This window comes from Flavobacterium sp. NPDC079362 (assembly GCF_050267765.1).
GTDB classification, from domain to species: domain Bacteria; phylum Bacteroidota; class Bacteroidia; order Flavobacteriales; family Flavobacteriaceae; genus Flavobacterium; species Flavobacterium azizsancarii.
In genome coordinates, this window is record NZ_JBNNFM010000009.1 from 1 (window position 1) to 57,671 (window position 57,671).

At 32.8% G+C, this 57,671-nt stretch carries 60 protein-coding genes and 1 pseudogene (1 of these 61 running past the window's edge); 11 read left to right on the forward strand and 50 right to left on the reverse strand.

Going from position 1 to position 57,671, the window contains the following annotated elements:
- The coding region (locus ACQKCJ_RS10070; RefSeq protein ID WP_427401950.1) for a hypothetical protein at positions 1-185 on the forward strand (185 nt) is incomplete at its 5' end.
- Positions 186-296: 111 nt separating this feature from the next.
- The gene (locus ACQKCJ_RS10075; RefSeq protein ID WP_427401951.1) at positions 297-572 is read left to right on the forward strand and encodes a hypothetical protein; all 276 of its coding nucleotides are present in this window, start codon (positions 297-299) and stop codon (positions 570-572) included.
- Between the two features lie 480 nt (positions 573-1,052).
- On the opposite strand, the gene ypfJ is transcribed toward ACQKCJ_RS10075, so the two are convergent.
- From ypfJ to ACQKCJ_RS10115, 8 genes are all read right to left on the reverse strand, one after another.
- Entirely contained in the window at positions 1,053-1,901 is an 849-nt protein-coding gene (gene ypfJ, locus ACQKCJ_RS10080; RefSeq protein ID WP_427401952.1) for a KPN_02809 family neutral zinc metallopeptidase, read from the reverse strand.
- Positions 1,902-1,994: 93 nt separating this feature from the next.
- Positions 1,995-6,047: a PAS domain S-box protein gene (locus ACQKCJ_RS10085; RefSeq protein ID WP_427401953.1), complete on the reverse strand. Its 4,053-nt coding sequence runs from the start codon at positions 6,045-6,047 to the stop codon at positions 1,995-1,997.
- Between the two features lie 92 nt (positions 6,048-6,139).
- Entirely contained in the window at positions 6,140-6,931 is a 792-nt protein-coding gene (locus ACQKCJ_RS10090) for a hypothetical protein (RefSeq protein WP_427401954.1), read from the reverse strand.
- A gap of 122 nt (positions 6,932-7,053) precedes the next feature.
- Positions 7,054-8,382, reverse strand: a complete 1,329-nt coding sequence (locus ACQKCJ_RS10095) for an aldehyde dehydrogenase (protein WP_427401955.1) — start codon at positions 8,380-8,382, stop codon at positions 7,054-7,056.
- Between the two features lie 73 nt (positions 8,383-8,455).
- Positions 8,456-9,145, reverse strand: coding sequence for an RluA family pseudouridine synthase (locus ACQKCJ_RS10100; protein ID WP_427401956.1), 690 nt, complete (start codon positions 9,143-9,145; stop codon positions 8,456-8,458).
- A gap of 381 nt (positions 9,146-9,526) precedes the next feature.
- Positions 9,527-10,345: a 3-methyl-2-oxobutanoate hydroxymethyltransferase gene (gene panB, locus ACQKCJ_RS10105; RefSeq protein ID WP_427401957.1), complete on the reverse strand. Its 819-nt coding sequence runs from the start codon at positions 10,343-10,345 to the stop codon at positions 9,527-9,529.
- Between the two features lie 49 nt (positions 10,346-10,394).
- Complete coding sequence (locus ACQKCJ_RS10110; RefSeq protein WP_427401958.1) at positions 10,395-11,594, reverse strand: SH3 domain-containing protein; 1,200 nt, start codon at positions 11,592-11,594, stop codon at positions 10,395-10,397.
- Positions 11,595-11,717: 123 nt separating this feature from the next.
- Positions 11,718-13,145, reverse strand: coding sequence for an L-serine ammonia-lyase (locus ACQKCJ_RS10115; RefSeq protein WP_427401959.1), 1,428 nt, complete (start codon positions 13,143-13,145; stop codon positions 11,718-11,720).
- 316 nt (positions 13,146-13,461) lie between these two features.
- On the opposite strand from ACQKCJ_RS10115, the gene ACQKCJ_RS10120 reads away from it, so the two are divergent.
- From ACQKCJ_RS10120 to ACQKCJ_RS10135, 4 genes are read left to right on the forward strand one after another with little or no spacing between them, the layout of a single operon-like run.
- Positions 13,462-15,609, forward strand: a complete 2,148-nt coding sequence (locus ACQKCJ_RS10120; RefSeq protein ID WP_271338319.1) for a cation:proton antiporter — start codon at positions 13,462-13,464, stop codon at positions 15,607-15,609.
- Between the two features lie 8 nt (positions 15,610-15,617).
- Positions 15,618-16,043, forward strand: a complete 426-nt coding sequence (locus ACQKCJ_RS10125) for a hypothetical protein (protein ID WP_427401960.1) — start codon at positions 15,618-15,620, stop codon at positions 16,041-16,043.
- Between the two features lie 15 nt (positions 16,044-16,058).
- The gene (locus ACQKCJ_RS10130; RefSeq protein WP_427401961.1) at positions 16,059-16,484 is read left to right on the forward strand and encodes an SMI1/KNR4 family protein; all 426 of its coding nucleotides are present in this window, start codon (positions 16,059-16,061) and stop codon (positions 16,482-16,484) included.
- A gap of 28 nt (positions 16,485-16,512) precedes the next feature.
- The gene (locus ACQKCJ_RS10135) at positions 16,513-16,875 is read left to right on the forward strand and encodes a VOC family protein (RefSeq protein ID WP_427401962.1); all 363 of its coding nucleotides are present in this window, start codon (positions 16,513-16,515) and stop codon (positions 16,873-16,875) included.
- A 33-nt stretch (positions 16,876-16,908) separates the two neighbouring features.
- On the opposite strand, the gene ACQKCJ_RS10140 is transcribed toward ACQKCJ_RS10135, so the two are convergent.
- The 29 genes and pseudogenes from ACQKCJ_RS10140 to ACQKCJ_RS10280 form a co-directional block, all read right to left on the reverse strand.
- Positions 16,909-17,595: a mutarotase gene (locus ACQKCJ_RS10140; protein WP_427401963.1), complete on the reverse strand. Its 687-nt coding sequence runs from the start codon at positions 17,593-17,595 to the stop codon at positions 16,909-16,911.
- A 6-nt stretch (positions 17,596-17,601) separates the two neighbouring features.
- Entirely contained in the window at positions 17,602-17,970 is a 369-nt protein-coding gene (locus ACQKCJ_RS10145) for an iron chaperone (protein WP_427401964.1), read from the reverse strand.
- Positions 17,971-18,043: 73 nt separating this feature from the next.
- Positions 18,044-18,511 carry an SRPBCC family protein gene (locus ACQKCJ_RS10150; protein WP_271338313.1) on the reverse strand — a complete coding sequence of 156 codons (468 nt, stop codon included), beginning with the start codon at positions 18,509-18,511 and terminating at the stop codon, positions 18,044-18,046.
- Between the two features lie 129 nt (positions 18,512-18,640).
- A complete protein-coding gene (locus tag ACQKCJ_RS10155; RefSeq protein WP_427401965.1) occupies positions 18,641-19,222 on the reverse strand; it encodes a TIGR00730 family Rossman fold protein in 582 nt (193 codons plus the stop codon).
- A gap of 25 nt (positions 19,223-19,247) precedes the next feature.
- Positions 19,248-19,790 carry a GNAT family N-acetyltransferase gene (locus ACQKCJ_RS10160; protein WP_427401966.1) on the reverse strand — a complete coding sequence of 181 codons (543 nt, stop codon included), beginning with the start codon at positions 19,788-19,790 and terminating at the stop codon, positions 19,248-19,250.
- 333 nt (positions 19,791-20,123) lie between these two features.
- Complete coding sequence (locus ACQKCJ_RS10165; protein ID WP_427401967.1) at positions 20,124-21,248, reverse strand: lactonase family protein; 1,125 nt, start codon at positions 21,246-21,248, stop codon at positions 20,124-20,126.
- Positions 21,249-21,365: 117 nt separating this feature from the next.
- Positions 21,366-22,463, reverse strand: coding sequence for an MBL fold metallo-hydrolase (locus ACQKCJ_RS10170; protein ID WP_427401968.1), 1,098 nt, complete (start codon positions 22,461-22,463; stop codon positions 21,366-21,368).
- A gap of 9 nt (positions 22,464-22,472) precedes the next feature.
- The gene (locus ACQKCJ_RS10175) at positions 22,473-22,898 is read right to left on the reverse strand and encodes a DUF1801 domain-containing protein (RefSeq protein ID WP_427401969.1); all 426 of its coding nucleotides are present in this window, start codon (positions 22,896-22,898) and stop codon (positions 22,473-22,475) included.
- 11 nt (positions 22,899-22,909) lie between these two features.
- Positions 22,910-23,950, reverse strand: a complete 1,041-nt coding sequence (locus ACQKCJ_RS10180) for a serine hydrolase domain-containing protein (protein ID WP_427401970.1) — start codon at positions 23,948-23,950, stop codon at positions 22,910-22,912.
- 97 nt (positions 23,951-24,047) lie between these two features.
- Positions 24,048-24,950, reverse strand: coding sequence for an IS1595 family transposase (locus ACQKCJ_RS10185; protein ID WP_427401971.1), 903 nt, complete (start codon positions 24,948-24,950; stop codon positions 24,048-24,050).
- Positions 24,951-25,013: 63 nt separating this feature from the next.
- Positions 25,014-25,382 (reverse strand): nuclear transport factor 2 family protein, encoded by a 369-nt coding sequence (locus ACQKCJ_RS10190; protein ID WP_427401972.1) that lies wholly within the window; start codon positions 25,380-25,382, stop codon positions 25,014-25,016.
- Positions 25,383-25,453: 71 nt separating this feature from the next.
- Complete coding sequence (locus tag ACQKCJ_RS10195; protein WP_427401973.1) at positions 25,454-26,059, reverse strand: hypothetical protein; 606 nt, start codon at positions 26,057-26,059, stop codon at positions 25,454-25,456.
- A gap of 11 nt (positions 26,060-26,070) precedes the next feature.
- Positions 26,071-26,769 carry a hypothetical protein gene (locus tag ACQKCJ_RS10200; protein WP_427401974.1) on the reverse strand — a complete coding sequence of 233 codons (699 nt, stop codon included), beginning with the start codon at positions 26,767-26,769 and terminating at the stop codon, positions 26,071-26,073.
- Between the two features lie 16 nt (positions 26,770-26,785).
- Positions 26,786-27,466, reverse strand: coding sequence for an aspartate/glutamate racemase family protein (locus tag ACQKCJ_RS10205; RefSeq protein WP_271338304.1), 681 nt, complete (start codon positions 27,464-27,466; stop codon positions 26,786-26,788).
- 10 nt (positions 27,467-27,476) lie between these two features.
- Positions 27,477-27,692 (reverse strand): ArsR family transcriptional regulator, encoded by a 216-nt coding sequence (locus ACQKCJ_RS10210; RefSeq protein WP_271338303.1) that lies wholly within the window; start codon positions 27,690-27,692, stop codon positions 27,477-27,479.
- Positions 27,693-27,718: 26 nt separating this feature from the next.
- The gene (locus ACQKCJ_RS10215; RefSeq protein WP_271338302.1) at positions 27,719-28,135 is read right to left on the reverse strand and encodes a hypothetical protein; all 417 of its coding nucleotides are present in this window, start codon (positions 28,133-28,135) and stop codon (positions 27,719-27,721) included.
- Between the two features lie 65 nt (positions 28,136-28,200).
- Positions 28,201-28,320 (reverse strand): annotated as a pseudogene (locus tag ACQKCJ_RS10220) (helix-turn-helix domain-containing protein); the annotation flags it as partial.
- A gap of 86 nt (positions 28,321-28,406) precedes the next feature.
- Entirely contained in the window at positions 28,407-28,892 is a 486-nt protein-coding gene (locus ACQKCJ_RS10225; protein ID WP_427401975.1) for an SRPBCC family protein, read from the reverse strand.
- Between the two features lie 171 nt (positions 28,893-29,063).
- A complete protein-coding gene (locus ACQKCJ_RS10230; RefSeq protein ID WP_271338300.1) occupies positions 29,064-29,477 on the reverse strand; it encodes a 3-hydroxyacyl-ACP dehydratase FabZ family protein in 414 nt (137 codons plus the stop codon).
- 71 nt (positions 29,478-29,548) lie between these two features.
- Positions 29,549-29,887, reverse strand: a complete 339-nt coding sequence (locus ACQKCJ_RS10235; protein ID WP_271338299.1) for a nuclear transport factor 2 family protein — start codon at positions 29,885-29,887, stop codon at positions 29,549-29,551.
- 286 nt (positions 29,888-30,173) lie between these two features.
- Positions 30,174-30,578 (reverse strand): hypothetical protein, encoded by a 405-nt coding sequence (locus ACQKCJ_RS10240; RefSeq protein ID WP_271338298.1) that lies wholly within the window; start codon positions 30,576-30,578, stop codon positions 30,174-30,176.
- Between the two features lie 199 nt (positions 30,579-30,777).
- A complete protein-coding gene (locus tag ACQKCJ_RS10245) occupies positions 30,778-31,227 on the reverse strand; it encodes a hypothetical protein (RefSeq protein ID WP_427401976.1) in 450 nt (149 codons plus the stop codon).
- A gap of 5 nt (positions 31,228-31,232) precedes the next feature.
- Positions 31,233-31,532: a hypothetical protein gene (locus tag ACQKCJ_RS10250; protein WP_427401977.1), complete on the reverse strand. Its 300-nt coding sequence runs from the start codon at positions 31,530-31,532 to the stop codon at positions 31,233-31,235.
- 174 nt (positions 31,533-31,706) lie between these two features.
- Positions 31,707-32,012 carry a hypothetical protein gene (locus tag ACQKCJ_RS10255; RefSeq protein WP_271335665.1) on the reverse strand — a complete coding sequence of 102 codons (306 nt, stop codon included), beginning with the start codon at positions 32,010-32,012 and terminating at the stop codon, positions 31,707-31,709.
- A gap of 199 nt (positions 32,013-32,211) precedes the next feature.
- Positions 32,212-32,631 carry a GNAT family N-acetyltransferase gene (locus tag ACQKCJ_RS10260; RefSeq protein WP_271335666.1) on the reverse strand — a complete coding sequence of 140 codons (420 nt, stop codon included), beginning with the start codon at positions 32,629-32,631 and terminating at the stop codon, positions 32,212-32,214.
- A 38-nt stretch (positions 32,632-32,669) separates the two neighbouring features.
- A complete protein-coding gene (locus ACQKCJ_RS10265; protein WP_271335667.1) occupies positions 32,670-33,572 on the reverse strand; it encodes a PhzF family isomerase in 903 nt (300 codons plus the stop codon).
- Between the two features lie 238 nt (positions 33,573-33,810).
- Complete coding sequence (locus ACQKCJ_RS10270; RefSeq protein ID WP_271335668.1) at positions 33,811-34,557, reverse strand: DUF2314 domain-containing protein; 747 nt, start codon at positions 34,555-34,557, stop codon at positions 33,811-33,813.
- 181 nt (positions 34,558-34,738) lie between these two features.
- Positions 34,739-35,248, reverse strand: coding sequence for a TPM domain-containing protein (locus tag ACQKCJ_RS10275; RefSeq protein ID WP_271335669.1), 510 nt, complete (start codon positions 35,246-35,248; stop codon positions 34,739-34,741).
- Positions 35,249-35,425: 177 nt separating this feature from the next.
- Positions 35,426-35,782: a winged helix-turn-helix transcriptional regulator gene (locus ACQKCJ_RS10280; protein WP_271335670.1), complete on the reverse strand. Its 357-nt coding sequence runs from the start codon at positions 35,780-35,782 to the stop codon at positions 35,426-35,428.
- A gap of 110 nt (positions 35,783-35,892) precedes the next feature.
- Here ACQKCJ_RS10280 and ACQKCJ_RS10285 point away from each other — a divergent pair, with 110 nt between their 5' ends.
- Positions 35,893-37,032, forward strand: a complete 1,140-nt coding sequence (locus ACQKCJ_RS10285; RefSeq protein ID WP_427401978.1) for an MFS transporter — start codon at positions 35,893-35,895, stop codon at positions 37,030-37,032.
- Positions 37,033-37,184: 152 nt separating this feature from the next.
- Here ACQKCJ_RS10285 and lpdA read toward each other — a convergent pair whose 3' ends face one another.
- The 4 genes from lpdA to truA all read right to left on the reverse strand — a co-directional run bounded on the left by lpdA (position 37,185) and on the right by truA (position 42,288).
- Complete coding sequence (gene lpdA / locus ACQKCJ_RS10290) at positions 37,185-38,573, reverse strand: dihydrolipoyl dehydrogenase (RefSeq protein WP_271335672.1); 1,389 nt, start codon at positions 38,571-38,573, stop codon at positions 37,185-37,187.
- Between the two features lie 343 nt (positions 38,574-38,916).
- Positions 38,917-39,501: an NUMOD4 domain-containing protein gene (locus tag ACQKCJ_RS10295; protein WP_271335673.1), complete on the reverse strand. Its 585-nt coding sequence runs from the start codon at positions 39,499-39,501 to the stop codon at positions 38,917-38,919.
- A gap of 142 nt (positions 39,502-39,643) precedes the next feature.
- Positions 39,644-41,398, reverse strand: a complete 1,755-nt coding sequence (locus ACQKCJ_RS10300) for an ABC transporter ATP-binding protein (RefSeq protein ID WP_271335674.1) — start codon at positions 41,396-41,398, stop codon at positions 39,644-39,646.
- A 149-nt stretch (positions 41,399-41,547) separates the two neighbouring features.
- On the reverse strand, positions 41,548-42,288 hold the full coding sequence (gene truA, locus ACQKCJ_RS10305; protein ID WP_271335675.1) for a tRNA pseudouridine(38-40) synthase TruA: 741 nt from the start codon (positions 42,286-42,288) through the stop codon (positions 41,548-41,550).
- A gap of 239 nt (positions 42,289-42,527) precedes the next feature.
- On the opposite strand from truA, the gene ACQKCJ_RS10310 reads away from it, so the two are divergent.
- Positions 42,528-43,022: a metallophosphoesterase family protein gene (locus tag ACQKCJ_RS10310; protein WP_427401979.1), complete on the forward strand. Its 495-nt coding sequence runs from the start codon at positions 42,528-42,530 to the stop codon at positions 43,020-43,022.
- A 6-nt stretch (positions 43,023-43,028) separates the two neighbouring features.
- Here the strand turns inward: ACQKCJ_RS10310 and ACQKCJ_RS10315 are convergent, their stop codons facing one another.
- From ACQKCJ_RS10315 to ACQKCJ_RS10325, 3 genes are all read right to left on the reverse strand, one after another.
- Positions 43,029-43,955 carry a sensor histidine kinase gene (locus ACQKCJ_RS10315; RefSeq protein ID WP_271335677.1) on the reverse strand — a complete coding sequence of 309 codons (927 nt, stop codon included), beginning with the start codon at positions 43,953-43,955 and terminating at the stop codon, positions 43,029-43,031.
- Positions 43,956-43,992: 37 nt separating this feature from the next.
- Positions 43,993-44,655: a response regulator gene (locus ACQKCJ_RS10320; RefSeq protein WP_271335678.1), complete on the reverse strand. Its 663-nt coding sequence runs from the start codon at positions 44,653-44,655 to the stop codon at positions 43,993-43,995.
- 167 nt (positions 44,656-44,822) lie between these two features.
- Positions 44,823-45,236: a DUF4293 domain-containing protein gene (locus tag ACQKCJ_RS10325; RefSeq protein WP_271335679.1), complete on the reverse strand. Its 414-nt coding sequence runs from the start codon at positions 45,234-45,236 to the stop codon at positions 44,823-44,825.
- A 183-nt stretch (positions 45,237-45,419) separates the two neighbouring features.
- Here ACQKCJ_RS10325 and rho point away from each other — a divergent pair, with 183 nt between their 5' ends.
- Entirely contained in the window at positions 45,420-47,330 is a 1,911-nt protein-coding gene (gene rho, locus ACQKCJ_RS10330; protein ID WP_427401980.1) for a transcription termination factor Rho, read from the forward strand.
- 233 nt (positions 47,331-47,563) lie between these two features.
- Here the strand turns inward: rho and ACQKCJ_RS10335 are convergent, their stop codons facing one another.
- The 5 genes from ACQKCJ_RS10335 to ACQKCJ_RS10355 form a co-directional block, all read right to left on the reverse strand.
- Positions 47,564-48,580 carry a M28 family peptidase gene (locus tag ACQKCJ_RS10335; RefSeq protein WP_271335681.1) on the reverse strand — a complete coding sequence of 339 codons (1,017 nt, stop codon included), beginning with the start codon at positions 48,578-48,580 and terminating at the stop codon, positions 47,564-47,566.
- A gap of 6 nt (positions 48,581-48,586) precedes the next feature.
- The gene (locus ACQKCJ_RS10340; protein ID WP_271335682.1) at positions 48,587-49,651 is read right to left on the reverse strand and encodes a DUF3667 domain-containing protein; all 1,065 of its coding nucleotides are present in this window, start codon (positions 49,649-49,651) and stop codon (positions 48,587-48,589) included.
- Positions 49,652-49,823: 172 nt separating this feature from the next.
- The gene (locus tag ACQKCJ_RS10345; RefSeq protein WP_271335683.1) at positions 49,824-50,597 is read right to left on the reverse strand and encodes a dienelactone hydrolase family protein; all 774 of its coding nucleotides are present in this window, start codon (positions 50,595-50,597) and stop codon (positions 49,824-49,826) included.
- A gap of 99 nt (positions 50,598-50,696) precedes the next feature.
- Complete coding sequence (locus ACQKCJ_RS10350; protein WP_427401981.1) at positions 50,697-52,898, reverse strand: penicillin acylase family protein; 2,202 nt, start codon at positions 52,896-52,898, stop codon at positions 50,697-50,699.
- Positions 52,899-52,913: 15 nt separating this feature from the next.
- Positions 52,914-53,366 carry an Lrp/AsnC family transcriptional regulator gene (locus ACQKCJ_RS10355; protein WP_271335685.1) on the reverse strand — a complete coding sequence of 151 codons (453 nt, stop codon included), beginning with the start codon at positions 53,364-53,366 and terminating at the stop codon, positions 52,914-52,916.
- Positions 53,367-53,692: 326 nt separating this feature from the next.
- On the opposite strand from ACQKCJ_RS10355, the gene rocD reads away from it, so the two are divergent.
- On the forward strand, positions 53,693-54,946 hold the full coding sequence (rocD, locus tag ACQKCJ_RS10360) for an ornithine--oxo-acid transaminase (protein ID WP_427401982.1): 1,254 nt from the start codon (positions 53,693-53,695) through the stop codon (positions 54,944-54,946).
- A 330-nt stretch (positions 54,947-55,276) separates the two neighbouring features.
- Complete coding sequence (locus ACQKCJ_RS10365) at positions 55,277-55,738, forward strand: DUF1810 domain-containing protein (RefSeq protein ID WP_271335687.1); 462 nt, start codon at positions 55,277-55,279, stop codon at positions 55,736-55,738.
- 498 nt (positions 55,739-56,236) lie between these two features.
- Here ACQKCJ_RS10365 and ACQKCJ_RS10370 read toward each other — a convergent pair whose 3' ends face one another.
- Positions 56,237-57,671: the 3' portion of a family 2A encapsulin nanocompartment cargo protein cysteine desulfurase gene (locus ACQKCJ_RS10370; RefSeq protein ID WP_427401983.1), read on the reverse strand. The gene runs 500 nt beyond the window's last position; 1,435 of the gene's 1,935 nt are visible here — the last part of the coding sequence; its start codon lies beyond the right edge, outside the window; its stop codon occupies positions 56,237-56,239.

Genomic DNA, 57,671 nt, shown 5'->3' on the forward strand with positions numbered 1-57,671 from the left:
TAAGCCCGCCTGCGCAGATGGTACTGCAGTTATGTGGGAGAGTATGTCGTCGCCTTTCTTTTGAAAACCCTGTTTCTAGCGAAACAGGGTTTTTTTTTTTACAAAATACCGGGGTTATGCGGGAGCCCGATAGCTATCGGGGTCTGTCGCCTTTCTTTGGATCAAACGCAAAAGTTGGGGATTAACCAAAAAGATTAGATAATCTGAATAAGAAGAAATCTACTTTACTCACTCCTCTAAATTGACTTCTAAATGCTTTTACTTTAGCATTAAAAGATTCTGCTGAAGCATTTGCAATGTCTGAAGTAAATTGGATAAAAAACGATGATACAACAACTAGTGCTAATGAGTTTGAAATAACTGCATCTCCAAAAGTAAAAGGAAAGACTTCTGATATCTTAGAAATATTTAGTTTGACAATCAGGACAACTGATAATGTCTTAGTTGCAAATAAAACATACAATTTATACACAAAAAACACCTATTACTTTTTACCTCTAAATGACTCCTCACTTTGTTATAAAGAAGTAAGCCTTTGGGATACAGACGAAATATCTTTTAAGGATTCTTAGGATCAACACAAAAATTCCGCTGAAGCATTCGTTAAGTTTGCAAAGCTGGACCGGATAATATTTTGTTACCAAATGCAATTGTGGAAAGTTGTTTTTCTTTTTGCTTTCCTTGCTTCTTATGCATTTTTTCTTAAATAGTTTCTAATTTGCTTTTTTAAAAGAGAAGCACAAAAAAACTATTGATTTAATGTTCTTGTAAAGTTTGTAAAGGTTCAATGGGAAATACATTGGGATTTCATTTTAATAATGACACTTCTCTTTATCTTAGATTGCGTTAGGGATGGCAGCGATATCCTTTTGCGGTAAACCCAAACTTCCAAAATAAATTTAAAAGGGTGAAATGAATTTTGTTTATCTCTGGGTTGCAAAAAGGAATGATATTATCAAAACTTATTTGTTAAGTGTATTATAAAAACAAAAAAAAGCATGATGTTTAAATCATGCTCATTTGGTTATAATAGTTTGGTCTATGAATTATAATTATCTTATTTCTTCAAAAGTATTTCCCTGGTTGATATCGCCGGTTTTAAAACCTTTTTTGAACCAGTACATTCTTTGTTCAGATGTACCGTGCGTGAAGGAATCGGGAATAACTTGTCCAGACATTTTTCTTTGAATAGCATCGTCACCAACTGCATTAGCGGCGCTTAACGCTTCTTCGATATCTCCGGTATCTAAATTTTCCTGATTGTAGTGTGTCCAGACTCCTGCATAAAAATCAGCTTGTAATTCTAAGGCAACAGAGAGTTTGTTAGCTTGGGCTTGACTTTTACCTTCTTGTGCCTGATGCATTTTTGCTGAAGTTCCAATTAAGGTTTGTATGTGATGTCCAATTTCATGTGCTATAACATAGGCAATGGCAAAGTCGCCACCCTTGGCACCGAATTTAGTCTTCAGTTCTTCAAAGAACCCTAAATCCATATATACTTTTTGATCTCCCGGACAATAAAATGGTCCGGATGCAGATGATGCTCCGCCGCAAGCCGTATTTACAGAACCTCTAAAGAGTACTAATTTTGGATTTTTGTACTTCATTCCGTGTTCAGCAAATATTTTACTCCAAATGTCTTCATTGTCTGCGAGAATTACTCTGACAAAATTACCCATTTCTTCATCTTCCTTGCTTAACGTGGCTGTGGCTTCAGTTTGTTGTTGACCGCCTTGCAATTGTTCCAAAACAGGAGTGATAAGTTGAGCATTTTCTCCGCCAAAAACATTTACTAATAAAATAATAATACCAATAATACCACCTCCAACGACTACTTTCCCGCCAGATATTGATCGTCGGTCTTCAACATTATCACTTTGTCTTCTGCCTTGCCACTTCATATTATATTGTATTTTAGTTTATTGTAAATTATTTGTTGTACTAATTTATATATTTTTTGGGAATTACAAGTTATATGAAACGATTTAGTTTAACTATTTTAACCATTTTACTAAGGCTTCTTCTACAGTTCCTTTTATAATTGGCTTTGAGATATAATCATCCATTCCTGCTGATAGGCATTTGTTTCTCTCGTCTTTCTCAGCGCCGGCTGTTACAGCAATTATTGGAATATTTCTTCCTGAATTGATATTTCTAATGGCTTTTGTTGTTTCGTAACCGTTCATAATTGGCATTTGAATATCCATAAAAACAAGATCGGGATTAATACTTTCAAATTGAGTTACGGCTTCGTAACCATTTTCACATTCATAGATATAAGCTGTGCTGTAGAGGTTTTTGATAATAGTTTTTAATAATAACATATTTACTTTGTTGTCTTCTACAATTAAAAATGTAATGTTTTTATAGCTTTTAGTTGTGTTTTTGGTAGTATGTTCAAGGTTGATTTTTTTTAATTCATCATTGTATTTTTCGTTAATACTTTGGTTGCTTGTTTTTAAATTTAAATCAAAATAAAAATTGCTCCCTGTGTCAATTTTACTTTCTAATTGTAATTTGCTTTCCATTAAGGCTAGTAACTGATTTGAAATTGTTAACCCTAAGCCAGTTCCTCCAAATTTTCTTGTTGTGGAACTATCTTCTTGTGAAAAAGCTTTGAAAATTTTCTTTTGATTTTTTTCTAGAATACCAATTCCTGTATCAATTACTGAGAAGCGGATAGTACAATTATTATTTGTATTCTTTTTAAGAATAGAAACATTCAGTTTTATTGAACCCTCGTTCGTGAATTTTACTGCATTTGAAAGTAAATTAATTAAAATTTGTTTGATCCTGACGATATCTGTCCAGATATATTTAGGAACATTGTTATCGACATTTAATTCTAATTTAAGATTTTTTTGATTCGATTCGTACACAATTAGATCAAAAACCTGACCTAATACTTTTTTAATATCATATAAATCGATAAATAATTCTAGTTTTCCGGCTTCGATCTTAGAAAAATCGAGAATATCATTTATAATCTCTAACAGCGAATGTGCTGATTGATTAATAGTGGTCATGTATTTTTCCTGAATTTCTTCTAAGTCCGTTTTCATTAATAAATGGGTAAAGCCGATAATACCATTTAGTGGTGTTCTGATTTCATGGGACATATTGGCAAGGAAATCCGATTTGGATTTATTTGCAGCTTCGGCCAGTTGCTTGGCTTTTATGGCATCTTCAGTTTCTTTCTTGTTGGTGATATCAAAATAAATCCCGCCTACAAATTCAATTTCAGAGCCTTTTTTAATGACATCTCCAAATTCTTCTACCCAAATATATTCGCCTGTTTTTCTTCGAATCCGGTATATATTGTGCAAAGGTATTCCGCTTTGTAAATTATCAATTTGATTGTTGATTACTTCATCTTTATCTTCCGGATGAATAAGGGATAGAAAAGATAAATTATTTTCAATAAATTCTGACTTAGAATAACCTGTTAAATTTAAAATTTCGTCGTTAAGGAAAATTTTTGTCGAAAAAGCGTCAAATTTAGACAGGTAAACAGTTCCGGGAATATTATTGGCAATCAATTTAAATTTCTCTTCACTTTCAAGAATTTTAGCCTCATTTCGATTCCTTTCCAATGCTGATGAAATGTTATTGGCAAGAACCTGAAAGATATAGATTTCTTCTTCAGACCATTTTCTTTCTTTTGTACAATCATCAAAAGCTATGAAACCGGTAAAAATATCATTTATATATAAAGGTAAAATCAAAATCGATTTGATTTCATTATCAATTAATAGTTTTTTAAAAAAAGTGTTCTCAAGTTTACGCGTCAGCTTGTTTAGTATTTTTCTATTTTTAGCAGCTTCATAAATTTCTTTTAAATTATCCTCTGTAAGTTGTTGTAAATCCGTTGTTTGATGCCTGATTCCTTTTCTTGACCATTTGTATTTCTGACTAACAGTGTTGGTTGTAAAATCTTTTTCATAATAGTACATATGATCGACTTTAGCAGCTTTGCCTATTAAATCGTAAGTTTTCTGAAACATTTCATGAGTAGTTTTGCTCAATAAAAACTTTTCAGTACATAGTGAAAGCGCATAAAGTAATTGACTTTTAAATTCTAATCTTCGCTCAGCTTCAAGACGCATTTGAGATGAAATAGCAATAGAAATTATATCTGAAATCGTTCGGGCATATGTAATGTCTTCGTTATCCCAATCTCTTTTTTCTTCAGTGCTCTCAAAACAAACTACTCCCGCCAATTGTCCACTCAAAAATATTGGAACATCCAACATTGATTTAATTTGATTTTTGGTAAAGTAGAGCTTTTGAAATTCTGATGTTTCTAGTTTATTAAATACATCCGGGGCGTTAATGATGGCTTTGTTTTTTAAAGTTTCAAAATAAATTGGATAAGATTGTTTGTCAAGAATATTTTTGTCGCTTAAGTTTTGATTATCAACGCTAAATAAGTTCTTGCACGTAATCAGGTCTTTATTGTATTTCCAGAAACTGACGCGATTTGTTTTCGTTACCGTAGCTGCTTCTTTTATAATGTAATCAATAACAGTATTTAAATTAGCATATTTGCTAAAATCTGAAGTAGATAATTTTTTTGTTGAATTGTTGTAAGCTTCTATTTTTTTTAGACGCTTTTTTTTCTCGTTTTCTATGTTTTTAATATCAGTAATATCTCTGGCTATACCAGCAAAACCGATTGTTTGTCCCAAATCATTTTTACGGGTTATTATTTTTTGGGAGATCCATAATGTTTTTCCGTTTTTCTTTAAAATTGGAATTTCGATTGTTGGAAAATTATTTTCATTAGGATCTAGATTTTCATAAAAATCAACTGCATTTCTTTGATAATTTTCATGAATAAAATTTGAGTAGTGTTGTGAGATAATTTCATTTTCAAAATAACCCAAGATCGAAAAGCCAAAATCATTTACAAAAGTAAAACAGCCATTATTGTCAATCTCAAATATAATATCTGTAGCGGTCTGAATTAGATTTTTGTATTGGTCCTGAACATTAATTTGTTCTGTAACGTCCTGACCAATGCTTATAATTAAGTCGTCGGAGAATTTTTTATCTTTCCACTGAATGTACTTGTATTCGCCATTTTTGCTTTTTAATTTTCGAATATAAAGTTTGTTTTCTGCGTGGTTTAAGTTTTTAATATTGTCAATATAATCAGTCTCTTTCGTTAATTTCCAGAATTTTAAACCAGTCACTTCTTCCGGTAAATAACCTAAAATTGATGTTATGGTCTCGCTGCAAAACAGGACTTCATTTTTTTTATTTGTGGCAATTGTTAATGAGTTTCCTTTGTGAACAATCTCATTTGTAAATCTGAAATTGTCAAGATTGTTTAATAAAACGGCATATTTTACCTGATTGAGTATGAAAATCAGAATACAGAAATTAATCAATAAGATTGATGATTTTAGAGGAATCAGATCGAAAATAATTGTGAGAACTAAAAAAACAAAAACCAAAATAATGAAAAACCAATAGACTTTTATGGGTTTTAGAATACTGTAAGAAAAGAAAAATGAAATTAAAAAAACTATTATTGGTACAACATCATTTGGAAGAATAATAATGTTGTTTGCCACATAACTTATGTAAATAAAGAAAAAGAATATAAAAATGGGTTGAATATGATCCCGTAAAAATTTTACTTTATTTGTTATAAGATAGATAATCAGGACTGCAAATCCTATTGATAAATTTACGATTAATAAGCTTTTAGGCCTGATTTTAAAGATTTCATTAATGATTTCGATTACAATAATCGCAATACCAAAGAAGAGAATGTAGAGTTGATATTCTCTGTTACCTGTTTCTACCTCTAGCTTTTTTTCTATAAAATAACCAATTCTGGCTCTGATCCGAAAGAATTGATAAACTAGTATCCCCAGAAAACCAAATAACATTAATCCTAAAATGATAAATTTAGAATTGTGAAAAAAAATAATATCTGAGGTGAAAACATACCAGTTTGTAATGATTGAGTCTAGGGCATTACCGTGGGAGGTAATTCCTGAAATCAACGAATTGAAAAAACTATAGTTTTCTACCATTGAATTTGGGGTATGTTTGGTTTAGTAAAATTTCTTTTAAAAAATTTTAAATCAGAGTAGGTTAAGTTCTGTTTTTATATAAAATTTTCTGTTTATTCTAAATCCGATTGACCAATTGAATCAATTGGATCTTCCTTGTCATTTTTAAAAATTGCATGATATATAGCATATGTCATTGAATAACTAAGTGGAACTGTAAAAAGAATTCCAATAAAAAAAGCCATAAAACCCACAATTAAACCCGCTACAACTGTAGTCATTAGTCCAAAAAGCACAAGTGGTTGTTTTGAAATAATAATGAAACTTGACTTTATTGCATCAAGCGCTTTTAAATTTCCAAATATTATAAGGGGAATTGTTAAAAACGTAAAATAAGATATAATCAGTGAGATAATAATTCCTAAATTACTAAGTTTCTGAATTTCCAGAAATGTAGAAATTGAAGCACTAAACAATGATATGATTGCAGTTGCCAGAAATATTTGTAAAAAATGTTTGGTTTTATAATATGTAAAAATTGTTGAAACATTAAATTGCTGATCGCGATCTGCACAGTATGCCATTCTTAAAAAACCGGCACTAAAAGGGCTTAATAATGCTGAAAAAAGAACTGTTCCCAGAACATAATATAGTACTTGAGTACTGGAGAGATGGATAGGCTGAATATTAAAAAATGCAGGATTGCTTAATTTATCTGCACCAAAAATTGCTGCTAATACAATAGAACCGATAATACCAAAAAGTATTGAAAATACTAATAATATTAATCCGGCATAAAGTGCTATTTTTTTATAGTTTTCAAAAGCACTGTTAAAGACATCTGAAAAATCTAAGTGATAACCTTGATTCTTAATGTCTTTGATTTGTTCAACGATAGATTTCATTTTTTATTAAGTGGTATTGTTTTTATATTTTGTCTTTTAAGATAAATATGTGACGTAAATATAATATTTTTAATCAAATCCGTCTGAAAATCTGCAAACATTACAAAATTGTTTTTCACTTATTACATCCAATCCAGTACCTTTTTTATAGATGATAATTTGCCTTTATAGGGTGCATATCGCATTGGTAAATCTAACCAATTGCCTTTTTTTACGACAGCTTTGTGGTGAGAAAAGACATCAAAGCTCAATTGTCCGTGATAAGCGCCCATACCACTGTATCCAACACCTCCAAAAGGAAGTCTTTTGTTAGAAAAATGAATAACTGTATCATTAATGCATCCACCGCCAAAAGAATATGTTTTGATTAATTTTTTGGCGAACGATTTATTTTCGCTAAAAATATAAAATGCAAGAGGTTTCTCATAGCGATTGATTATAGTATCAATGTCAGTTTGTGTTTCGTAAGTTAAAATTGGTAAAATGGGTCCAAATATTTCTTCATTCATTACAGGACTTTCGAGTGCCGGTTCTTCAATTAATGTTGGTGAAATATAAAGTTCATTAGCGTCTGTTTCTCCTCCAAAAATTACTTTTTCAGGTTCAATCATACTTGCGAGTCGCAACCAGTTTTTGGTATTAATGATACGGGCAAAATCAGGGGATTTATCCATTTTTTTACCGTAAGCCTTTATGATTTCTTCAATTAAAAAAGTAATGAAATTAACTTTCATGTTTTTCTGAATCAGAATATAATCCGGCGCAATACAAGTCTGACCTGCATTAATAAATTTTCCCCAAACAATACGTTTGGCTGCTAATTTTAAATTGGCAGTTTCGTCTATAACACAAGGATTTTTTCCTCCTAATTCTAAAGTGATTGGAGTTAAATTTTCTGCAGCGGCTTTTGCTACAATTTTACCAACTGAAACACTTCCTGTAAAGAAAATATAATCCCAGCGTTGGGCTAATAATTTATTTGATACTTCGACACCGCCTTCAAAAACTTCTACATGATTGACATGAAATGTTTTTTCTATGATTTTAGCGATTATTGCTGATGTATGGGGTGTAAGTTCTGATGGTTTTAAAACAACTCTGTTTCCCGCTGCAACTGCAGAGATTAGAGGACATAAAGCCAATTGAAAAGGATAATTCCAGGGAGCAATTACCAATACGTTTCCATATGGTTCTTTAAAAATATAATCTGTAGAGGGAAAATTAAGAAGGGATGGGAAAACACGTTTTCGTTTTGCCCATTTATTAATGTTTTTTATGGTATCTTTTAATTCCGAAATGACATAATTTGTTTCTGTTAAAACAGCTTCAAATTCTGGCTTTTTAAAATCATCGTACAAAGCTTTTACAATTAAGTCTTCGCTTTTTTGAATATTGTACAACAATTTTTTCAGCGTTTCTCTTCTGTACCCGATGTCGTTTTTAAAGTCCATTTTTATGATCACTTGTTTTTGCCTATGCAAGTTAATCGATAAAAATTAAAAAATTAACAATTGTTTCATAAAATCAAATTGCATTCCAGATTGTTTCGTCCGGAGTTGGCGCTACAATTGTAATATTTTCTTTAGAAACGGGATGTATAAAAACCAGTTTTCTTGCATGAAGATGAATTCCACCGTCAGGATTGCTTCGGTCAAAACCATACTTTAAATCTCCTTTTATTGGGGATCCAATTGCTGACAATTGAGCGCGAATTTGATGATGACGACCTGTATGTAAATTGATTTCCAGTGCCACATAATTCTGAAGTTCTTTAAAAACAGTATAGTCTAAACTTGCCGATTTACTGTCCGGAACTTCTTTTAAATGTGCTTTTGAAGTATTGTTTTTCTCGTTTCTTTTAATATAATGAACCAATTTGGCAGTTGTTTCCTGAGGTTTATTCTTGACAACTGCCCAATAGGTTTTTTGTGTTTCACGATTACTGAACATTTCGTTCATTCTCGTAAGTGCTTTACTTGTTCTGGCAAAAACAACAATTCCGGTTGTAGGACGATCTAAACGATGAATCACTCCCAGAAAAACGTCACCAGGTTTATTGTATTTGTCTTTTATGTATTCTTTTACAACATCAGATAAAGGTTTATCACCCGTTTTATCACCTTGTACAATATCGCCTACGCGTTTGTTAACCACAATAATATGGTTGTCTTCGTGTAGTATTTGTAAGTTGTTTTTATCTGATATTATTTTCATTGTATTTGTTGGGAATTTTAGATAAGGAGAAATTCTGGCTAAAGCTTTTTTATGAATTTCAAATGTTGTTCTAGTTAAAGCTCAATTTTGTTAAGTTAAGTTTATTATCATAATTTTCTCTCCAAGTCTCCAAGCTTAAATTCAAAGTTTGTCATCTCAACGAAGGAGAGATCACACTAGTATTTCCGTTCAGATATTCGCCAATCTTTGTCGAGTTTTTTGTGTGATCTCTCCTTCGTCGAGATAACGCGATTGCGGATTCTGATAGCGTTATTGACACAAAAATAATTAGTCTGCATTCAAAAAAACGCTTAACTTAATGGCATTGAACTTATAATTTTAAAACCTTTGAGACTTTGTTACTTTGAACCTTAAAAAAAACTAATATTGTTCACCGGAATTAGGAAAATCACTAGACTTAACATCAGCAGCATATTGACCAATTGCTTTTGTCATTTCTTCGTATAAATTTAAATAGCGACGTAAGAAACGCGGACTGAATTCATTGTTCATTCCTAACATATCATGAATAACCAAAACTTGTCCGTCAACGCCACCGCCGGCACCAATACCAATAACTGGAATCGAAATACTTTTGGCAACTTGCTCTGCTAAATGGGCAGGGATTTTTTCTAAAACGATAGCAAAACAACCTACTTTTTCAAGCAATTTTGCGTCTGCGATCAATTTTTCTGCTTCTTCGTCTTCTTTGGCGCGAACACTGTAAGTTCCAAATTTGTAGATTGATTGCGGTGTTAAACCTAAATGTCCCATAACTGGGATTCCTGCGTTTAATATTTTTTTGATAGATTCTTTTATTTCTTTCCCTCCTTCAAGTTTCACAGCGTGTCCGCCACTTTCTTTCATGATTCTAATAGCAGAACGCAAAGCTTCTTTTGGATCAGATTGGTAACTTCCAAAAGGTAAATCTACCACAACTAGTGCTCTTTCTACAGCTCGAACTACAGATGAAGCGTGATAAATCATTTGATCTAAAGTAATTGGCAACGTCGTTTCATGACCCGCCATAACATTTGATGCTGAATCGCCCACTAAAATCACATCGACTCCTGCGGTATCAACAATTTTTGCCATTGTAAAATCGTAAGCCGTTAGCATAGAGATTTTTTCTCCGTTGCTTTTCATTTCGATTAATGACTTTGTTGTGATTCTTTTATAATCTTTTTTTGCTACTGACATTTTGTTTTTTTTTGAAGATGTAAAAGTATTGAATAATTATAGATTGAAATCAGCAATAGAAGAATATTTCGATCGAAAATAACTTTCCATCTTTAAATTCTATCTTAAATTCGCTGTCTTCTATTTGTATGGAGTAAGAATGTGGTACTTTTATAGAAGCACCAATATAAGTACCGTATTTTTCGATAAATGCTTTTTCAGTTACTGAATTGTCTAATATTGCGTTCGGATTTAAAACTAACTTGTTGTTTTCGTTAATAAAAACTTTAGTTATTTCGGCCTGATTTTTTTGTTCATCTACAGAAGCTTCTAAATCTGGATAGTAATAAAAAGTTTTACTTAGATAAACGCCACATTCATCGCTTACAATTGCTTTTTTAGGAGGTTTTCCGAAAGTGTTTACCAAATCTTTTTGGGTTAAATACCATGATTTGGTTTTTACTCCTTTCAAAATAAATTCGGATTTTTTAACGAAAGCAAGAATTTCTTCCGGCTTTTTATGTTTTGTTACTCCTTTGGCAACAGCCATATTTAATTCTGTATCAGCAAGAAGTTTCGGATCATTTAATTGTTTAACCACTTCATAATATCTTTGATATGCAGGAGCTAAAGTAGTGTTGTCACTATTCCAGGCTAATTCTACAAGTCTTTCGCCAATGGTTTTGCGCTCTGTGATATTAGCAACATCCAGTTTGTCAAAGTCATTTATTAAAGTATTGAAATCAGGTCTTTTGCCAACAAACTTTCTTAGCGTAAACCTTGCATATTCATCATTAAAATTGCCACTTATATTAACCCAGTCTTCCTGATTCTTAGGAAGGTAATTAATAGCGACAGGATCTCCTGTATTTAATATTTCTTTGATTTTTGAATTTTTATCTGGTTGTGCTCGCGCTTTCAAACCAGCAACTAAAACAAAAAGATGGTTTCCGCCGTAATAATTATCTCCGCCTTCTAAAATAGGATTTTCATTGTCTCTAACTTTAACATCTTTGGCGTTTAATCTTGTAGCGACATATTTTTCAGGAATATAACCTTCAGATAAATTATCAGCTTTTACTTCGTACCAGCCGTTTTTGCTTTCTGATAATAATTGTACTTCGGCACCATATTTAAAATAGCCCAAAAAATCAGCAGAAGCATTCGAAGAAATATACAAACGCGTATCTGAATTAAGGAAATAACGTTCCTGAGCATGCATTAAAACGGAACAAAATAGTATTGTAATAAGAAAGTAATATTTTTTCATGAAGTAAAATTTGGAAGAGTTTTTTGCCACAGATTAGAGGATTTAAAATGATTTTTTTAATATGCTTAATTCATACTTACTTAATCTGTGTAAATCCTTTAATCTGTGGCAACCTTTATTATTTTAACAATCCGCCATATTTACAGCAATTGCCAATCCGCCTTCAGAGGTTTCTTTGTATTTTGAGTTCATGTCTTTTGCCGTTTGCCACATTGTATTGATGACTTTATCCAAAGGTACCTTTGCATTTTTAGAATCTGTTTCCAAAGCAAGTTCAGCAGCATTAATTGCTTTTATTGCTCCCATTGTATTTCTTTCGATGCACGGGATTTGAACTAAACCGCCAATTGGGTCACAGGTTAAACCTAAATGATGTTCCATAGCGATTTCGGCAGCCATTAAAACCTGAGCAGGAGATCCGCCCATTAATTCGCAAAGTGCCGCCGCAGCCATAGATGACGAAACGCCAATTTCGGCTTGACAACCGCCCATTGCTGCTGAAATGGTAGACCCTTTTTTAAAGATACTTCCAATTTCTCCGGCAACCATCAAAAATTGTTTGATTTCTTTTTCGCCTGCATCGTGGTTTTCAATTACCAGATAATACATTAAAACGGCAGGGATTACACCGGCGCTTCCGTTTGTAGGTGCAGTAACAACACGGCCTAAAGAAGCGTTTACCTCATTTACAGCAAGTGCAAAACAACTTACCCATTTTAAGATTTGGCGAAATTTCACTTCAGTTTTCCTGATTTCTTCCAACCACGTTTGCGGGTTCGAATAATTCGATAAACCTATTAAATTTTGGTGCATATCAAAAGCCCTTCTGCGAACATTTAATCCTCCTGGGAGAATTCCTCCGGTATGGCAGCCAATATACATACATTCTAACATCGTATTCCAGATGCGCATTAATTCAGAGTGAATTTCGGCTTCCGGACGCATTGATTTTTCGTTTTCATAAACAATCTCTGATATAGATTTGTTTTCTGAAACCGTATAATTTAAAAGTTCAACAGCATTTTGAATCGGGAAGGGGAAAGCACATTTTATGACCTCCTTGATTTTTGCATTTGTACGTTCTTCTTTCACTACAAAACCACCTCCAATAGAATAGAAAGTAGATTCATATTCAGAATCGTCAGCTTTGTAAGCCGTAAATTTTAGTCCATTTGCATGAAAAGGAAGAAACTCTTTATTGAACACAATATCCTGAAGAAAATAAAACGGAATTTTATATTCGTTTGCGAGAACAATCTCGTTTGTATCTTCGATCGTTTTAATGATCCCTGCAATATTGTCAACCGGGATATATTCAGGATCTTGCCTGCTTAAACCTAACATTACTGATAAATCAGTAGCGTGACCTTTTCCTGTTAATGAAAGGGATCCGTATAAGTCGACTTTAACCCGTTTAACCTGGTCTAAAATTGATTCGTCTTTCAGCTCTTCTAAAAAACGTTCTGCGGCTCTCCAAGGCCCTAAAGTATGAGAACTTGAGGGGCCAACGCCAATTTTAAGCATATCAAAAACAGAGATACATTCTTCCATTGTGCAATATTTATTAAGACAAAGATAATTGAATAATGCAATGAATTTTTACTTTCGTTTGTTAATGTTGCAGTTTTGTTAAAAAAAATATTAAATATTAATAATTTGGCAACGAAACAAATTTTATTACTTAATATGCGGTTTTCGTGAAAAGTTCGCATTTTTTTTAGGTATTTTTGTAATGAAGTAATCACTAAAGAATCCGATTTTTTTAGTTTTAAATAAATCGGTAAATAATAACTTCTGAGGTTTTGTTTTAATTTGCACAGATCTTTTGCGAAAAATTGAAATACCACAAAGAAGATAAAATTACATTATGATAGAATTTTTCAAGCATTTTTTACAAGAATTCGAATTACCGCTTAGCAATCCAGTATTGATTTTCTCGTTAATACTTTTCATTATTCTCTTGTCGCCTATTTTATTAAAAAAAATCAATATTCCCGGGATTATTGGGCTTATTATTTCTGGAGTAATCATTGGACCACACGGACTTAATATTCTGGCAAAAAATTCGGCAGTAGATTTGTTTTCTACAATTGGGCTTCTTTATATTATGTTTATCGCGGGACTTGAGTTGGATATGAATGAGTTTAAAGCCAACCGAAATAAGAGTTTATTATTCGGTTTTTTTACCTTTATTTTTCCGTTAACGATAGGGTTTCCGGTTTGTTATTATTTGTTACAATACGATTTTAATGCTAGTTTTTTAACCGCGAGTATGTTTGCAACACACACTTTGGTGGCGTACCCAATTGTAAGTAAACTTGGTATTGCAAAAAATCAGGCTGTTGCAATTACTGTTGGAGGAACAATATTAACTGATACAGCTGTTTTGATTATTCTGGCTGTTATTATGGGAAGCAGTCAGGGAAACCTGAATCAGGCTTTCTGGATAAAACTAACAGTTTCATTGGCTATTTTCTCAGCCATTATGTTTTTGGTTATTCCGAGAATCGCAAAATGGTTCTTTAAAAAATTAGAAAGCGAAAAACACGCTCATTATATCTTTGTACTCTCTGTTGTTTTCTTTGCGGCCTTTTTAGCCGAAGTAGCAGGAGTAGAGCCCATTATTGGAGCGTTCGTTGCTGGTCTGGCATTAAATCCTTTAATTCCGCATTCGTCGGCATTGATGAATAGAATAGAGTTTATCGGGAATTCATTGTTTATTCCTTTTTTCCTGATTTCGGTAGGAATGTTGGTTGATATCAGCGTGATTCTTAGCGGACCAACGGCATTAATTGTGGCGGGAACTTTGAGTGTTGTAGCTATTTTTGGAAAATGGATTGCGGCATTTTTTACTCAGATTGTTTTTAAATATACGAAGACTGAAAGACAACTTATTTTTGGATTAAGCAGTGCACATGCTGCCGCAACGTTAGCCGTTATTTTGGTTGGATTTAAAGCAAAGATTCTGGACGAAAACATCTTAAACGGAACTATTATCTTAATATTAATTACTTGTATTGTTGCTTCGTTTGCAACTGAAAAAGCAGCTAAAAAAATAGCAATTTGCGAAGAAGAGGTTTCGCATGAAGATGCACATAGCGATCAAATTTTAGATGAACATATTTTAATTCCGTTAGCCAAAACTTCTGCGACGGCTACTTTACTGGATTTTGCTCTTTTAATTAAAGATAAAAAATCAGCTAATCCGGTCACTTTGTTAACGATTGTACCAAATAATGATCAGGCCGAAAAGAATATTCTAAAGTATAGAAAAGCAGTTGATAAATTTGTTATTCAGGGATCTGCTTCAGAAGTAAAAATAAATACAATTGCCAGAATCGACCATAATCCCGCGAGTGGAATTGCGAGAACTTCTAAAGAAATCATGTCAGATATTGTGATTGTAGGCTGGCCAAGAAAAACGGGTTTTCTGGATAAGATTTTTGGAGAAAATGTAGATTCAATTATCAATAATGTAGATAAAAGTTTATTTATCTGCAGGTTTCAAAAGACTTTTATAGAAGAAAAAAGATTGGTGTTTATTTGTCCGCCTTTTTCTGAAAGAGGAATTGGATTTCATCTTTTATTGCAGAAAATCTGCCGATTATCTCAAGAATTAAGTATTCCGATTGTGATTTACGCTGAATATAAAACGCATCAGGCAATCCAGCAAATTGCTGTTAATTTGAAATTAAATGCTAAGTTAGGTTTTAAAAGTATTATGGATTGGGATGATTTTGAATCGATCTCAGAAGAAATAAAACTGACAGATTTAATAGTCTTTAATTTATCGAGAAAAGGATCTGTTTCTTATCAGTCGATCTTTGACAAATTACCACAGAAATTTGAGCGATTATTTAATGAAAATAATCTGATTTTGGTTTATGCCCATGATGACCGCAAAGGAACATCTATGGATGCGTATGAAGATTTTACTGCAACTCCATTAACGAAAGGTATTGAAGCCATTGAGCAAATTGGTCGAGGATTAGGGAATATTTTGAAGAAGGGGTAATTTTGATTATGAATTGTCTAAAAGTAGTATCTATTGTTGCATTTTTGATTTTGATAAGCTGTCAGCATAAAAAGCAGGAATCTTTATCAGAATCAAAAAAAACTACAATTTTAAAAGGGGAGAATTTTGATGTATTTAATTCTCAATTTCATTCAGATTCTGTTTTTCAGATTTCAAGAGTAGACTTTCCTATTGATGGAATCTCGGTTTCGGGTTTTGACAGACACAACTGGACTAAAGAAAATTGGAAGTTTATAAATGTTCCGGTTTCTGAGAAAAATGAAATACAAAATTACGCACATAGTTTGGTAAAAACCGATACTTTGATAATCGAAAGATTTTGGATTCCTGATAGTGGTTTTGAAGTCGAAAGACAGTTCAAACTCATTAAAAACAAATGGTTCCTGGTTTATTATAATAATATCAATTTATAAAACAGCATTTCGATTATGGATGATCTACTAGAAATAATGTCAAAATGCGATTTTCCAAAAAGGGATATAAAAGCTTCTGTTGAAGTAGCTGATGTTGAGTCGTATTCAGGTTTAAAACTCCCGAAAGATTATATTTTTTATCTTGAAAATTATTTTGGTATTGACCAGTTTATTGGTGTTGAATTTATTAATCTCTGGAGTTTAGAAGAAATTATTGAAGCGAATAAAAACTATAATATAGTTGAAGAATTGAGCAGAACTATTGGGATTGGTTCAAACGGAAGCGGCGAATTTATAGGGATTGAAATAGATCAATCTGATAATGTAAAAATAATACTTTCTCCTTTTATTGATTTGGATAGTAAACATAATATTGAAATTGGAAAGTCATTTACTGATTTTCTTATTCGTCTTGATCATAAAATTGAATGGTTTTCTTAAATTTATATAATTTATAAAACACAATAAGATGAATCACAAAGCAATTTCAATCAGACCTTTTATTGGAGCCAAAGATTTCGAAATTTCCAGAAATTTCTATCGGGATTTAGGTTTCGAAGAAGGAGTTTTAGATTCAAAGTTTTCTGTTTTTAAGACTGGAGATTTAGCCTTTTATCTTCAGGATTATTATGACAAAAGCTGGAACGAAAATACTATGATTTTTCTTGAAGTTGAAGATGTTGATTATTACTATAATCAGTTATTGGCTTTGAACTTAACTAAAAAATATGGAGTTAAGTTAACACCTACAGTGCATTTAGATTGGGGAAGCGAATGTTTTTTACACGATCCGTCTGGTGTTTTATGGCACTTTGGGAAGTTTAATAAATAGTTTTTGTCACGAAGGTACAAAGGCGCAAGTTTTTTAATTTGCTATATAAAAATCGGCTAAATGAATTGTGTTGCTTTCTCTTTGGTACCAATCATTATAAACTAGTTCCATATTTTTTACCTTGAATTTCCCAAAATCATAATTGCGAAATTTTTCTGCAATTTGTATTAATTTTTCTGGGTTTTCAAGCTTTTCCTGAAATCGCATAACTGTGGTATGTGCAGTTGCTATTGTGTATCGACTATCTATACTTTGTTCCAGAGCTGACTTTTTAAAGTCTTCACGAAGTTTATTCCTGAAATTATTCAATGATTCATCAGTAGGGTAACCTTGAATCATTATCGCAGAAGGTGAAGCTGTAATACCTCGAAATTCAATTTTAATTTTATCGAGATGCACTAAACTTTGTTGAATTACGTCGACATATTTGCGAATGTTTATTTTATCTAAAGTAAAACCTTCGTAGCATGAAATAATTGACATGACCGTGATATGAATATCTGAATCAGGATAGTAATATTGATTGGGTTCAATTGCCTTTAATTCATCTAAAAACAGCTGAATATTGGCTTTTATTATTTCGCTTGGACGGATTAATAACGTGATGCCAAATCTGGAATCAGATACATTATTTATTTGCGTATCTAATTTATAATTTCCGTTTAAAATTTCTCCGGAAGATTTGGTATAAAGCTGATTGTAATGTTCAGTTAAATTCATTTAAAATTATTTCTTTTTTGCTTTTTCAAGGTTTTCTTTCACTCTAAACTTTACAATTTTGGTTATTAAATCTAATGGTATTGGTTCATTAAGGGGAAATTGTACGGAACCTTTTCCTGATTTATATTTTGAGAGCTCCTCTTTAAAAGCTTCGTGACCACTAGGCAAAGCATACAGACCAATATGATTTTTGAAAGCTGCAAAGTATACAACGATTCCGTCTTGGTCAAAAGCCGGCATCGAATAACTAATTTTTTCTTTGGCATGCGGAGCAGCTTTCTGAATTGTTGTTCTGATTTCCTTCAAAATCTCCTGAATATTATTTGGGAATGCGCCAATATATTCGTCGATATCTGCAGGTTTCTTTATGTCCATTTTTTTTGTTTTTTTTGGTTTGAGGTTTCAAGTTTTCGTAACTAACCTGAAACAAAAAAAAAATGAAACTTTTTTATGCAAGTCCTTTAGGAAAGCGGTCCAAAACTAAATTCAGTTCTATTTTGTGTTCTAGATATGCTTTTGCTCCGGCTAAGACTAAAGTAAAACCTTCGGTTGAGTTTCTGACCTGATCGATTATTTTATCAGCATCTCCTTTTAATCCTGAATTGATAATGCTTACAAAAGTTTCATGTTCGTTTAGTGGGCTAAATATCCATTCGACTAATGTGGTTTCATCAGGATTTCCCCATTCGATCACAATCTTATGATTTTCCTGTAAAACTAGTGTTGTAACCGTTAGTGAAAAACCATACATTTCCCAAATCCATTCAGTGGTGGTATCTTGTTCTAATTTTCCGGAACCTTTTGTAAACCAAAATTTACGTGTTATTTCCGGGTCTGTAAAAGCCTGAAAAACTTCTGAAACAGGTTTTCTAATCAGCATTTCGGCTTTTGCGAAGTGGTTGTTTTCTGCTTTCATTTTTTAATAAGAAGTTATAGGTTAGATGTTAAGTGCTAAAATATAGAGGTTTAGAAGTAAATGTAAATATAATTCTAATTTTTTATTTTTTGGCTCTAATTGTTTAACTTCTCGGGATGAGCGTTTTACTTATGCTTTTTCCTTGTCAATCCATTTTCCAACAGTTGGCGCTACATAATTTTTCATTTGATCTAATAAATCATCAATGTTATCACTTACTAATAACATTTGCTGATTGATATCTTTCAATAAACCTTTCTCAACCATAACTTTTGTTAATTCAATCAATGCATCATAAAAACCATTGATGTTTAAAATGGCAATAGGTTTTTTATGAAGTCCTAATTGTGCCCATGTCAGCATTTCAAAAAGTTCTTCAAGAGTTCCAAAACCGCCCGGAAGTGCAATTACGCCATCACATAAGTCGTTCATTTTGGTTTTTCTTTCATGCATGCTTTCTACTAAAATCAATTCAGTTAAACCTAAATGTACAATTTCTTTCGATCGTAAAAAATTAGGTAAAACTCCAATTGCTTTTCCTCCTGCATTCAAAACTCCATCTGCTATTGCGCCCATCAAACCAACATTTGCGCCACCATAAACCAATTCGATATTTTGTTTAGCTAAAGTCTGTCCAAGTAAAGTTGCTTGTTCTTTGTAAATTTCATCGGTACCAAAACTGGAACCGCAGAAAACGGTAATTCTTTTCATTGTTTATCTTTTGTTTCAGTAAATGTTATAATTTATAATCTTCAACCTTTAACTCATATTCAAAATGAGGCATATTAAGAGGAATATTACTGATAGCACTTATTTCACCAATTTTTACACTGCCTAATTTTGATACTGCTTTTTGCGAACGAATATTATCTGCACCAATATGAAATAGTATCGAATCTACATGTTGAAAAGCATAATCTATTAATAGTTTTTTATTTGATTTATTGTATAATCCACCCCAGAATTTTCGACCAATAAAGGTAAAACCTATTGCAATACTGGATTTCTCCGGATTGTAATCATAATAACGGGTATTGCCTATAATTTCATTTGTTTTTTTATCTAAAATCAAAAAAGCACTTTTTGAGTTGATTGCAGCATCAAAAAAAGGTCTGAAAACTTCTATTTTATATCGGTCTTTAATTGGATGCTGTTCCCAAATTAAAGGATCTGAAGCTACTTTATAAAGTGCGTCAAAATCACTTTCCTGCAATAGAATTAGTTTTGTTATTTCGTCTTCTAAAATTTCCGGTTGTAAATTGAATTCTGAATTATTCATTTCTTAAAGTTTTAAAGTTTTCGTTTACTACTAAAGTTTACGAATGAGCACGAATTTAAAATAAAAAATTTACTTTAGTTTTTTGGGAATTGTTTGTTTTGCCACAGATTACAGGATTAAAATGATTTTATATATGAAGTTTATTTCGATGCCAAGGAGGCTCTGGCGATAGCGAACAGGCGAAGCAAATCACACATGAAACTCCGCAAAGAAATGCCGACAATCTTGGTCGATCAACTAGTGTGATTTCTCTCTTCGATCGAAATGACAAAAAAGGAGAATAAGATATAAAAATCTACGAGAACCGGTTTAATCTGGTTAATCCGTGAGCGATTATATATTCTTAATCTGAACGCAGGAAACATTTTCCACTTTAACTTCTTTTCCCACTTTTTTAAGTAATCCGGTTTTTGAATTTCTTTTAAATACTACTACATTTCCTGAATTGACATTTGTAGCGACTAAAAACTTTCCACTTTCATCGATGGCAAAGATTCGTGGATGTTTTCCTAAAGTCGACTGGTAACCAATGTTTTTCAAAAGTCCCTTTTCATCAATAGAGAAAATGGCAATATTATTTTCTTTGCCCCGATTTGTGGCGTATAGAAATTTTCCGTCTGGTGAAATATGAATATCAGAACTTTCAAAACCAGATGTTATTACATCAGGATGTGTGTTGATGCGCTGAATTTGTTTTAAAGTTCCGTTTTCGTATTGGTAGACACTTATTGATCCGGACATTTCTTCGATACAATAACCCAATTTTTCATTAGGGTGAAAAGTCAAATGTCTGGGTCCGGCTTCTAAATCAGTTTTAGTAAACGGCACTTTTGTTTCGAGCAAAGGCTGTTTTTGATTTTCATCAAAACGATAACAACGGATTTTATCAGCGCCTAAATCGGGTAGAAATAGATAATCATTTTGAGGCGAAAACACAGTCGAATGAACATGAGATTTTGTTTGTCTTTCTTTATTGATACTTCCATCAGAATATTGGTGATTTTGTGCAATCGAATCGATTTTTCCGTTTTCTAATAGTGGATGTACTGAAACACTTCCTTCTGTATAATTACCGTTTACCAGCCATTTACCATTTTTATGAACAGAGAGATAAACAGGATTTTCGCCGCCGCTTGATTGTTTGTTTAAAAAAGTCAATGTTTTGTTTTCCGGATTAAATTCAAAACTGCTTACGCTTCCTGCATTTGGCGTTTTTGTATCTGTGCATGCATATAGATATTTTCCGTTTGGCGATAAAGTCAAATACGAAGGATTGATAGTGTTTTTTGCTGATGTTACTTTGCTTAATTTCCCTCCTAAAGTATCTAACTGATACACCTGAATAGATTCTGCAGCCAAATCACGATTGTAACTTCCTAAAAAGACATAAGTATTTTGCGAGAAACTATTTAAAGTGATCAGAAAAGTAATTGCGAAAAAGGTTATTTTTTGTTTCATGTTTTTTGCAAGGTTTATTTTTGTTTCAGGTTTCAGGTTTCAAGTTTCAATTTGCAGTTACAGTCGCATTTTATATCTATACTCTCTATCCTATACTCTCTATTCTAAAATCTACAATTACTTAATCCCTTTCCACCATTGTTGAAATTCTTGTTTTTCATTTTTCAATTCTACTAATTCCCCAATTTTTGGAGTTATCAACGGAATCGGATTTTCTGAAGCGGCATTCAATTGAGTCACTTTTATCAAAGGTTCATCCCAAGGATGCAGCGCTAATGGAAATTTTGAAGAATGTACCGGAAACACGCGTTTTGCTTTTAGGTCGTTCATGGCTTTTATCACATCCTCAGGCAAATTATGAATGTATTTCCATGCCGGATTATATTGACCGTTGTCGATAAGTGCAATATCAAAAGGTCCAAATTTATTACCAATTTCAGCATAATGCGTGTCGTAACCGCTGTCTCCTCCCAAATACATTTTAAAATCTTTGGTTGCTAAAACAAAAGACGTCCAAAGCGTATTGCAACGATTAATACTTCTGCCCGAAAAGTGTCTTGATGGAGTAGTATAAAGTGTCAAATTTTGATCGAGCTCGATTTTTTCATGCCAGTCTTTTTCGATAATAATTTCTTTTGGAAAATTCCAAAATTCAAAATGTGAACCCACGCCAAGTGCACAAACTATTTTTTTGATTTTTGGTTTTAGCTCCATGATTGTTTTATAATCCAGATGGTCATAATGATCGTGTGTAATCAGCAAATAATCAATTTCAGGAAAGTCATCGGCGGTATAAATATCAGTTCCTTTAAATGCTTTTGTAGTTCCGTAAATAGGAGAGGCGTTGCCGCTAAAAACAGGATCAATCAGGAATCGTTTTCCTTCAAGCTGAATGTAATAGGAGGAGTGTCCAAACCAAACCAAAACATCCTGATTGATAGGGAGCTCCTTTAGATTGGTTTTTATGGATGGAATTGTATCAGTGGGAATTTTACGGTCTACTTTTTTAAACAAAAAATTATAGAAAACTTTAGAGAAGCTGTAACCTTCGGCAAGTTCTGGTGTAAAAGAGATGTTTTCGAATTTTCCGTTTTTATATTGAGGCGACTTTTGCATTAAAGCCAATCTTGCTCCTGATGGTTTTTTGCCATATCTGGGATGTTGTAAAACAAAAATAAGAACGGCGCACAAAAGAATTAGTATGGTAAGTATCATGGTTATAATTTAATTTGAAGGATATAAATTTTTTAAGTATTCTAAAGAAAGTGAAATCATATTTTTAAGAACTTCAATATCAATATCGGCTAATTTTTTAATATAAATACAGCCTTTAGAGGCTTTATGTTTTCCTAATTTAGAAATTAGTTCCTCTCTATTTTCTGGCGAGACATATATATAAAGCGATATCGCTGCTTTTCTTGGAGAAAATCCCACAAGTGGCGCATCGCCTTCATGACCGCTAGCATATTTATAATGATAATTTCCGAAACCAATAATGCTTGGTCCCCACATTTTGGGTTCTAAACCAGTGATTTCCTGTATTATTTGAATAAGTTTAAACGCATCATTTCTTTTGGCTTCATCTTCAACAAAAGCATTTATAAAATCAACAATACTTTCATTTGTTTCAGTAGTTTTATTCTTTGCCATTTTATTTTATTCTAATTAAGTAAATCACTTTTCATCAGGATATTTTTGATTTTAAATTCGTTGATATAAAACAAATCACGATTTTGATTCATCTGGTTTTCTAAAATAATTAAACTGATATCGCTTTCAGGAAAATATAAATTTACAGATGAAAAACCGTCGCCTAAACCTGTGTGACCAACATATTTAACAGGTTCTTTATCTACGATTCTAAAGCCATATCCGTAGCCTATCTTTTCTTTTGCAAAGAAATTATTTTGAGCGGTTATGTTATATTTAAACAGTAATTGATAACTCTCTGGTTGTAGTAATTTTCCCTTATGAAGATTTTCATTCCAAATTGCTATATCATCCGCAGTCGAAACAATTCCGTTAGAAGCCGTACTTTTTAAAGTGATCATCGTTTTTGATACTATCTTAAAACTATTATTTGTGTTGATATATCCTGAAACTAAATTCTTAATTGGAGCTGCAGAAAAGCATAGTGTATTTTTCATCTTTAGTTCTTTAAAAAATGCATTTGCTATTTCCTGATAACTTTTTTTAGTAACAGATTTTATTATTTCCCCCAGTAAACTATATCCTAAATCTTCATATTTAAAATCAGTTCCCGGTTTAAATGCCAGCGGTTTTTGTAAATCGATTATTCCGTGTGTGTGATTTAAAAGTTGATGAACCGTAACTGAATCTGCCCAGGCTTGGGTAAGTTCAGGTAAATATTTTTTTATAGGTGCCTGTAAATCAATTCGGCCTTGTTCTACTTCTTTTAAGATTAAAACAGCCGTGATTTGTCTCGTATTCGACATTATTTCAAATTGGCTGTCTGTTTTTAAACGTTTTCGGGTTTCAAAATTGGTAAAACCATATGTTTTATTATAAACTGTTTTTCCGTTTTTAGCAATCAGGACAACGCCATTAAATATTGGATCGCTAACGCTGATTAAACTGTCAATTTGAGCAGCGTAATTATTTTTTTTCTGAGCAAATAAAAAGCTGTTAGAAAATAAAAGTATGAAAGAAAATAGGAAAGAGATTCTGAAGTGGGAATTCATTTTTTAAGATTGTTTTTTTGTTTCAGGTTTAAGGATTCGAGTTTTGATCTCAGTTTTTAGTTTCGGTCTTCAGCGACTGAGATTAAAAATTATTGAGTTACATAGTTAACTTCTGTGTTATTTGAATTTGATAAATCGGCATTGCTGTAATCATTCTTTGAATTGTTTTGTGAAATATAGTTTCTTTGAAAAGGGATCTATTAATTCTAAAAGAAAATTCATCAAAATAAGATTGAATATGTTTTTTACTAACATGAGTTGGAACTGTTCTTATCCAAGATTTTATTTGATGAATCACAATGTGCATCTCTTTGAAATTCTTTCCTTTTTTACTTTCTTTTTGTTCTATATCATAACTCTTTTTTAATGGACTATAACCTCTCCATTTGTCAGTAAATATTTTAGCATTTGTACTAATGTGCTCTTCAAAAATCGGAGTCAATGATTTAGCAGAATAATCATCAATTGCTTTAACATACACACGTTTTACTTTGTTTTTATCCGTTAATTCAACTGCTATTACTGCTTTGGTCTTTTTAGTATCGTAGCTTCTTCCTTGCTTGCCATCTTCTTGTCCGCCAACTACAAATTCATCAACATGAACTATATTAGACAAAGGATATTTCTGGCTACTTTTCATGGCAACCCGAACTTTTTGCATAAAAAACCAAGCTGTTGTTTGGCTAATTCCGTAGCGTTTTCCAATTTGAATACTCGATAAACTTTTACTACTGGTTGTCATTTCAAAAACTATTAAAAATGCTTTTTGTAAACCAAATTTCACCTTATGAAACAATGTATTTGCTGTAGCACTTTCAACATGATTGCAACTGTAACAATGATAAGTGAATCCTGATTTTTCACAACCTCTTTCTGATCCACATTTGCTACATTTAAAACCATCCAGCCATTTAATTTTACTCAAATATGCTTTACAGGCATCATCATTTGGGAATTCTTTTACTAGATTGAGTATATTTTGACCTTTAAATTCTTCCATAAGTACTATTTTATAACTACTAAAATACAGAATCTAAATTAATAACTCAAAAAAATTATTCTATCAGAACATTCCATTTATGTTAATAGGTTCTCTTGGAATAGGTTGTCCCAAATCCCAGAGTTCAACAATTTTATCTGCTTTGAATTTAAGTATATGAACGACCGCAAAACCTAAGTCGACAGGGGTTTGTTTTAAATGCGAATGTACAGCAACCAGATTTCCATCTTCAAGAATATGGTGAATTTTAAAAACTTTATTTGGGTTTGTTCTCGTTGATTCTTCCATTGCCAGCATCAACGTATCGGCATCACCTTTAAAATAGGCATTATGATGTTTGAATTTTTCACCAACATATAAACGAAATGCTTCATGAGAATGCCCGTTTGCAGCGAGTTTTAAAAAGTCCTGGGCTATTTCTTTCTTAGTCATGGTTCTGGAATTTAAAAGCTAACTAAGTTATAAAATAAGTATCTATGAAAATCAAAAAGTACTTAATAATTTTAGTCCAGACGTTTAAATTCATAAATACCATTATAACTTGGTCCGGCCCAAAAAAGGAACAAGAATGCGCCTGTATTATCTACGGCTTCATTTATAATTAAATTATTGTTTTTAGAAATGGCGATGCGTCTTTTATTGTTATTACATCCGCCAAAAAGGTAGGGTATTCCGGTACATTTAAGATATTTATTGTCGAGATAAAACATTCCGTCTTTTTTTAGCTCACCCTTGATTTGCTGTTTTTTTATGCTGTAATTATTCCTGAATAATTCGACGTTTAATTGGGTATTATTGCTGATTTTTAATTCGATATGATAGTTGACAAGGCCATTTATAATAGAATCTATATTTTCAAATTTTAAACTTTCGGTTGTTATGTAATTGTATGAATTGATATATTTTTTTGAAGTTTCTATATTTGAATGCTCATTTTTTTTGTCGAATTTTTTTATTGGTGAGAAGGTAAATTTTCCATTAAAAGAATCCAAATTTTTGTTGTCAATTGTAGTATAATCGTTTTTGAAATCCTTTGTTGAAAAAGAAGCACAATTTAGTAATGAAACTGAAATTAATAATAGTAGAAATGTTTTTATGATCTTTTTCATATGTAATCCGATTACAAAATAATTAATTCATTAGATTTTAGATATCGATTTTCATTGATTACTTTTTTTGCTTCCGGGCTGATCCAAAAGTTTGGGCGATATAGTTTTGCTGGACTTTGTACTTTCGCTTTATGAGATATTGATTTGATGTTTTTTACTAATTTATTAAATAAATTATAATTATTAAAAGTATGTGCATCAATTATGGAATTATTTCCATCAGTTAAAAAGCTTACAAATTTGGGATACGTCAATTCTAGTCCAATAGTTCCTTCTGTATTCATGAAGGCCACACTTAAACTTTCTTTATCTTTAATAAAGTAAAGGTAAAAAGGAGTTATATTAATTACCGGTTCAGTAGGTCTAACACGTTTAAATTCTTTAGATACTATTTCGTTTTTATCATCAATATTTTCAAAATCTATTTTGTCAATATCATCTGTAATCGATATTCGAATTTTATCTTCATAAAACCAGTGTTCTTTTCTATCGTATTCTTTCTCTCCGATTATAATTTCGTTAAAAAAATCTTTGTAACCTGTAAATACATATGGTTTATCAGTTGCTTTATAATCGATAGGAACTCTTGTATTTGTGATAACAAAGTAAAATTGAAGTTCTGTAAAAAGAGATTCAAATTCATTGGGTGTAAGTATGAAGTTAAATTTATTCCATCCTTTTCCAGAACCGAGTCCGCCAAAATAGCCCATAAGTTACAATTTAAGTTTAAGAGAGTATAAAGTTTACAATAGCTTCCGAATGTATTTTTGTCGTATCAAAAACAGGAACATCAAAATGGGATTGGTCTATTAATAACGGGATTTCGGTGCATCCTAAGATAATACCTTCTGCACCGCGTGCAATAAGTTCGTTGGCAATTTTGATATAGTTTTGTTTCGATTCCGGATTAATGATTCCTCTTCCGAGTTCTTCTTTTAAAACATGCTGAATATAATCTCTTGTTTCTTGATTCTCAGGAATTAACACATTTAATCCAAAACTTTTGAGACGTTCTTTATAGAAATCCATTTCCATAGAAAAAGAAGTTCCTAAAAGTCCAACGGTAGTGATTTTTTGTTCTGTGATGGCTTTTGCCGTTTCAGTTGCAATGTGAATTAATGGTAAGCCAACTTCTTTTTCGATCTTGTCTGCATACATATGAGCTGTATTGGCGCACAATACAATCGCATCGACACCACTTTTCTTTAGGCTTAAGCAGGCATTTAATAAAAGTTCGTACGAATGAGCCCAGGTTTTTTCCTGAATATCACCAAAGTTCAAAGAGTAAATCAGGCATTCTGCAAATTGCAATCCCCCTAATTTTTTATTTACGCCTTCATTAATTAGTTTATAATAATCAATTGTAGAAACCCAGCTGATACCGCCTACGAGTCCAATTTTTTTCATTGCGTTTTATTTATAAATCTTCCGATTTTATTTGTGAAATATCGACGCCTAGCTTTTCAAATTCTTTTTGGCCCAGATCTGTAATATAAAAGTGTTTGTCTGTTGGTTTGTTTTTACTAATCCAGCCTTTATCAGTAAAAGTTTCTAGAAGTAATTGACCTAATTTTCCACCAATATGTTCATAACATGTTTTTGCAGGTTTTACGGTAATTGATTTCTCGCTCATTTTGATAATAGTTTAAATTATTAAATTTAAGACTTTTCGTTTGTTGCTATTTTTTTAGCCAGATAAGCCATAGGCAGATAAGCAAACACAATATCTATAACAGCATACCAAACAGGAGATGGCAATGTAAATACATTTACAATACCACCCAATAAAAAGAAACCTCCTATTGCTAAAGCGAATTTTGTTTTGTGATTGGCTGCAATTACAGCTGTTGTTCCGGCACCGGCAAGAGTGCCAATAGCATGTGCTAAAAACGGAAAAATAAAATGTCTTGGTTCAAATAGGTGTATGGTGGCTTTTAATCCTTCTATTGTGGTAATGTCTGCTCCTTTTGGAGGCGGAATAATCGAACTGCTCGTTAAGATAATAGCCATGTTAACAATACTTCCCACAAAAAGGCCAATGATTACAGCTAAAGTATTTTTTAAAATTGGATTCATAAACTTGTTTTTACACAACGAATTTATGAAAATTATGGAAGCTTTTGGTTGAAAGTTTTGGTAAATTAATTAAAAGATTGCCTGAATTCAAGCGGTGAGACATTTGTTTTGGTCTTAAACAATTTACTGAAAGACTGCTGATGTTCAAAACCCAGTTCAAAAGCAATTTCGCTTATAGATAAGTTAAATACAAAGTTGGGCAACATCAGGAGGATCACTGTCGCCAAATCTACGATTGTCGTAGTCTAAAGATGGGAGGGAAGTCCGGGAATTATTTCTCAGACAGTTTTTTTTCGTTTTCTGTTTGTGGTTTTCCCGTCGCATTTGGTTCACCTTTTCCGGTTGTGATCAGTTTTTTTAAACTATTCTGAATATAATTTGTCCAGGAGTCACTGCATATTTCGAAACATTCATATTCAGGATTCAAACCAAAATGAGTAAAGCGAAGTTCTGTTTTTCCATCTTTTTCCGTGATTTCAAAAGTCGGTTTAGTTCCCGTCCATTCAGTTCTGTCTTTGGTGAATTTAAAATAGTTTTGTTCCACCAGCCAGACAATTTTCTGATTTGGGATCACTTCGATCAGTTTAATTTTAGCTTTATGAATATCTTCGTAGTGATAATCGAAAACATCGTTAAGTTGGGCTGTATTGCCTTCAATTTCTTCAGACCACCAGCCTCGAACATTTGTAACAGCGTTAAAAACTTCTTGAGGAGATTGGTCTACTTTTATTGTTGTGGTAAAATCTGTTGCACTCATTTTATGTTTTTTAAAGTTGAATGTCAAATTTATTCTTTAAAAATCAATAAGTTAGGGTTGTAGAGGACAATTTTAAGGTGTATTTCGGACAAGTTTTAATTCTTAAATTCTGTATTTAAGATTTTAGAGTTAAAAACTTCGTGAGCCTTATAGTTAATTATGATGTCTAAATTAGGATAGTTTAATACACATCCAGCCTGCCTTGAGAATTGCTTTATCATGAACATACGCAATGCCTTGCTGTTTAATTATTTTTTGGCTTAAACGAACATTTTCAATGATAAATTTTACTTCGTCATCAAACTCTACACCTCCATAAAACTCTGCATTTTCAATACTCACTAATCCAAATATCCCATCTGTTACTCCCAGTAGTTTTACGCCGGCACCTCCGCATTGTGCCATCGCTTCTATTAAAATGGACCCGGGAATATACTCAATTTCAGGAAAACTGCTTCTTAGCCAGTTGTCTTTTTCATCAAATGTTTTCATGCCTACAATCGTTTCATTTGTAAATGATACTATCTCATCAACAAAAAGAAATGGCGAGCGGTGAGGAATAAGATTTTCAATGTTTTGAGTCATGTTTATAATTTTTGTGTTATCTGCAATATAAGCAATTTCATAAAATTATAAAAATGATTTAGTGATTGCTTTTATTTTCTCATTATATCCATTCGACTTATTTTTTGATTGGTTACTTCAAATATCACGACTTGTTCTGTCCTTTCGTTACTTCCATTTCGACCATAAATATATTCCTGAACAATTACTTTATTATCAAATTGGATTGTTTTTATTATTTCGGCACGAAGATTTGGTGAATTTTCGAATAAGGTAACGAACATTTTTTCGCATTCTTTTTTACCATCAATCGCTAATGTATCTGGGAAATTATAGATTTTGATGTCATCAGGATATAAAGGCATCATGCTTTTGATGTCTCTATTATTAAAAGCCAACATTTGGGCGTCGATAATTTGTTCGATTGTCATTTAATATGATTTTTAAGAAATTTCTTTTGAGGCTTTAATTAACTTTATTCTTTTCTCTTAAGAAGAATTGATTTTAATCGAACGAAAATACAAATTAAAAACTGAATCTTTTGAATCTGATAATCTGATACTACTTTTTGCAGCAAATTTCAAAAATTCAATAATTTTGAATCCTGATGCTTGGATATGCGGGAGTATAAGTGTTATTATCTGAATTTTTAGCAGATACAAAAAGGCGTATAATTGAAGTAGTTTTTTTTATATCGTTTTGTTTTTATTGAAAAATTTATTTCATACGGGTGTAACCAGATCCAAAGCAATCAAAACATTCGTCGCTTAAGAATAGTTCATCATTTTCGATTGTAAAAGACATTGGTATAAAATATTGTAAAGTATCAGTGCTGACAATCATTGGTCTTTGACCACCTAAAATTGATTTTCGAGTTTTTATTTCAAATTTTTTCTCAAAAAGTAACTTTCCATTAATATAGTTTCTATAAGTCGAACCTGAAAATTCGATATAAATAATTCTGCCTGTGGATTCAGGCGTAGAAGATGTTCCGGTAAATCCGCCACTCGATCCATTCCAATTCCATTTGCCTTCTAATGTTTTTTTTAATTTTGTATCAGAATCTTCGTTACTACATGAGCTTATTGTAATTAAAACGAGAAGTAAAAAGTATTTTTTCATGGTTTAAAAGGTTATTGGTTTAGTTAATAGATGAATATTTCGTTAAATGGTTGCGTCTTATTTTTTCTTAATGTTAAATTTATGTGTTTTAATGATATGTCTCTTGTCGGATATCAAAATTATTCTTTATGAGAAAAGAAAGTTGCCCTTTTATGATCTGGTCGTTTTAAACCCGTCAGGTTTGCTAAAGGAAGTTTGTTTAAGTATTCTTTCTGAAAATAGCAATCAATAAATTCGTAATAAAAATTGGCAAGGCAATAAAAACAATAAGCATGAACTCAGATATCAAAATAATATTGATTAATTGATACTCATCAAATAATAGAAAATCAGGATTGAATAAAAAAAGTTTGGAATAAAGAATGATAAGCCAGTAAAAAATAAAACTCCCAAGTACAATAAAAGAATGAATTAGGGTTAGGTATTTTTCCAGTGATTTCTTTAATACTCTATGAACAAACCAATATCCAAATCCATTTAAAAAGAAAAAGAGAAACAAAACAATGGCAACATGAAGCTGCGCAATTATAAAATATGTATCATGAACATTAATGTCTAATGTTTCGTCAGGATTAAATGTTCCGATCAATAAAACAATTATGGAAACAAACCAGAAAAGATGATAAACTTTTATTTTTTTTAAATTCATGTTTATTACTCAATTCTCTTCACAACATTATTTAAGTCCTTAACAACTGGTTTGAAAATAATTTTATTATCAGGAAAGTCTTTTTGCATATTTTTTCTTAGCTCGACAAAAGAACTGTAAGCAACTGGATCATATGAAATTGACTCATTGCAGGATATAGATATTTCGTAATTGTTATCGATTTTCTCTAAGTAGATGTATTTTGTAATAGAGTCATCAAAAAAAGTTTCTTTCGTAAAGGCCTTGGCAATTTTATTGACTTCGTTTTCATTGATATTAGTTTGGTAAACAATTTCGTGATTCATTGCTCCATACGTTTTTGTTGACTCCGAAATTCTTTCGTTTGCCGCTTCACTAAAAAAGGCAATGCCAAATATTACGCCTAAAGTTACGAGACACCCAATAAGAGATATACCTACTGTTCGCCACCAATTAAACTCTTGACCGCCATTTTGAATGTGTTGGACAATATTTTTCTCCTAATATGTTTTCGTCAGATAAGCTGCTATCCCCATATAAATAAATGGAAATACAATGTTAGGAATTTTAACGTCTTCAGGAATCATAAAAATCAAGCTGAAGATGACTATTGTCGAAAGAATTGTTATAATCCATGTATTTCTTACTTTATTATAATCGCCAAAAACTTTAAAGTTTTCAGCCATAAAATAACCCGCAACCAGCGGTCCTCCTAAAAAGGTCCCAACCCGAATTGCTTTTTCAGAATAAATTTTTTCTGTTGGTATTTCTTCGAATACTGATTTTTCAATTACTAATTCTTCCATGATTTATTACTAGTTTATTTACTGACGTTTTTTGGTCAGCAAAAGCATAAAATAAAGTAAGATATTTCGTTGAATTGGTACTTTTGCCAAGCCTAATTACATGGCTTAATTTTTCTATTGTTGGTGGTTTTAATTCTAGAGTATAATAAAGCGAATATTTCGTCTGGTTCGTTGTTCATTTATTTTATTAATGTAAAATTCATAGCAACTCAAACAAAATATAATCTCCATGTTCAGATGGACCTCTTTCTTTTTCTATGAATCCTTTTTGTTTATAAAAGGCAACGGCTTTGGTATTATTCTCAAGACATTTTAAAGTAATAGGAAAATTGGCTTTTTCAATTGCCGCTTTAAGTAATTGGGTTCCGATGCCTTTATCATGATATTTTTGATCGACATATAAATGATGAATAAAATTTTCGGGCAGCCAGACAGAGATAAAACCAACTACAACATTATCAAGAATAGCGACTAAAACTTCTTCGTCTTTAATTTCTGAATCAAAATCTTTCAAATGAAAACTAGAAGAATCAATCCACAAAAAAGTGGTTTGTCTTTCCTTTAAGAATAAGATTCTCAAAGCAGGAAGGTCGTTTTTTCTGATTTTAATTATTTCCATTATAGTTACTTGGTCTTGTAAAATGAATAAGTGCTTGTTTAGATTTCTATTTCGGCTCTAAAAACAACTACGGCATCACCTTTTATCTGAATCAATGCTGGTTTGTTGTCTTCTATACTAACTTTAACTTTTATAATTCCCAAACGGTCTATTTTTTCGCCTTGTCTTCCGTTGAACTCGAATTCATTATTTTTAAAATCAGCGATTTTGTTTTGTACCAAATAACCTCCTAAAGGTCCGTTTGCATTTCCGGTAACAGGATCTTCATTAATGCCAATTGCCGGGGCAAACATTCTGCCGTAGGTTAATATATCCTTATCGTTAGAATCGAAAGTAAAAACAAAATAACCATTACAGTTAATCTCTTTACTTAAATGTGCTAAGTCAGCATAATTGGGAGATAAGGAATTTAGTTTTGTTCTGCTTTTGATTCCTATCATTACTTTAGAATGTCCTGTTGAAGCAATCTGAATGGGACATTTTTCGTCGATATCTGATTTTTCAAGACCTAATGCTGTGATCATTTTTTGTGTTACATCAGCATCAAATGGTGGACTAAGTTCAAAACTTCCCTGAGTCATTATAATTTGATAGTCTTCGTTTTTCTTAATTATTTCAAACGGAAGAATACCCACTTTGGTTTTGAATCGTAGAATGCAGGAATCTAATTTTTCTTCGATTGCTTTTGCATACATGGCTGCAATTGTAGCATGTCCGCAAATTGGAACTTCGGTATTTGGGGTAAAGTATCGAATTACTCCATCGCAATCTGTACTGTCAGGAGGGAAAAGAAATGCAGTTTCGGAATTGTTTAATTCGCGCGCAATTTGTTGCATTTGATAATCATTCAGTCCATCTGCATTTACAACAACTCCGGCGGGATTTCCTTTGAATTTTTCTTTTGTGAAAGAATCAATTTGGTAGGTTATTAGTTTTTTCATTATGATTTTAAGCGGTATAAATAGTAATAAGATTTTTATTGATGTAATAACTGAATCATCAGCTTTTAGCCAAACGAAAATACAAATTATTATACGAAGTTTAGGTTTGGATATTATTGTTAATTGGTTCTTTTATCGTTATTGTTTTTTGCGTAATTGGGGCGATATCCTTTTGTGGCCCGGGAATACGCAAAAAAAATCCGACTTACTTTCATAAATCGGATTTTAAATAATGTCTTTATAATAATGGAACTAAATGATCCCATTTGAGTTCTTGAGCAAAATCTAAAGGTGTTTTATTGTTGTGCGTTTTCGCATTTTTATCAGCACCGGATTCTAATAGTACTTCGACAATTGTACTATTTCCTGCGATGGCTTCACGGTGCAAAAAAGTATATCCAAATTCATCCTGAGCAGTTAATTCATTAGGATTAGCTTTTATAAATTCAAGAAGACTTTCCTTCATATTCTTGCTCATAGGGTGTTCTGTAAGGTTTTCTGGCTTTTCTTTTTGTTCATAAGCAACCAGAATATCATCAAAATCCCCAAAATTTAATCCCCACGCTGCGTCATGGTCTTGTCTTTCGGTTTCGCTCATTTCTGAACGCATTGACTGTATCGTAAAACCTCCATAAGTTTTGTCTTGGGTTACAAATAACCAATCGCTAATTTGGTTTGCCGGAATCTCGACATATTCACCATTAGTAACATTAGTTAATTCGTCCGGATCATTTACCAGGATACCTTTGATTTTCTCGCCGTCAAAATTGATATCATTGATCCACATATGTTCTACCACTGTATTGCCATTTATTTCTTGTGTAAATGCCAGTTTTACGCAGGCAACGTCAAGTGCCGGAACGATTCTACGGTATTCCCAAGATAGTTCTCTCCAGAAATATTTAAAAGTTTCCTGTGCTTTTCTGAATGCGTCAATGATTTTTGGACTTTCTCCGTCGGCAAAGAATATTGGTGTATTTTCCATCACTTATATTTTTAGAATAATTATTTCTTTTTACGTAAATATAAATTTTTTGTCAGATAGTAAAAAGTGGACTTGTTGATTTTATGAATGTTTTAAGGAGTTGAGGTTTTATTTACAGCGTAAAAACAAAAAAATCCGATTTACAAAAGCAAATCGGATTCTATAAAGTAGTATTTTAATTCTATTCCAGTTTTTTTATGATCTGCGTTACTGCATTTTCTAAACCTTTATAATAATCGCCTTTTTTAAATTCGGGAATTGCAAAACTATTTATAATGCTTTTCGTTTCTTCCTCGGTTAGTTTATTGCGTGCCTCGTAGCTGCTCTGAATCTGGATTTGTCTTAACTCCTTGCTTAATACAATTAGAAATGTGGGATTCAATTTCAAATTATCGGATAGATAGTTTTTCAAATTAGAAGCATACTCCGGAACAGTTGTATAAGGTTGTATGGAAGAAATCGTGACTACAATAATTTTAGTTCCTGATTTTTTTTCAGAAGATTTTAGCGTTGTATTTAAAGTGGTAATTTGGGATGAGGTTAAGATTTTCTCGAAATCATTGAGATAATTATATGATTTTGAAAAAGTATTTTCTGTTACTGAATTTTGAAAAGTGCTTTTGTTTGACTGACCAAAAAAGGTACTTGGTAAAAGAAAAGAAATTGTAATAATGAAGAGTAGGTTTTTCATCTTAAAATAATTTTGGGTGCTGCAAAAATATCATTTTAATATTATAATCTTCTTTTGTTTTAGATCAAAAGAGGAATAATTTATTTGTCTTTTTATTGGTAATACAAATAAGTTAAATCTGATGTTTTATTAGTTTGTAAAAATGTATATTATTGTAAAAATATTCCCCAAAAGTATTTATTCTAAAGGCGGATATTCAATTCCTGCCTCTTTAATAAGTTTATATCCGTATTTCATAATTGTTTCAATTACAGGTATTGCTTTTTGTCCTTTTTCTGTTAATTTGTATTCTACTTTTGGAGGTACAGTGGGATAAACTTTTCTAGTAATTAGTCCTTTACTTTCAAGTTCTCTTAATTGGCTCGTAAGCATTTTGTCTGTAATATGCGGAATATCTTTTTTTAATTCGCTGAAACGTAAAATAGTGTTTTGTAATCTCCACAATATTGGCATTTTCCAAGTTCCGCCTATATGCGCTAAAGCAAATTCGATTGGAGTGTAATAGAGTTTTCTATCATAAAAAAAATCAGGCATTGTATAACTGTTTAAAAATCAGTTAACTTTCTTAAAAGTAAGTGTAGTACATAAAAGTAAGTAAAGTGTAAATGATTTATTACTTCTGCAAATTTGCAAAAAATAAATTTATGAAACGCACACTTTACATTTTAGCTTTAGGTACTTTCGGGATTGGAACCACAGAATTTGGAGTTATTGGAATTTTACCACAAATTGCTTCGGCTTTCTCTGTCACAATTGATAAAGCAGGATGGCTTTTAAGTTCATTTGCATTGACAGTGGCTATATTTGGCCCATTTGTAATGCTTCTGTTATCCTCAATTAATAAAAAGAAATTAATGTTGTTTGTATTGGGAATTTTTGCTATTTCAAACATTATGTCTGTATTTGCTAATAGCTTTTCGTTTTTATTAATAGCAAGAATATTGCCGGCATTTTTGCATCCGGTATTTTGGTCTATTGCTCTTGCCTTGGCAGCAAATACTTTACCTGATAATCAATCTTCAAAAGGAGTTGCCATTGTTTTTGGTGGATTTACTCTTGCCTGTGTTTTTGGGATTCCTCTGGCAACATTTATGGCAACATTATTTAATTGGCAATCGTCTTTTATACTATGTGCTATTATTAATGTTTTATCTTTTATTGGGGTATTACTTTTTTTACCATCAACTCTAATTGTTGAAAAACAAACGATTGGATCGCAAAGTAAAATTCTTAAAAAGCCTGTATTCTGGATAAATTTTATTTTATCATTTTTAATGATAGCCGCAATGTATTCTACATACGGCTATATGGCAGATTTTTTGGGTAAAATTACCGGAATGAATGGAATGCAGATTAGTTATACATTATTAATTTTTGGGATAAGCGGAGTTGGAGGTAATTGGCTGGCAGGAAGATTTTTGAGTAAAAATGTTTTGACGACTATTTTAGTCTTTATAATAGCGCTATTAATTGTTCATGTTTTGTTGTTTTTTTATGGATTTTACTATATTCCTATGTTATTGCTGGTAATGGTATGGGGTTTTGTACATACATCAGGATTTTTAATAAGCAATGTAAACCTGACTTCATCGGCGCCGGAATCTGCGGAATTTATTAATAGCATTTTTACCACATGCGGAAATTCTGCTGTAACGTTTGGTACGTTGTTAGGAGGATATTTTATATATCATTTTGAGATAAAGTATATTATTTGGTCAAGTGTTATTCTACTTGTAACTGCTTTAATTTTTTGGTTTTTAAAAAGGTTTAGTAGTTTTAAATAAAATCTTTTATAACGATCATTTGTGTTTATTAAGCGAAATAAAATTGGAAAAATGATTTGCAAACGCCTTTATAAACATAAAAAAATCCGACTTGCTTTCGCAAATCGGATTTTTAAATTGAAAATTATATATAACCGTAAAACGGTATGTTTTTACAAGTGAATTACTTCGCCGTAAGCATCAGCAACAGCCTCCATAACAGCCTCGCTCATTGTTGGGTGAGGGTGAATAGATTTAAGGATTTCATGACCTGTAGTTTCTAGTTTACGGGCTACAACTGCTTCAGCAATCATATCTGTAACACCAGCACCAATCATGTGGCATCCTAACCATTCTCCGTATTTTGCATCAAAGATTACTTTTACGAATCCGTCAGCAGCACCGGCAGCTTTTGCTTTTCCAGAAGCTGAGAATGGGAATTTACCAATTTTTAATTCGTATCCTTTTTCTTTAGCTTGTTTCTCTGTTAAACCTACAGAAGCGATTTCTGGAGTTGCATAAGTACAACCAGGAACGTTTCCGTAATCGATTGGGTCTACGTGTAAACCAGCAATTTTTTCAACACAGTTAATTCCTTCCGCCGAAGCTACGTGAGCTAAAGCTTGACCCGGAGTAACATCTCCAATTGCGTAGTATCCAGGAATATTAGTTTGGTTATAAGCGTTTACTAAGATTTTATCTCTGTCAACAGCGATTCCAACTTCTTCTAAACCTATGTTTTCAATGTTAGTTTTGATTCCAACTGCAGAAAGTACGATATCAGCTTCAAGGATTTCTTCTCCTTTAGCCGTTTTTACAGTTGCTTTTACTCCAGTTCCGGTAGTATCAATTTTCTCAACAGATGAGTTGGTCATGATTTTTACACCTGCTTTTTTCATAGAACGCTCCATTTGTTTAGAGATATCCTCGTCTTCAACAGGAACGATATTTGGCATAAATTCTACAATAGTAACATCAGTTCCCATAGAGTTGTAGAAATGTGCAAATTCAACTCCAATAGCTCCAGAACCTACAATGATCATAGATTTTGGTTGTGTTGGTAATGTCATTGCCTGACGGTAACCAATTACTTTTACACCATCTTGTGGTAAGTTTGGTAACTCACGAGAGCGAGCTCCGGTTGCGATGATAATGTGATCAGCGCTATATTCAGTAACTTTATTGTCTTTATCAGTAACGTCAAGTTTTTTTCCTGGTTTTAGTTTTCCAAAACCTTCGATAACGTCAATTTTATTCTTTTTCATTAAGAATTGAACCCCCTTGCTCATTCCGTCAGCAACGTCACGGCTGCGTTGCACTACTGCAGGGAAATCTTTATCAAATTCAGAAACCTTCAATCCGTAGTCAGAAGCGTGTTTTAAGTAATCAAAAACCTGAGCTGATTTTAGTAATGCTTTTGTTGGGATACAACCCCAGTTTAAACATACACCACCTAAGTTCTCTTTTTCAACTACAGCTACTTTAAAGCCTAATTGTGAAGCTCTAATAGCTGTTACATATCCGCCAGGACCACTTCCTAAAACAATAATGTCGTATTTCATTTTTTTGGTTTTTAGTATTTATTACCGAAAAATGAAGTTTATTCCGAAACTCATTTTTCGATTTATTCTTTTGTTATTTGTGATTGCGAATTTAAGGAATTATTTTAAAAAACACTTGAAATTTTATTTTTACCCACACTGATTTTGATCTTTTCACAGAGATAGGTCAAAATGTTAATTGTAAATTGTGAATTCTGAACTGAAAAAACAGATTTAGAAACGAAGTCTCAAATTAAATTGTTTGTCAAAATAAACAAAGTCGAAGTCTTTTCGTGTTGAAAAACTTCGACTTTGTTAAGTGTGATAGTAAGAGAATTAATAATTCACAATTTATAACTTATAATTAAACTTTAATATGTCCCCAGTTTTCACCACTGGCAATTCGTCTTATTTGCATTTCGCTCACGCCAAATTGTTTGGCGATCATTTTAAGACGTGTTTTTTGTTCAGGTCTGGCCAGGATTTTCTTGATTAACATTACTTTGGTAGTTGTTAATTTTCTTCCGTCGGCTTTTAAGTTGTGCTCGATCAGATTCTTTTTTGCCTGAATAACGCGCGGGCTTTTACGACTGTGCGCCATCATTTCGGCTTTTGTAGCCCAACGTAAATTATTTACATCATCATTACTTCGGTTGTAATCTAAATGAAGTACATAAGTTTGTTCTTCTGAAGCTTTTGGAATGAAATAATGGGCAACTAATTTGTATAAAAAAAGATATTTATTGACAATTTTGTCGTCATTTTTAACCTTAAATCTAAAGGTTGGATATCCATCACTTAGACCGCCTTTTAAAAGACGTCCGTTTTGAATTTCATCCGTAAAGCTTATAAGTCGGCCTTTGTTTGAAATTGCATATCTAAGTTGTAATGAGGCGTTTATTTCTATTTCTTTGAATTCTTCGTTTGGATAAAATCTATTTTGTGGCATTTTCTTTTGCATTTGAATTTTGTCTCTCAAAGATAAATAATTCAAAAACTATAACAATTACATAATTTCGCTCAGATATTACATTTATGATTCCTATAACGCTTATTTAACTTTTTTAAGAATTTTTTTAGCATTTCAAAATCTAATTAGCGACTGAAAATTGGGAGTCGTAGAGATTTTTGTAGTAACCATCGACTTTATTCAGTAATTCCTGATGTGTTCCTTGTTCTACAATTAAACCTTTATCCATTACTACAATTTTATCGGCGTTTACAATTGTTGCCAATCGATGTGCGATAATAATAGAAGTTCTTCCTTTAGTAATTGTCTCGGTCGCACGCTGAATCAATTCTTCAGAATATGTATCGATAGAGGAGGTTGCTTCATCTAAAATCAAAATACTCGGATTGCTTACATACGATCTCAAAAAGGCAATTAACTGGCGTTGTCCTGACGAAAGCATTACGCCACGCTCTTTTACATCAAAATCATAATTATCAGGCAAACTCATAATGAAATCGTGAACACCAATTTTTTTGGCAGCATTAAGAACATGTTCACGGGTAATTTCCGGATTATGCAAAGTGATATTATTATATATGGTATCAGCAAACAAAAACACATCCTGCAAAACGACCGCGATTTGTTTTCTTAGCGAAGCCAAAGTATAGTTTTCGATATTATGACCGTCGATAAAAATAGTTCCGCTGTTGATTTCGTAAAAGCGATTCAGTAAATTAATGATGGTTGATTTTCCGGCACCTGTAGAACCTACAATTGCAATGGTTTGTCCGGCATCAACCGATAGGTCAATACCTTTTATCACTTCTTCTTCCGGAATATAACTAAAACGGACGTCTTTGAATTCAATACTTCCATTAAAAACGGGTGCTTCAAGCGTTCCTGTATCTTGTATATGATCTTGTGTATCTATAATATCAAATACACGATTGGCAGCAATCATTCCTAATTGCATCTCGTTGAACTTATCCGCAATCTGACGCAATGGGTTAAACAGCATCCCGATAAACATAGTGTAAGAGAATAGATCACCAAAAGTCGTAAAATGATCTCCGTTCAAAATTTTGAATCCCCCATACACCACAACTAATCCCAAAGTAATCGACGAAATAATATCAGCAATCGGGAAAAATATTGAGTTGTATAAAATCGTTTTTATCCAGGCAACCCTGTGTTTGTTGTTGATTTCCTTAAAATTATCAGCTTCGATTTTCTCACGGTTAAAAAGCTGAACAATCTTCATTCCCGTAACGCGCTCCTGTACAAACGAGTTCATATTGGCAATTTGCGTACGAACTTCCTCAAAAGCAACCTGCATTTTACGCTGGAATATTCGGGTAATGTAAACCAGAATTGGCATCGCAACGACCACAATCCAGGTCAGTTTCCAGTTCATGTAAAACATAAAAATCAGTACGACCAGCATCTTCATCAAGTCACTAATAATCATAAACAGACCCTGACTAAAAATACGAGCGATCGACTCAATGTCTGACACAGATCTGGTTACCAGTTGTCCTACCGGAACCAAATCAAAATACTTCATTCTAAAACTCAAAATATGCTTGAAAAGTTTTGTCCTGATATCTTTTACAATATCCTGTCCCAGCCAGTTGGCCCAATACACGAAGTAAAACTGTGAAAAAACTTCAAACAAAAGAACTACTCCCATTAAAACAATATACATCAGCAAACCTTCTTTGTCGTGCGTCTTGATATAGCCGTCCACCGTTTGTTTTAATAAATAGGGGCGAAGTGCAGCAAAAATCGATAATGAGACTGCAAAAATGATGACACCATAATAGCGCCATTTATAAGGTTTAGTATATTTTAAGATTCGTTTGAATAATCCGGTATCAAATGCTTTTGCTTTCATTATATTTTTTAGGAGCTATTCCTGCTTTCCGTTACAAGTTTTTCTCAAAAATATGTTTTTGTACTGTTTTTATAAAGCTTCCGCTGGTCGCTCCATAAAAACACAAAAACAATATTTTTTTTCAAAAAAGCTTTTGACTTCAATCAGGGCTATTTTATGATGTAATCGTAATCAATTTCGGTTAAATATAATCCGTGTGCCGGAACCGAAAAACCAGCTTTTTCTCTGCTTTTGCTGGCAATAATGTTTTCAAAATCGATGAGAGAAATTTTATGTAAACCAATGTTTACCAAAGTGCCTACAATGGCACGAACCATATTTCGTAAAAACCGATTGGCGGATATGGTAAAAACCAATTTGTTGTTTTCGCTTTTCCAATGGGCCTCAAAAATCGTGCAATCAAAAGTATTTACATCCGTATTTACTTTCGAGAAACATTGAAAATCCGTATGATTCAGCAAGATTTTCGCGGCTTCATTCATCAAAGCTACGTCTAATTTTTGATTAAAATACCAACTCAATTCCTCCGTAAACGGATTTTTAACAGTATTGATATGGTATTCATACGTTCTTTTTGTAGCGTCAAATCTGCAATGAGCCTCATCATGAACCGGGATAATATCAAAAACCGCAATGTCTTTTGGCAAATACGAATTTAGTTTATGCACTAAAGTTGGAACATCAAATAGAGTTTCATAATCAAAATGGCCATACATTTCCTGTGCATGAACACCGGTATCAGTTCTTCCGGCGCCCATTATATTAATCGGCGAATTTAATAAAACCGAAAAAGCTTTGTTTAAAGTTTCCTGAACAGAAGATGCGTTGGGCTGAAATTGCCAACCATGATAATGTGTTCCGTTATAAGCGAATTGAATAAAATATCTCAAAGTGAAGGTTCAAAGGTTCTGAATTGCAAAGGTACAAAGATTTTCTTTAAAGGTTCAAAGTAGCAAAGCAACAAAGGCTCTGAGGTTTTAATATTGTGCTTTGACATTATAATCGAATGTGTTTAAATTATAGGTCACATAAGAAAAACTTAGAATCTTAGCAACTCAGGCCCTTAACAACTATAAAGAAAAACCTTTGTACCTTTGCGCCTCTTAAACCTTTGTTTGCTTCAAAAAGAATGAAAAAAATACTTCTCCTCTCAGATACTCACAGTCATATTGATGATACTATTTTAAAATATGTAAATCAGGCAGATGAAGTTTGGCATGCAGGAGATATTGGAGATTTGAATGTTACGGATACGATAAAGAAGCTAAAACCTTTACGATGCGTTTACGGAAACATTGATGATGCACAAGCGAGATTAGAATTTCCGTTGCATAATAGGTTTTTATGCGAAAATGTTTCAGTTTGGATCACTCATATCGGTGGTTATCCCGGAAAATACAATCCGGCGATTAGAGAAGAAATGGCTCTGAATCCGCCTAAATTATTCATTTGCGGACATTCGCACATTTTAAAGGTAATGTTTGATAAGAAACATAATCTCTTGCACATGAATCCCGGTGCAGCCGGAAAAAGCGGTTTTCACCAAGTGCGTACTATGTTGCGATTTGTTATCGACGACGATAAAATTAAAGATTTAGAGATCATCGAGATCGGAAAGAAATAGTCTTGCTTAATGCGGTAACGGTATTCTGATTTTAATCGAAGTTCCTTCATTTTCTTTTGAGACAATTGCAAAACTTCCCTTATATTTTTTGATTCGTGCCCTGATTCGGTTCAGGCCAAAGCCTTCGACCTCATTTAATTTTTCGGGTTTAAAACCTTTTCCGTCATCATGAATGATAATGGTAAATTGACTATTACTTTCCTGCAATGAAATTTGAGCTTTTTTTGCGTCACTATGTTTTATAATGTTGCTGAATAATTCAGACACAATAAAATAAACCTTCATTTCAAACTTTTCCGTATACCTTTTATCAGTTGGGATTGCACTTGAAAATTCGAAATTAATACTCGAATTAGAGTTCCTTTCGCATAAGTCTTCCAATGCATAAATTAGTCCAAAACGAACCAAAAGGGTAGGGATCAGGTCATGAGACATATCACGCAAGAGATCGTGTGCTTCTTGAAGTATATTTTTTGCTTTCTGAATTTCGTCAGATTTTATATTGTTTTGTGCCGTAAAAGTATTCAGGTGCAAACCTACAGAAGACAATAATGAATTAATGTTGTCATGTAAAAAAGAAGCAATTTTTTTACTTTCGATTTCATGACTGTCAATTCCTGCGTTAATAATATTAAGGAGTATTTTTTGTTTGGTATCTTTCCGTTTAATTTTCTGTTTTAATTTATTATTCTGATAAAAGAAATAAAATAAAAAGAACAATATTATGACAAGAACAATAGATAAACTAACAATTTTTTTGTTTCTCAGTTTTTCAAATTTCCTTGCTTCGGGAAAAATATTTTTTTTAACGATTTCCTGACTTATACTATCGGATTGTGTTGGAGGTAGAGTTGACTTTTGCTGACTAAACAAAATAGTCCCACTTGTAGAAGTGAAAAAAAGCAATAGTATAAAAACTCTCAGTAACCCCATAAATAATTACGTAATAGATTTTGACTTTAAAATAAGACTAAGGATTTATTAAGTTGTTTTTTAGCGCATACTTTACAAGCCCGATAGTGTTTTTGGTTTGTAACTTTTTCATGATGTTTTTTCGATGGGTTTCTACCGTATTCACGCTAATAAAAAGTTGTTCGCTTATTTCTTTTCCACTATATTCAAGTGAGATCAACGTAATAATTTCGATTTCGCGAGCACTTAATATAGGATTCTCAATATAAAGCGGTTTGTTTAATTTTGGATTGTTATTTGCAAAACTATTAAAGATTTTCTCTCTTACAGCATCACAAAAGTATTCTTGTCCCTGATAAACACTTTGGATGGCTTCTATGATATTTTCACCGGCACATTTTTTTGTGAGATAACCTTTGGCGCCTAATTTCATTACTTCTTTTATGATTTTTAAGTCATCATAACTGGAGAGGATAATCACTTTGCATGGAAATCCTTTTTGGCTGAATTCTTTTAATACTTCGATCCCATCTTTTTTAGGCATACTAATATCTAAAACTAAAATATCGGCTTTGTTATTAATGACATCATCATAAACAGTAGTTCCGTCTAATGAATTACCTACAACTTCAAAGTTATTTACGGTTTGCAGCAAATTGGTAAGGCCATCAATAAGTACTTGATGATCATCGGCAAGATGTATCCTTATTTTGTATATCATGATTGTTTTTGGAACTAAAACGCAAATTTATGAAAAAAATATCTTACAAAGCTGTTTTCGGTCTTTGTTTAAGATGATATTGGGAGTGATTATAAAATTTAAGGCACAAAAAAACCCGAATTATAAAATTCGGGTTCTCTTCGCACAAAAAACTTAAGTTTATAGGTTTACCTCAAACGGTCTACAGATTTTACAAGATCTTCATCCTTCTTGATGGCCTTATTAGCTAAAACTAATAATACGATAGCAACAATTGGTAGAAACATCCCAATACCTTTCTCTGAAACAGCAACTGTTTCTCCAGATAGATTTAGAGAGCGATATACAAACAATCCTAATAAAATTAAATTTAATATTATGTTCAGTCTGCCCATGACAAACTGATTTTGTCTTTTTTTGTATGAAATGATACTGAAAACAGTTAAGACAGTACTTAAACCTAATAACACAGTATAAAACTGGTCCTGCATAAAGTAAAATGGTTTCCCATTATTTAATGTCCAAAGCGGAATAAAAAACAGTAATACACCTGTAATTATAAAGGTAAGAATTAAATATACGGTCTGAATTCGTTGTATCATGGTGTGAAATTGTTTTACAAAAATATATTTTCTTTTTTTAAAATACTATTGTATGATTAAATTTTATTCGTATTATTGCATCATAATACCGTAAGCACTTCATACTGCGGTCAATTGAAAACAATTATCTACCTATTCTTTTTACAGTATTTCCGTTAAAATAATTAAATTCATAGAACATTCATGTTTGATATTTCTGCATTAAAAGAAATGAAGCTTTCTGAGCTTCAAGAAATAGCTAAGTTAGCTAAAACTATAAAGTTTACCGGTGTCAAAAAAGAGACCTTAATTAGTCAGATTTTAGCACATCAGGAAACCACTGTAGCACCACCTGTTAGTGCTGTAACTGAAACGGAGAATATTGATGATAAGCCTAAAAGAGCAAGAATTGTTCCTGTAAAAAAAGCAGCCATCAGTAAAAATGCTCCAGTTTTAGAATTTGATAAAATAGAGGAAACTCCAGAAAAAATAGAAACTCCTGTAGTTGTAAAACAAACTCCGGCAGCAAAAATAACTCCTAAAGCAAAAGCTCCAATAGTTAAAGCAGTTGCAGAAATAAAGGAAGTTGCAGAAGTTAATGAAACTCCCGAAACTCCCGAAGTTAATGAAGCTCCTGAAGTTAAAGAAGCTGCAGAGAATGAAGTAACGGAGAAAAAAGGACCAAAAATCGTAAAATTTAATAAATCAGCTTACGAGAAAAAGGTCGCTTTGCAAAAAGAAAAAGAAGCCACAAAAGAAGCAATTCCGGAAGGCGAAGCTGTAGCAGAAACTTCGACTGCTGAAAAAACAGAAGCACCGCTTTTAGTTAAAAAGGTCAATCCGAACCAGATTAAAAATCCAAACCAGAGTCCCAGCCAAAACACTGCAGCTCCACAGAATCCAAATCAAAATGGAAACACAAACGGAAATGTTAGTAACGGGAATCAAAATCCAAATCATAAAAACAAAAAGAATAATTTCAGGGATTCAGACTTTGAGTTTGATGGAATTATCGAAAGTGAAGGTGTTCTTGAAATGATGCCGGATGGTTATGGTTTTTTACGTTCATCAGATTATAATTATTTAGCCTCTCCGGATGATATTTATTTATCAACTTCACAAATCAGATTATTTGGTCTTAAAACCGGAGATACTGTAAAAGGAGTGGTTCGTCCTCCAAAAGAAGGCGAGAAGTTTTTTCCATTAGTTCGTGTACTTAAAATCAATGGTCACGACCCGCAAGTTGTTCGCGACAGAGTTTCTTTTGAGCACCTTACGCCAGTTTTTCCTTCTGAAAAATTTAAATTAGCCGAAAAAGGCAGTTCAGTTTCAACCCGTATTATCGATTTATTTTCTCCTATCGGGAAAGGACAGCGTGGTATGATTGTAGCTCAGCCTAAAACGGGTAAAACAATGTTGCTAAAAGACATTGCAAACGCAATTGCAGCAAATCACCCAGAAGTGTATCTTATCGTTCTTTTGATTGATGAGCGTCCTGAAGAGGTTACAGATATGCAACGTAGTGTTCGTGGAGAAGTTATTGCTTCTACCTTTGACAGAGAACCACAAGAACACGTGAAAATTGCTAATATCGTCCTTGAAAAAGCAAAACGTTTAGTAGAATGTGGCCACGATGTAGTGATTCTTTTAGATTCGATTACACGTTTGGCAAGAGCTTATAATACAGTTCAGCCAGCGTCCGGAAAAGTATTAAGTGGTGGTGTTGATGCAAACGCATTACAAAAACCAAAACGTTTCTTTGGGGCGGCAAGAAATGTAGAAAATGGTGGTTCATTAAGTATCATCGCAACTGCATTGACTGAAACGGGTTCTAAAATGGATGAGGTGATCTTTGAGGAATTTAAAGGTACTGGTAACATGGAACTTCAATTGGATCGTAAAATCGCAAACAAACGTATTTTCCCCGCAATTGATCTTACTTCGTCAAGTACACGTCGTGATGATTTATTATTAGACGAAAAAACATTACAAAGAATGTGGATTATGCGTAAATATCTATCAGATATGAACCCAGTAGAATCGATGGATTTTGTAAACGAACGTTTCAAGAAAACAAGAAATAACGAAGAGTTTTTGATCTCTATGAATGACTAGTGGAAAGGCTCTAAGTTGCTGAGGTACTAAGTTCCTAAGGTTTTCTTAGAATATATAAATATAAAAAAGGGATGAGTTTTTTTAACTCATCCCTTTTTCTTGTCCAAACTTTATGTTTGTTATTTGTTTTGGATTCTGTTTTTTCTAAACCTGAAGATTCGCGACTTTTAACAAGACGTTCTGCTGCGCGTCTTTACTTTAAAAACTTAGAACCTTACTTAGTGCCTTAGAGGCTACTTTTTATCAACTACCGGTCTGTTTTCTCTATTGGCTAAATCCCAGGCGATAACGAATGCTAACTTCGTTCTTTTTGTTAAGGCGTCGTATTCGATTTTTTCTGGTTCGTCACCTTTTCCGTGATAGTCTTCATGAACTCCGTTGAAGAAGAAAACTGCAGGAATACCTAATTTTGCAAAGTTATAGTGATCAGAACGCTCGTAGAAATGATTAGGGTCTTTAGGATCATTAAACTTAAAGTCTAAATCTACTTTGGTGTATTTCTCATTTTGAGCCACGACAATATTATGTAGATCTGTTGATAATCTGTCAGCGCCAATTACATAAACATAGTTATTAGTTTTGGCATGTTCTACATCGCGACGTCCAATCATATCAATATTAATGTCGGCAATGGTATTGGCAATAGGGAATAAAGGATTTTCAGAGTAATAACGAGAACCGTGTAAACCATGTTCTTCTCCGGTTACGTGCAAGAAAAGGATAGAACGTTTTGGTCCGTGCCCGTTTTTCTTCGCTTTAGCAAATGCTTTTGCCATTTCTATTAATGCAACAGTTCCTGAACCATCATCGTCAGCACCATTATATACATCACCATTTTTTATGCCTACGTGATCATAATGAGCAGAGATTACTAAGACTTCATCCGGTTTTTCAGAACCTTCAATATATGCCCAGATGTTTTCAGAATCCGGTAAGTTTTCATTTCGTCTTGCATTCAAAAAAGCGGCAGGAATGTGCTGGTAAAAATCCGTGGCTCCTTTAGGAAACGAAACGCCGTTTTTCTTGTATTGTTCGATCATATAAACACCGGCTTTTTTCTGTCCTTTAGAGCCGGTTTCTCGACCTTCCATTTCGTCAGAAGCAATAACATACAGCATTTCTTTTAAGTCTTTCTCCTTGATGGCTTTTATGTATTTGCTTGGATCTGAATTGTCTTTTGATGCAGCCGACTGCATATTCTTGCATGAAAAGGCAGAACCAATTAATAATAGGAGTATGATTTTTTTCATTTGGTATTAGTGTAAATTGATAAATGTATAAAAGGCAAAGACAATGAGTAAAAATAAGATAAAAAATGAATTTATGATAAATAATACCATACTTTTAGTAAAAGACACAATTCTTGATTCGCCATAAAATCTATGATGAGCAGGAAAGAAATAATAAAATGCCCATGCTATTCCAATAAATGTAATGCAATTAATTATAAAATTTACAAAAGAAAGGTTTATCAAGGCGCCTAATTTTTCAATAGAAAAGAGCATTAAAAATATGAGTAATAAAAATGAAAAATAATGTAGTGTGAAAATTCCGTGGTCAAAATAGTACCAACGCTTTTTATTATGAAAAAGCCATAAAAAGAAAGCGAAAAAAGGCATGATAATAAATAAAACTTTAGGCAAATTATGTATAAAAGATTCTATGAATTTATCGAGAACTTCCCGACCACTATTTTTGTCTTTTATGAGCTGCACTTTTCTATTGATCCAATAACCAAAGTCAGAAAGCTTTTCAGATTTTGAACCGTATTTTTGAATGGAATCGATTTGCTCAACAGATTTATATCCTAAATTGATTAATTTGTCATCACTTTTTTTGGGGTTATCCAACAGATCCTGAATTGCTTTTTTGTTTTCTTCAGATATTGATTTAGAGTTTAGTAAAGTTTGTACATCCTTATCTTCATTTAATGAATTAGTAGGAGACGAAACTTTTTCTTTAACTTTTTCTAATTTAGAAGATTCATGGACAGTATCATTTACATGAACTGGAAACAGAGCAATTAAAAGAAAAGTAATAAAACTGATGAAGATATATAGACGCACAGGAGCTAAATACGACAATCGTTTTCCTGAAAGATATTCTTTAGTTAAAGAAGAAGGTTTAAATAAAAGGTTTTTAATGGTACGCCAAAAAGCATTTTCGTAATGCGTCAGATCTTCAAAGAAGTGAATAAATAAATGGTGAAATGTTTTTCGGGAATCGGTATTTTCCTGCCCGCAATTTGGACAAAATTTCTGCTCAACAACGTGCCTGCAATTCAAACAGGTTTTGTCTTTTCTAATCGGACTATGTGACATTTGATGTAAATTGGTTTGGTTTTGGTTGTTATTTTTTACCCACAGATTAGGCCGGTTTAAACGGGTTTAAGCTGGTTTCTTTTCGCCACAAATTTCACAAATTAGCACGAATTAATTTTTATAAAATCTGTGTAAACCCGTTTAATCTGCACCATCTGTGGGCTATAAAGTGCTATTTTTTGAATACTTCATTCAGGAAAAGCTGTAAATGCTCAAATGATCTCTTTGCAGCAACAGGATTGTATGCTGCACCTTTTGAGTTGTCACTTCCAGCTTCAGGATTGGTGAAAGAATGTACTGCGTTTGCATAATAAATCATTTGCCAATCGGCTTTTGAGTCGCGCATTTCTTGCTGAAAAGCAGTGATTTCTTCTTTTGATTCAAACGGATCATCAGCACCATGGCAAACTAGTACTTTAGTTGTTATTGGTTCAACTGGACGGCTTGCATCTTTGCCTAAACCTCCGTGAAATGAAGCAACGCCTTTTAAATTCAAATTTCCGCGGGCAGCTTCAAGAACTCCTGTTCCGCCAAAACAATATCCTATAGCAACTATATTATCTGCGTTTGCTCCTGATTTTACTAATTCTTTTAGGGCTGCATCAATACGTTTTTGATAGACTTCGTAATTTTTTTTGTAGTAACCGGCTTGTTTTCCAGCTTCGGCAGTATTTGTTGGGTAGTTTCCTTCGCCATATATGTCTGCGATGAAAACATTGTAACCTAATTTAGATAAATTTTCTGCGATATCTTTAGACGCTTTATCAATTCCAAGCCACGCCGGTAAAAGTAAAATACCTGGATTTTGAGTGCTTTTCTTTACAGATTTTACAAATAATCCATTTAACGCCTGAGAACCGTCTGTATATTTTACAGCTTTTAATTGTGCATTTATAGTGTTAGAAAACAAAATAGAAGCAAACAGAAGAAGAGACAGATTTTTCATAGTTTTGCAATTTTTAACAAATATCTGAAATATTATGTTACAAAAAAACCTCGAAAGGTATTTCTTCCGAGGTTTCTAAGTTAATTTTTAAGCTAAAAATCATTCGCCGGGATGATATGTTTTTTTAGCATTTTTAAGTACATCTTCTTTATAAAATAAAACATCTTTAAATTGTCCTTTTTGATACATTTCTGCCTGATCATCAAAATGTCTTGAATTGGGATCACTGCTGTTTCCTCCCGCCAATAATGATTTTGCCTTTATTTTTGGTCCAAATTCAACAGCACATACAAAACTGTTTCCGTTGTATCCGTAACGTTTCTTTGAGCTATTTTGATAACTGCTTTTAAAAGAGGGCAGACTTCCCCAGGAACCGGGACCAAAAGCAATTGGTAAACTTGGTTTCGAGTCGTCGTATTTTAAATCTATATCGCCGCTGGAACGCTGAAAACGGTTTATTTCACCCCAGGCAACTTGCCAGGTTCCCCATTTTGATTTTAAATCTTTTAGAACTTCTTGTAATTGAGGCAGGAGTTGTTTGACAGTCGCATTCTTTGCAAAATTTTTAGTATTCTCCACCTGATCTAATTCTCCTTCGTCAATGTATGCTTTTAAGATAATCGGATCCAATTTATACGCCCATTCGACCGCTAATGTTGTGGCTATTGAATTTTCTTTGGCATAATAATCCCAGTTCTTTAAAATGGTAATAGGTTCGATTAGTTCAGCATACTCCGGATCTGTAGGTTTAATATTTTTTTCGAAAACAGAAATCAAACTTGGAACCAGAATTTCAAAAATTGATAATTTAGTATCATATCCGTCCGAGATTACTTTGTCTAAAGTATAATGATCGCCTTTGGTGAAAATACGAACGGCATTTATTCCTCTAAAATTTTCTCCGTCCGGTGCCATATAAGGAAGGTAGTTTTCTTTTTTAGGGCTATTTTCTCCGGCAACAGAATAGGGTGTTGAATTACAATTTTGCAGCCACCCGTTTACCGGATTATAAATATGTACGGTTTCGTCTACTTCATGCAAACCCTTCCATTGTGTAGATGAAATAGATCCGTCAACGACTTTTGCCCAATTGAGATTTTTATCCCGTATTGGGATAAAGTTACCGTGCCAATAAGCAATATTTCCTTTACTGTCTGCATAAACGGTGTTGTTGGATGTATTGGCTTTCAAATTCATTGCCTTTTTGTACTCTTCGAAATTGGTCGATTTTGTTCTGACCCAACTCTGAATCAAACTTGTCATCGAACGATTGTTCGATTTTAAGCTAATCCATTTCCCGTCACGTTTTGCCATAACTGGACCATTGTTGGTAAAATAGGTTTTGAATTTTTTTGGGATTAGTTTACCGTTTTCACTATAATTGATTGTAATTTCTTTTTCGATAACAGGCAATAGTTTTTTATCGAATTCATAAAATAATTTACCGTTTTTATTGGTGATTTTCTCGGCATACATATCTGCAACATCTACGTTTGATGAAGTGTGCATCCAGCCGCAATTGTCATTAAAACCCTGATAGATAAAAAATTGTCCCCAGGTTACAGCTCCGTAAACATTTAAACCTTCTTCGCTTGTAATCTGAACCTCAGGTCTAAAGTAAAATGTAGTATGCGGATTAATGTACAAAATAGCATTTCCATCAACAGTTTTCGATGGCGAAAAAGCAAATCCATTGGAGCCGGTTTGCACATTTTTTTTTCTCTCAACATAAGCGACTTTATCATTGTTGCCGGAATAAAAGGCTTTTAGTTCTCCTGTCGAAAGATCAGCGGTACTAATGGCGCCAATACTTCCGTCTGTCCATAGCAAAGGAAACCACGGTTCAAAATGTGTTAAAAGAGCTGGTTTTATTTCAGGATGTTTGTATAAATAAAAGTTGATAGCATCAGCATAGCTGTTCAAAATTTTTTTAAGCCAAAGCGGTGCTTTTTTATAATCTGATTTTGCTTCTTCGGTATCAATCAAAAGACGGATTTCTAAATCATTGTATAAAACCGATTGGCCTTTTATCTCAGAAAGCCGACCCAGTTTTTCGATATAATTCATTTCGATACGTTTAAAATCATCTTCGCATTGCGCATATAATAACCCAAAAACCGCATCAGCATCTGTTCTTCCATAAACATGCGGAATTCCCCATTTGTCTCTGATGATAGAAACCTGTTGCGCTAATTTTTCCAGACGAATGACTTCTTTTGTATTATTTTTTTGTGCAGTAATCTGAAAATTGATGCAACAAAAAACAAAAAATAGTTTTAATATTTTTGGGTAATTGAACATGATTATTTACTATTGTTATAATGTAATATTTCGTTTAAAGGCGCAACCTAATTCTATAATAGAGTCAGTTTTGGCAATACCCGGAATATTGTCGATTTTTTCATAAAGAATTTTTCGCATATGCTCGTGATCCTTTGCAACGATTTTGATATAAAGCGTGAAAGAACCGGTTACATAATAACATTCTGTAATTTCGGGAATATCTTTTAATGCTTCAATAATGCGATCAGAATCAGAATCTTTATTTAAGGTGATTCCCGTAAACGAAGCCCAGTCATAACCAATTTTCTTTTCCTGAATAATAGGTTTTATTCCACCAATAACACCTTGCTCTATCATTCGATTAATGCGTTGGTGCACCATAGTGTTTGATATTTTCAAATTAGCAGCAATTGCAGAAAAAGCCATTCTTCCATCTTTTTCTAATTCTTTTATGATGCTAATGTCAAATTCGTCTAATATATCCATTCTTTAAATTGTAATGTAATTATCTACTGTTTTATTGTTGTGGTAAATATGTAGTTCCTACGGAACATTTTTACTGGTTTGTGATCTTCTTTTTCTACCAATATTTTATTCCTAACGGAATATATGCTGATTGTTCAGATTCATAAAAGTAATTGTTTTTTTTAATAAAAAGGAATAAAAGACTTTCATTAAATAAATAAAATTGATTTTTTATCGCCTTAAAAATGTTATTTTTGACTTAAATAATGAATTTTAAAAGTCAAAATAATGTTTATGCCTTGGTAATGAATAAATTTTAATACTTTTGTGCTTTAAATAAATAAATCATGATTCATACTGAAAAATCCCTTTCTTCAAAATCTGAGGTTTTGATTGAAAAAGAAAATAAATACGGAGCTCATAATTATCATCCACTTCCAGTTGTTTTAGAACGAGGAGAAGGTGTATATGTTTGGGATGTCGACGGTAAAAAATACTATGATTTTTTATCTGCTTATTCTGCGGTAAACCAAGGGCATTGCCATCCTAAAATTGTAAAAGCAATGGTAGATCAGGCACAGAAACTTACCTTGACTTCACGTGCTTTTTATAATGACAAATTAGGTGATTATGAAGAGTTTGTGACAAAATATTTTGGTTTTGATAAGGTTCTGCCAATGAATACTGGGGCAGAAGCTGTAGAAACAGCCCTTAAAGTATGTAGAAAATGGGCGTATGAAGTAAAAGGTATTCCGGAAAATCAGGCGCAGGTTATTGTTTGTGAAAACAATTTTCACGGAAGAACTACTACGATCATTTCATTTTCTAATGATGAAGGTGCCCGTAAAAACTTTGGACCCTTTACAGAAGGATTTATAAAAATTGAATACGATAATCTTGAAGCTCTTGAAAAAGTTCTGGAATCATCAAAAAATATAGCGGGATTTTTGGTTGAACCCATTCAGGGAGAAGCTGGAGTGTATGTACCTTCTGAAGGGTATTTATCGAAAGCTAAAGCATTGTGCGAGAAACATAATGTGTTGTTTATTGCAGATGAGGTTCAGACCGGAATTGCACGTACCGGAAAATTATTAGCGGTACATCATGAAAATGTGCAGCCTGATATTTTGATTTTAGGTAAAGCTATTTCTGGCGGAGTTTATCCTGTTTCGGCTGTTTTGTGTAATAACGAAATCATGAATGTAATTAAACCAGGTCAGCATGGATCTACTTTTGGAGGAAATCCTGTTGCAGCAGCAGTAGCAATCGCGGCACTTGAAGTAATTAAAGACGAAAATCTGGCTGAAAATGCAGAACGTTTAGGAATTATTCTAAGAAAAGGTTTAAACGAAATTGCAGAAAGAAATAACCTAATTACGCTTGTTCGTGGAAAAGGTTTGTTGAATGCTATCGTAATTAATTGTGGCGAAGATTCAGATCTTGCCTGGGAAATTTGCCTTAAATTTAGAGACAACGGATTATTGGCAAAACCAACTCACGGTAACAAAATTAGATTGGCACCACCATTAGTAATGACCGAAGCTCAGATTCACGAATGTCTTGAAATTATCGAGAAATCATTAAATGATTTTAGAGATTAAATATCTTTTAAATAATACAAACTAAAAAAGCTGTTCAGAGATGAGCAGCTTTTTTAGTTTAGTTTTTAGTCTCAGTCTCAGTCTGAGTTTTCAGTCTCGGTTAGAAACTGAAAACTGGAACTGAAAACTATTTTCCCACATTCTATAAATTATATAACAAAGGACATGAATTGTATAATCTTTTTTAGCGAGTTGAGAAGTAGTTTTGAATGTCTTTGAAACGGAATTAAAAACGAATCTCTAAAAAGGTTTTTGTTTAATTCTTAATAGAAAGAAAAAGGAAAGAACCAAAATGGTTTTACAAAAATTTATAAATACAATTCTATAATAATGGCTTACTCAAATAATGATATAACACGTTTTTTAGATGCGCAGAATAAACTTTATCTTACTGCTCTTTCCGAAATAAAAAAAGGAAAGAAAGAGACCCATTGGATGTGGTTTATTTTTCCGCAAATACAAGGACTAGGCACCAGTAATATATCAAAGTTTTATGCTATCACTGATCTTAAAGAAGCTAAAGAGTTTCTGGATCATCCTGTTTTAGCCAAACATCTTATAGAGATTTCAGAACTTTTGTTAACCTTTAAAAGAAAATCAGCCGAAGGTATCTTAGGAGATTTAGGTGCTCGTAAATTATTTTCGTCGATGACCTTGTTTTCTCAGGTAGAAGGTGCTCATCCTGTATTTCAGGAAATATTAGATACTTTTTTCTTAGGGTATTCAGATCAACTAACTTTATCAATAATTGATTCACAAGTAGTGTCGCCAGCTGTTGAAGCATTAATATAAATTACGCTCAAACGTAAAAAAAGAAAACCATTCCACTTAACGCGGGATGGTTTTTTGTTTTTAATCTGCTGTATCTGGTGTAGTTTTTTTTCGCCACGAATTCCAAGAATTTCTCGAATTATTTTTTGCCACTCTAAATGCCCATCGTGATGAAATGATTCTCAAAGCTTTGCGAACTTCATCTGAAAATTTTGAGCTTAGCTTAAAACTTCGCGAACTTTGCGTAAACCTTTGTGCTCTCTGCGGTTAAATTTTTTGCCACTCTAAATGCCCATCGGGATAAAATGATTCTCAAAGCTTTGCGAGCTTCGTCAGAAAATTTTCAGATCAGCTTAAAACTTCGAGAACTTTGCGGTTAAATTTTTTTCCACTCCAAATGCCATTCTAAATAAAAAAGCGACTGTTCAAGGAACAATCGCTTTTAGTTATAATTACTTAAAATATCAAAAAAAGTAATTATTTCATTAAGAAAATGCACAAGACACTTCTTTATATTATTTAAAATCTAACTTTTTTAAGTTCCCATAATGTTTTGATAAAAGTATCAACATCCTGAGTAGTATTATAAAAAGCCAATGATGGACGAACGGTAGTTTCAACACCCATTCTTCGCAAAATAGGCTGAGCACAATGATGTCCGGTTCGTACTGCAACACCTTCTTTATTCAAAGCCTGACCCACCTGATCGTTGGTATAACCTTGTAAATTAAAAGAAAGAACACTCGCCTTATTTTTCGCCGTCCCGATCAATCGAACACCCGGAATTTCTTTTAGCAGCTTTGTCGCATATTCCAGTAACTGATGTTCGTAGTGACCAATAGCGTCGATACCTAGTTTAGTAACATAATCTATTGCAGCGCCTAGACCAATGGCATCGGCGATATTTCCGGTTCCGGCTTCGAAACGATTCGGTGCTTTGTGGTATTTTATTTCCTCAAAAGTTACATCCTGAATCATGTTTCCGCCAGCTTGATACGGTTCCATTTCGTTTAGCAAATCTTCTTTTCCGTATAAAGCGCCAATTCCCGTTGGACCAAAAAGTTTATGACCGGAAAAAACCAGCCAATCCGGATTTAAATCCTGAACATCGACTTTCATGTGCGAGACCGATTGTGCGCCATCAATTAAAACTTTTGCACCAATGGCGTGTGCCATTTTTACAATTTCTTTAGCCGGAGTTACAGTTCCTAAAGCATTTGAAACTTGCGTAAAAGCAACCAAACGCGTTTTAGAATTCAGTAGTTTTGAATATTCATCCAATAAAATTTGTCCGTCGTCATCAACAGGAATTACACGAAGTTTTAGACCTTTTTTATCCGCCAGACGTTTCCACGGAACAATATTCGCATGATGTTCCAGATTACTCACAATGATTTCGTCTCCGGCAACCAGATTATGATCGCCCCAACTTTGAGCCACCAGATTAATTCCTTCTGTGGCACCGCGAACAAATACAATTTCGTTTACAGAATTTGCATTTAGAAATGTTTTTACTTTTTCACGGGCGGATTCATAAGCATCTGAGGCACGAGCCGCAAGTTCATGTGCTGCACGATGAATGTTTGAATTTTCATGCTCGTAGAAATAAGCAATACGATCAATAACCGATTGTGGTTTTTGGGTCGTAGCAGCATTATCAAACCAAACCAGAGGTTTTCCGTTTACAGTTTCTCTCAAAATGGGAAAATCTTTTTTAATGAGATTAGCATCAAAATGAGAGCCTGAGATAGTACCAAAATCTGGTTTTTCAAAAGTATTTCCAACAACCAAATTCGAATTTCTCTGATCAAAAGCAAACGGATTCTGATCTAAAAAATAATACGAATTGGGTATTTCATTTCCGTTTAACGGAAAATCAAGACGTTTTGTAAATTGTGTATCAACAAATGACAATGCCACTTTTAATTCCGTTTCAAAAGAAGAACTGTCGGTT

Excerpts from the sequence above, each read along its gene's own strand:
- ACQKCJ_RS10165 (WP_427401967.1), bottom strand. The coding sequence starts at position 21,248 with ATGAAACAAAAAATAACCTTTTTCGCAATTACTTTTCTGATCACTTTA.
- ACQKCJ_RS10350 (WP_427401981.1), bottom strand. The coding sequence starts at position 52,898 with ATGTTCAATTACCCAAAAATATTAAAACTATTTTTTGTTTTTTGTTGC.
- ACQKCJ_RS10345 (WP_271335683.1), bottom strand. The coding sequence starts at position 50,597 with ATGAAAAATCTGTCTCTTCTTCTGTTTGCTTCTATTTTGTTTTCTAAC.
- ACQKCJ_RS10185 (WP_427401971.1), bottom strand. The coding sequence starts at position 24,950 with ATGGAAGAATTTAAAGGTCAAAATATACTCAATCTAGTAAAAGAATTC.
- ACQKCJ_RS10240 (WP_271338298.1), bottom strand. The coding sequence starts at position 30,578 with ATGAAAAAATACTTTTTACTTCTCGTTTTAATTACAATAAGCTCATGT.
- ACQKCJ_RS10110 (WP_427401958.1), bottom strand. The coding sequence starts at position 11,594 with ATGAAAAAATATTACTTTCTTATTACAATACTATTTTGTTCCGTTTTA.
- ACQKCJ_RS10265 (WP_271335667.1), bottom strand. The coding sequence starts at position 33,572 with ATGAAAAAACTAATAACCTACCAAATTGATTCTTTCACAAAAGAAAAA.
- ACQKCJ_RS10155 (WP_427401965.1), bottom strand. The coding sequence starts at position 19,222 with ATGAAAAGAATTACCGTTTTCTGCGGTTCCAGTTTTGGTACCGATGAA.
- ACQKCJ_RS10205 (WP_271338304.1), bottom strand. The coding sequence starts at position 27,466 with ATGAAAAAAATTGGACTCGTAGGCGGTATCAGCTGGGTTTCTACAATT.
- rho (WP_427401980.1), top strand. The coding sequence starts at position 45,420 with ATGTTTGATATTTCTGCATTAAAAGAAATGAAGCTTTCTGAGCTTCAA.
- ACQKCJ_RS10130 (WP_427401961.1), top strand. The coding sequence starts at position 16,059 with ATGGATGATCTACTAGAAATAATGTCAAAATGCGATTTTCCAAAAAGG.
- ACQKCJ_RS10195 (WP_427401973.1), bottom strand. The coding sequence starts at position 26,059 with ATGAAAAAGATCATAAAAACATTTCTACTATTATTAATTTCAGTTTCA.
- ACQKCJ_RS10315 (WP_271335677.1), bottom strand. The coding sequence starts at position 43,955 with ATGGGGTTACTGAGAGTTTTTATACTATTGCTTTTTTTCACTTCTACA.
- ACQKCJ_RS10095 (WP_427401955.1), bottom strand. The coding sequence starts at position 8,382 with ATGGACTTTAAAAACGACATCGGGTACAGAAGAGAAACGCTGAAAAAA.
- ACQKCJ_RS10365 (WP_271335687.1), top strand. The coding sequence starts at position 55,277 with ATGGCTTACTCAAATAATGATATAACACGTTTTTTAGATGCGCAGAAT.
- ACQKCJ_RS10150 (WP_271338313.1), bottom strand. The coding sequence starts at position 18,511 with ATGAAAGCAGAAAACAACCACTTCGCAAAAGCCGAAATGCTGATTAGA.
- ACQKCJ_RS10230 (WP_271338300.1), bottom strand. The coding sequence starts at position 29,477 with ATGACTCAAAACATTGAAAATCTTATTCCTCACCGCTCGCCATTTCTT.
- lpdA (WP_271335672.1), bottom strand. The coding sequence starts at position 38,573 with ATGAAATACGACATTATTGTTTTAGGAAGTGGTCCTGGCGGATATGTA.
- ACQKCJ_RS10115 (WP_427401959.1), bottom strand. The coding sequence starts at position 13,145 with ATGGAAGAATGTATCTCTGTTTTTGATATGCTTAAAATTGGCGTTGGC.
- ACQKCJ_RS10075 (WP_427401951.1), top strand. The coding sequence starts at position 297 with ATGTCTGAAGTAAATTGGATAAAAAACGATGATACAACAACTAGTGCT.
- ACQKCJ_RS10215 (WP_271338302.1), bottom strand. The coding sequence starts at position 28,135 with ATGAATCCAATTTTAAAAAATACTTTAGCTGTAATCATTGGCCTTTTT.
- ACQKCJ_RS10125 (WP_427401960.1), top strand. The coding sequence starts at position 15,618 with ATGAATTGTCTAAAAGTAGTATCTATTGTTGCATTTTTGATTTTGATA.
- ACQKCJ_RS10300 (WP_271335674.1), bottom strand. The coding sequence starts at position 41,398 with ATGAAAGCAAAAGCATTTGATACCGGATTATTCAAACGAATCTTAAAA.
- ACQKCJ_RS10340 (WP_271335682.1), bottom strand. The coding sequence starts at position 49,651 with ATGTCACATAGTCCGATTAGAAAAGACAAAACCTGTTTGAATTGCAGG.
- ACQKCJ_RS10210 (WP_271338303.1), bottom strand. The coding sequence starts at position 27,692 with ATGAGCGAGAAATCAATTACCGTAAAACCTGCAAAAACATGTTATGAA.
- ACQKCJ_RS10235 (WP_271338299.1), bottom strand. The coding sequence starts at position 29,887 with ATGACAATCGAACAAATTATCGACGCCCAAATGTTGGCTTTTAATAAT.
- ypfJ (WP_427401952.1), bottom strand. The coding sequence starts at position 1,901 with ATGAAGTGGCAAGGCAGAAGACAAAGTGATAATGTTGAAGACCGACGA.
- ACQKCJ_RS10310 (WP_427401979.1), top strand. The coding sequence starts at position 42,528 with ATGAAAAAAATACTTCTCCTCTCAGATACTCACAGTCATATTGATGAT.
- ACQKCJ_RS10175 (WP_427401969.1), bottom strand. The coding sequence starts at position 22,898 with ATGGCAAAGAATAAAACTACTGAAACAAATGAAAGTATTGTTGATTTT.
- ACQKCJ_RS10295 (WP_271335673.1), bottom strand. The coding sequence starts at position 39,501 with ATGCCACAAAATAGATTTTATCCAAACGAAGAATTCAAAGAAATAGAA.
- ACQKCJ_RS10335 (WP_271335681.1), bottom strand. The coding sequence starts at position 48,580 with ATGAAAAAAATCATACTCCTATTATTAATTGGTTCTGCCTTTTCATGC.
- ACQKCJ_RS10250 (WP_427401977.1), bottom strand. The coding sequence starts at position 31,532 with ATGAATCACGAAATTGTTTACCAAACTAATATCAATGAAAACGAAGTC.
- ACQKCJ_RS10200 (WP_427401974.1), bottom strand. The coding sequence starts at position 26,769 with ATGGGCTATTTTGGCGGACTCGGTTCTGGAAAAGGATGGAATAAATTT.
- ACQKCJ_RS10145 (WP_427401964.1), bottom strand. The coding sequence starts at position 17,970 with ATGGACATAAAGAAACCTGCAGATATCGACGAATATATTGGCGCATTC.
- ACQKCJ_RS10090 (WP_427401954.1), bottom strand. The coding sequence starts at position 6,931 with ATGAAATCTATCGTTGAACAAATCAAAGACATTAAGAATCAAGGTTAT.
- ACQKCJ_RS10245 (WP_427401976.1), bottom strand. The coding sequence starts at position 31,227 with ATGAATTTAAAAAAAATAAAAGTTTATCATCTTTTCTGGTTTGTTTCC.
- ACQKCJ_RS10260 (WP_271335666.1), bottom strand. The coding sequence starts at position 32,631 with ATGGAAATAATTAAAATCAGAAAAAACGACCTTCCTGCTTTGAGAATC.
- rocD (WP_427401982.1), top strand. The coding sequence starts at position 53,693 with ATGATTCATACTGAAAAATCCCTTTCTTCAAAATCTGAGGTTTTGATT.
- ACQKCJ_RS10120 (WP_271338319.1), top strand. The coding sequence starts at position 13,462 with ATGATAGAATTTTTCAAGCATTTTTTACAAGAATTCGAATTACCGCTT.
- ACQKCJ_RS10085 (WP_427401953.1), bottom strand. The coding sequence starts at position 6,047 with ATGGTAGAAAACTATAGTTTTTTCAATTCGTTGATTTCAGGAATTACC.
- ACQKCJ_RS10170 (WP_427401968.1), bottom strand. The coding sequence starts at position 22,463 with ATGATACTTACCATACTAATTCTTTTGTGCGCCGTTCTTATTTTTGTT.
- ACQKCJ_RS10140 (WP_427401963.1), bottom strand. The coding sequence starts at position 17,595 with ATGAATTTAACTGAACATTACAATCAGCTTTATACCAAATCTTCCGGA.
- ACQKCJ_RS10280 (WP_271335670.1), bottom strand. The coding sequence starts at position 35,782 with ATGCCTGATTTTTTTTATGATAGAAAACTCTATTACACTCCAATCGAA.
- ACQKCJ_RS10320 (WP_271335678.1), bottom strand. The coding sequence starts at position 44,655 with ATGATATACAAAATAAGGATACATCTTGCCGATGATCATCAAGTACTT.
- ACQKCJ_RS10135 (WP_427401962.1), top strand. The coding sequence starts at position 16,513 with ATGAATCACAAAGCAATTTCAATCAGACCTTTTATTGGAGCCAAAGAT.
- ACQKCJ_RS10255 (WP_271335665.1), bottom strand. The coding sequence starts at position 32,012 with ATGGAAGAATTAGTAATTGAAAAATCAGTATTCGAAGAAATACCAACA.
- ACQKCJ_RS10355 (WP_271335685.1), bottom strand. The coding sequence starts at position 53,366 with ATGGATATATTAGACGAATTTGACATTAGCATCATAAAAGAATTAGAA.
- panB (WP_427401957.1), bottom strand. The coding sequence starts at position 10,345 with ATGTCAGTAGCAAAAAAAGATTATAAAAGAATCACAACAAAGTCATTA.
- ACQKCJ_RS10225 (WP_427401975.1), bottom strand. The coding sequence starts at position 28,892 with ATGAGTGCAACAGATTTTACCACAACAATAAAAGTAGACCAATCTCCT.
- ACQKCJ_RS10180 (WP_427401970.1), bottom strand. The coding sequence starts at position 23,950 with ATGAATTCCCACTTCAGAATCTCTTTCCTATTTTCTTTCATACTTTTA.
- ACQKCJ_RS10285 (WP_427401978.1), top strand. The coding sequence starts at position 35,893 with ATGAAACGCACACTTTACATTTTAGCTTTAGGTACTTTCGGGATTGGA.
- ACQKCJ_RS10100 (WP_427401956.1), bottom strand. The coding sequence starts at position 9,145 with ATGAAAATAATATCAGATAAAAACAACTTACAAATACTACACGAAGAC.
- ACQKCJ_RS10160 (WP_427401966.1), bottom strand. The coding sequence starts at position 19,790 with ATGAATAATTCAGAATTCAATTTACAACCGGAAATTTTAGAAGACGAA.
- ACQKCJ_RS10325 (WP_271335679.1), bottom strand. The coding sequence starts at position 45,236 with ATGATACAACGAATTCAGACCGTATATTTAATTCTTACCTTTATAATT.
- ACQKCJ_RS10270 (WP_271335668.1), bottom strand. The coding sequence starts at position 34,557 with ATGGAAAATACACCAATATTCTTTGCCGACGGAGAAAGTCCAAAAATC.
- ACQKCJ_RS10275 (WP_271335669.1), bottom strand. The coding sequence starts at position 35,248 with ATGAAAAACCTACTCTTCATTATTACAATTTCTTTTCTTTTACCAAGT.
- ACQKCJ_RS10190 (WP_427401972.1), bottom strand. The coding sequence starts at position 25,382 with ATGACTAAGAAAGAAATAGCCCAGGACTTTTTAAAACTCGCTGCAAAC.